A 57,671-nucleotide genomic window follows, 5' to 3' on the forward strand; every position below is an offset into this window, starting at 1 on the left:
CTGGCCTGCCTGGGCTTCTCGTCCGACCTGGTGATGCAGTCGTTCTGCCACACCGCCGCCTACCCCAAGCCCGTCGACGTCAAGACGCACCACACGCTGCCTGAGTTCATCAGCACGCGTGGCGGCGTGTCGCTGCGTCCCGGCGACGGCGTGATCCACTCGTGGCTGAACCGCATGCTGCTGCCCGACACCGTCGGCACCGGCGGCGACTCGCACACCCGCTTCCCCATCGGCATCTCGTTCCCCGCCGGCTCGGGCCTGGTGGCCTTTGCCGCCGCCACCGGCGTCATGCCGCTGGACATGCCGGAATCGGTGCTGGTCCGCTTCAAGGGCAAGCTGCAACCCGGCGTCACGCTGCGCGACCTGGTCAACGCCATCCCGCTGTACGCCATCAAGCAAGGCCTGCTGACGGTTGCCAAGCAAGGCAAGAAGAACATCTTCTCCGGCCGCATCCTGGAAATCGAAGGCCTGCCCGACCTGAAGGTCGAACAAGCCTTTGAACTGTCCGACGCCTCGGCCGAGCGCTCGGCCGCCGGTTGCTCGGTGTTCCTGAACAAGGAACCGATCATCGAGTACATCAACAGCAACATCGTGATGCTCAAGTGGATGATCGCCAACGGCTACGAAGACGAGCGCACGCTGGGCCGCCGCATCAAAGCGATGGAAGCCTGGCTGGCCGATCCCAAGCTGCTGGAGCCGGACGCCGACGCCGAATACGCCGCGGTCATCGAGATCGACCTGGCCGACGTGCATGAGCCCATCGTTGCCTGCCCGAACGACCCCGACGACGTCAAGACGCTGTCGGAAGTCGCCGGCGCCAAGATCGACGAAGTGTTCATCGGCAGCTGCATGACCAACATCGGCCACTTCCGCGCAGCGTCCAAGCTGCTCGAAGGCAAGCGCGACATTCCGGTCAAGCTGTGGGTCGCTCCCCCGACCAAGATGGACGCCACGCAGCTGACCGAGGAAGGCCACTACGGCGTGTTCGGCACCGCCGGCGCCCGCACCGAAATGCCGGGCTGCTCGCTGTGCATGGGCAACCAGGCGCAGGTCCGCGAAGGCGCGACGGTCATGTCGACCAGCACCCGCAACTTCCCGAACCGCCTGGGCAAGAACACGAACGTGTACCTGGGTTCGGCCGAACTGGCCGCCATCTGCTCGAAGCTTGGCCGCATCCCGACCAAGGACGAGTACATGGCCGACATGGGCGTCATCAACAAGAGCGGCGACCAGATCTACCAGTACCTGAACTTCGACAAGATCGCCGACTACAAGGACGTGGCGGACGTGATCGAGGTCTGATCCCGACTCCCCTGCCAGGCCTTGCGGCCTGAACAACGGCCCCGTGCAATCGCCCGGGGCCGTTTTTTTTGCCTTTATCCGGGCAATTCGGATCGGCGCGCAGCCTGTATAACGAAACGTTTCAATACAATCCAGGCATGCCGGTGAGACGTCGGCCGCCAACGCCGGAGAAGCCCCGGCGCATTTTTCCTGGAGGAAGCCTGCCAATGATCCGGCTATTGCCGCCGACGCTGTTGCTGACGCTAGCCGGCTGCGCCACCGCGCCGCCCTCGAATCCCGACAACATCTGCGCCATCTTCCGAGAGAAACCGGAATGGCACGACGCGGCGCTGGACGTGCAGAAGAAATGGGGCGCCCCGGTGCCGGTGCCCATCGCGATGATGTACCAGGAGTCGTCCTTCAAGCACGACGCCTTGCCGCCGCGCTATTACTTTCTGGGCTTCATTCCGTGGGGCCGCGTCAGTTCCGCCTATGGGTACGCGCAGGCCAAGGACGAAACCTGGGCCGACTACAAGCGCGAAGCGGGCGGTTGGACGTCCAGCCGCGACAACTTTGCCGACGCGCTCGACTTCATGGGCTGGTACATGAGCAAGACGCAGCGCATCAACGGGATCTCTAAGTGGGATGCGTATGGGCAGTACCTGAACTATCACGAAGGCTGGACCGGATACCGCAACCGTAGTTATGACCGTAAGGCGTGGTTGAAGACCGTGTCGCAGAAAGTGCAGGCGCGCGCCGAGAAATTTACCGCGCAGTACAAGAGCTGCGAGTCGAGCCTGTCGCGGGGCGGATGGTTCTGGTAAGGCGTCGCCTGTTGGGTGTCTGACACCCCGCAGAGACGACGGTACAGGCTGAGGATCGTCTCCCGAGGTGGTCAGACACCGTTGTGCACCTGCGCGGCGACAGGTCAAAAAAATCCCCCGCGTCGCGAGGCTTTCGGGGGATTTTTCATGTACGGGCATCAGCCCGCAGCGATCAGAAGTCCATGCTCGCCGACAGCGAGAACGTGCGCGGGCCGCCCAGGACGAGGTAGCCGTTGCCCGGGTAACCGCCCACCGACGACCAGTAGTTGCGATTGGCGATGTTGTCGACGCGGGCGCGCAGCGTCACGACGTGGCCGTCGACGTCCATCATGTAGCGCAGGCCGGCGTCAAAGCGCGTCCAGCCGGGAACCTTGAGCGTGTTGGCGTCATCGGCATACGACGAGCCGGTGTAGACCACGCGGCCATCGATGGCCAGGCCTTCCACGCCCGGGATGTCCCATTCCACGCCCATGTTGGCCTGGAAGCGCGGCACGCCGATCACGCGGTTGCCGTTCAGCGAGGCGGTGCCGGTCTTGACCTGCTTGGCATCCAGCCAGGTCAGGCCGCCCAGGAGACGCACGCTGCGCACGGGCTCGCCGAAGACGGTCAGTTCGACGCCTTGGTGGCGGTCTTCGCCCGAATTGGTCAGCTCGTTGCTGGCGTTGTAGGCCGCGCGCGGCTTGTCGGTCGAGAAGAACGCCAGGCCGCCGCCGAGGCTCTCGCCTTCGTACTTCACGCCCACTTCCTTCTGCTTGGACACGAAGGGCGGCAGGCTCTGGCCAACGTTCGGCACGGGACGGCCGCCTGCCGTCGCAGGCGCGGTCGGGCCGGCAACCAAGGCTTCGATGTAGTTGGCATACAGCGAAACGCTCGGCGCCACCTTGAACACCAGACCGAAGGCCGGCGAATTGTGGCTGGCGTCGTAGGCGCCGCTTTCCGCGCCGGTGTTGTAGGCGTAGTCACGTTGCGACATGCGCTGATGACGAATGCCGGCGGTGAACAGCACCTTGTCGTCAAGGAAGGACATCGTGTCGCCGATGGCATAGCTGCTCAGGCGGGTACGGCCTTGCAACGCGGGGTTGTCCAGATCGTTGCCGCGCAGCGCGCCGGCACTGAATGCAGGCTTGTCGTACGAGATGGGATCGTAGATGTTCGTGGGGAACGTGTTGCGGAAGTCCATCACGTACGCGTTCTTCTTCTTCAGATCGAACCACGAGGCCGACACGACGAATTCGTGACCCACGGGACCGGTGCGCAACTTGCCGCGCAGGCCGATTTCTCCCGTGTTGACGCTGTCTTCGCGGGTGTTGTCGAAGCGGTAGAAATTGCCGGCGCCGGTGCTGCCATTGGTGAGCGTGATGTTGCCCAGCGAATTGGCTTCGTCGCTACGGCGCATGCCGAACGCGCCGTACGCGGTCAGCTTGTCGCTGAAGTCATGTTCGGCGCGCAACGTGCCGAAGACGTCGCGCTCGTTGGAATAGGTCCACGGCTGCGCATAGTTCGAGCTGGCGTCCGGCGCATCGGGCACGGTCGTGACACCGGCGCCCAGCGTCACGTTGGGACGCGGACGCTTGAGCTTGTTTTCCTGCCAGCCGATGTCGGCGGACAGGCGCGTGTCGGCCGACCGCCAGTCCAGGCCCAGCGAAACGACGCTGGTGCGGCTGTGTTCGTCATCGATCGCCGTGTCGCCGCTGCGTTGTGCGGCGTTCAGGCGGATGCCGGTACTGTCATCCGGGCCGAAGCGGCGCGCGATGTCGGTGGAAAGCTGGAATTGGCCGCCGCTGGAAACGCCCGTGGTGACGCGCGTCAGCGGTTCGTTCGGCGCGCGCTTGGGCACCAGGTTGATCACGCCGCCGATGCCGCCGCCGCCGGGCGTCGCGCCCGTCAGGAAGGCGGTTGCGCCGCGGAGCACTTCCACGCGCTCGAACAGTTCGGTGGCAATGTATTGGCGGGGAAGCAGGCTGTAGAGGCCGTTGTAGGCCACATCATCCGAGCTCAGGATGAAGCCGCGAATGAAGTACGACTCCTGGAAATTACCGAAGCCGCGCGCCACGCGCACGCCCGAGTCGTTCTGCAGCACATCGCCCACGCTCTTCGCCTGACGATCCTGGATCAGCTCATTCGTGTAGCTGGTCACGCTGAACGGCGTGTTCATGAAATCCTCGGTGCCGAGGATGCCGACACGGCCGCCGCGGGCCACCTGGCCGCCCGCGAACGGCGCCGACAGGCCGCCGGCGGACGCGTCAGCGCTCGCCTCGACCCGGATGGCGTCCATCGAGGTCACGGGACCGCTGGTCGTGGCGGGCTGGGTCGTCTGGGGGGCTGTCTGGGGCGCGGTCTGGGCGTGGACGGCGCCAAAGCACGGCAGCGCGGCGGCCATGCAAGCGAGAGTTCTGATTTTCATATGGGGACGCTGGTGGTGCGGAAACAAGCTCCGCGGTGCGGTGGGGAGATCCGCTTGAGAGATCTGACGCGCTAGATGTTACCAAAAGAGAATCGTTCTCATTGCGTCCCTCAAGAAGAATCCGTGTCCAACGTTGCGGCTGAACAACAGATTCCGTCCTGATTCAGCAGATGCTCAATGCATCTTCCGCCGCCGGGCTCTCCACGGCGTCGTATGCCGTCAGCGCCTCGGCTAGGGCCGCATCGGCAGCCGGCGTGATGCCGGCGCCCTGCTCCGACGCCGCCACGACGGCGGGGCCGGCCACCAGCACAAAATGAACGGGCACCTTGCCCGCCATCAGCAGCAGCACCCCTTCTTCACCATCCGGCGTGGCGCTGGCGGCAGCGGCGGAACCGGCGGGCAGCACCGCAAAGTCCGGATCGCCCCCCGCCACCTTGGGCAGCGGCGGCCCGCCCTTGCTACGGTGCCTGGCGCGCACGCCCAAGTCGCCCTGCACCGCATAGAACCAGGCATTCCAGCCAGGTGGCATGGGCAGGAGCGTCGTCGCGCCCGGCCGCAGCCAGCCGTCCAGGATCAGCAGCGGTTCGGGCGTGCACAAGGGCGATTCAAGACCGGCATAGCTGCCCGCCACCACGCGCACCTTGCCCGAGGGGGTCTGGATGACCGGCATGTCCGCAGCGCGCAGCAACGACGTAGACGGCGGCAGGGACTTCAGATGCGCCGGGTGGTCGATGAAGATCTGCAGTCCGTGCAGCGTGGCGTCGCCCGCCGGCCGCTGCGCGTGCACGATGCCTCGCCCGGCTTGTGTCCACTGCAGGTCGCCCGCGCGGATTTCGCGATTGTTCTCGATGCCTTCCAGGCTCTGCATGACGCCCGTACTGTCTTCCAGCAGCAGCGTCGCGGCGCTGACGCCGGCGTGCGTATGTGGCTCAAACGTGGGACCCGTCATGACGAAGTGGTCCACCAGCACCACGGGCGACATGCCCCCCGAAAAATCGGTATGGCGGAACTGACGGATGGTGCAGGCGTCGCCCAGGTAGCGGCTGGATCCGGCGATGACGGCGCTGAGATGAAGAGTCAAAAAGTGCTGCCTTGCTGTTTGCTGAACATGTATTGCGGCGACAGCTTATGAGGTCGGCCCGCCGGACAGTAGGGGCCAATTTCAGGAATAATTGTCCCGGCTGTCAGGACAATGCCATCAAATTTTCGAATTTCTCCTATTAAAACGCTGTATGCCTAACTACGTTCATCGCCTTGAAGACCTGCTGCTTTTCAGCGAAGTTGTCGAAAAAGGTGGCTTCTCGGCGGCCGCACGTGTGTTGAATATGCAACGTTCCAAGCTCAGCCGCCGGGTTGCGGAGCTTGAAGCGCGCCTGGGCGTGCGGCTGCTTCAACGCAATACGCGCCGTGTGTCGCTGACGCCGATGGGCGAACAGATACATGCCCACGCCCAGGCGCTGGCCCGCGAAGCGCGCAGCGTCTTCGATCTGGCTGCGTCGATGGGCGATGCGCCAGCCGGCATGCTGCGCATCACCGCGCCGGCGCCGCTCGCGACGCGGGTGTTGGGCGGGCTGGTCGCCCGCTTCTGCGCGGACCATCCGCGCGTGCGGGTGCTGCTGGATACCCGCGACCAGATCATCGATCTGGTCGGTGAAGGCTACGACCTGGCGTTCCGCGCCCAGGCGTCTTCGCTGACGGATGCCAAGCTCAATGCGCTGGAAATTGCCCCTGTGCCGCTGGCGCTGGTGTGCAGCCCTGCGATGGCCAGATCCGCACCGCGCCACCCGCGCGATCTGGCCGCCCTGCCCCTGCTGGCCCACGGCACGCAGGACGGCCCGCACACCTGGCGGCTGACCGGGCCAGCGGGCGAGATGGAATCGGTGGAGTTCCAGCCGCGCAGCCTGAGCAGCAATATGGACACGCTGCGCGCAATGGCCGGCGCGGGGCTGGGCGTGGCGCTGGTCCCGCGCTATCTGTGCGGCCCTGAACTCGACCAAGGCGGTCTGGCGCATATCCTGCCCAGCTGGTCGGCGGCGCCCGCGCGAATCTACGCCGTCATGCCCGCGCGCTGCGGCGAGCCGCTGGCGTTGAAACGATTTCTTGAATACGTGGCGGCGGAGCTGCCGGCGCGCCTGATCTAAGGGCCATTCTTGCGCGCGCAGGGTCTTGCAGGCTTGGCGCGCGTCCGCCAAAGTAAGGGTTTCGCCGAATCCGGACCGGTCTGGGTCGATAAAGGGCCGGAACTTTGACGCGTCGCCCAAGTCTTATATAAGATATAAGACATAAACCAAGATATAGACCCTCGGCAAACTTGTCCAAGAGACAATGACAAACCTGCCGAAACGCCTGAAAATGCCGCCTTCAGCCTGGGCAAAACCACGGAGTCCATCATGCCGCACAACACCCTAGACACACTCAAGAATTTCAAGATCGGCAACAAGTCCTGTCAGTTCTACTCGCTGCCGGCGCTGGGCAAATCGCTCGGCATCGACGTGCAGCGGCTGCCGGTCTCCATCCGCATCGTGCTGGAATCCGTGCTGCGCAACTGCGATGGCAAGAAAGTCACCGAAGAACACGTGCGGCAGCTCGCCAACTGGCAGGCCAACGCCAAGCGCGAAGATGAAATTCCCTTTGTGGTCGCCCGGGTCGTGCTGCAGGACTTCACCGGGGTGCCGCTCTTGGCCGACATCGCGGCCATGCGCTCGGTTGCCGACAAGATGGGCAAGAGCCCCAAGAGCATCGAACCCCTGGTGCCCGTGGACCTGGTGGTGGACCACTCGGTCATGATCGATTACTTCGGCACCAAGAACGCGCTGGACCTGAACATGAAGCTGGAGTTCAAGCGCAACCAGGAGCGCTACCAGTTCATGAAGTGGGGCATGCAGGCGTTCGACACCTTCGGCGTCGTGCCGCCGGGCTTCGGCATCGTCCACCAGGTCAACCTGGAATACCTGGCGCGCGGTGTGCACCAGGACAAGAAGAACAGCGTCTTCTACCCCGATTCGCTGGTGGGCACCGACAGCCACACCACCATGATCAACGGCATCGGCGTGGTCGGCTGGGGCGTGGGCGGCATCGAAGCGGAAGCCGGCATGCTGGGCCAGCCCGTGTACTTCCTGACGCCCGACGTCGTGGGCGTCGAGCTCAAGGGCCAGTTGCGCGGCGGCGTCACCGCCACCGACCTGGTGCTGACCATCACCGAAATGCTGCGCCGTGAAAAGGTGGTGGGCAAGTTCGTCGAATTCTGCGGCGAAGGCACCGCCAGCCTGACCGTGGCCGAACGCGCCACCATCGGCAACATGGCGCCCGAGTACGGCGCCACCATGGGCTTCTTCCCGGTCGACGAACGCACCATCGACTACTTCCGCGGCACCGGCCGCACCGAAGAGGAAATCGCTGCCTTCGAGGCCTATTTCAAGGCGCAGAAGATGTTCGGCGTTCCCGCGGCCCAGGACATCAACTTCACCAAGCTGCTGACGCTGGACCTGTCCACCGTCGCCCCGTCGCTGGCTGGCCCGAAGCGTCCGCAGGACCGCATCGAGATCGGCAACGTCAAGAACACGTTCATCGACCTGTTCTCCAAGCCGGTCGCCGAAAACGGCTTCAACCAGCCCGCCGAAAAGCTGGATCAAACCTTCACCACCAGCACCGGCACCAAGGTCAAGAACGGCGACATCCTGATCGCCGCCATCACGTCCTGCACCAACACGTCCAACCCCAGCGTGCTGCTGGCGGCGGGCCTGTTGGCCAAGAAGGCCGTGGAAGCCGGCCTGACGGTGCCCAAGCACATCAAGACCTCGCTGGCCCCCGGATCGCGCGTGGTCACCGAATACCTGACCAAGACGGGCCTCTTGCCCTACCTGGAAAAGCTGGGCTTCGACGTGGCGGCCTACGGCTGCACGACCTGCATCGGCAACGCCGGCGACCTGACGGCTGACTTGAACGAAGCCATCACCAGCAACGACCTCGTTTGCTCGGCAGTGCTCTCGGGCAACCGCAACTTCGAGGCGCGCATCCACCCGAACATCAAGGCCAACTTCCTGGCTTCGCCGCCGCTGGTCGTGGCCTACGCCCTGGCCGGCACCGTCACGCGCGACCTGATGACCGAGCCCGTGGGCCGCGGCAAGAACGGCGACGTGTGGCTGGGCAACATCTGGCCGACCACCGAGGAAATCGACGCGCTGCTGAAGTACGCGCTGGACCCCGAGGCCTTCGAGGCCAACTACGGCCAGGTCAAGAGCAACCCCGGCAAGCTGTGGGAAAACATCAAGGGCGTCACGGGTGATACCTACAACTGGCCCGACTCCACGTACATCGCCGAACCGCCCTTCTTCGAAGGTTTCGGCATGACGCCGGGCGCGATGCCCACGGTCAAGGGCGCGCGCGCGCTGGGCGTCTTCGGCGACTCGGTCACCACCGACCACATCTCGCCCGCCGGCTCCATCAAGGAAAGCTCGCCCGCCGGCAAGTGGCTGAAGGAAAACGGCGTCATGAAGGCCGACTTCAACAGCTACGGTTCGCGCCGCGGCAACCATGAAATCATGATGCGCGGCACCTTCGCCAACGTGCGCATCAAGAACCTCATGATTCCCGCGCTGCCGGACGGCAGCCGCTTCGAAGGCGGCGAAACCCTGTTCCAGCCCACCGGCGAACAGATGTCGATCTACGACGCCGCCATGAAGTACGTCGCGGCCGGCACGCCCACCGTGGTGTTCGGCGGCGAAGAATACGGCACCGGCTCGTCGCGCGACTGGGCCGCCAAGGGCACCCAGCTGCTCGGCGTCAAGGCGGTCATCACGCGCAGCTTCGAGCGCATCCACCGCAGCAACCTGGTGGGCATGGGCGTGCTGCCCCTGCAGTTCAAGGGCAACGACAGCGTGCAGTCGCTGGGAATCACCGGCGAAGAAACGTACGACATCTCGGGCCTGGAAAACGGCATCAAGCCGATGCAGGACGTGACGTTGACGATCACGCGCAAGGACGGTTCGAAGCAGGACGTGACCGTGCTGCTGCGTATCGACACCCCGATCGAGGTCGATTATTACCAGCACGGCGGGATCCTGCCGTTCGTGCTGCGCCAACTGCTTGCTGCCTGATCGTCAACGGTCGCAGCTCAGTAAGAACGCCCCGGGACCTTGCGGTTCCGGGGCGTTTTTCATGGGCAGCAGAGGTGTCTGACACCCTCCAGAGATATCTTCGGCTTGCCGCCGTTTCTCAACGGGTGTCAGACACCAGGTAATGGCGCGGGCTTAATCAAACTGATAGGCGTCCATCGCCAACGCCGCGTACGACACTTCGTCATTCAGCCGCCGCGCCTTCGCGCCGCCCGCGCCCAATGCCACATACAGCGGCATCAGATGATCGTCATGCGGATGCGCCTGCATGGCGCCGGGCGCCTGCGCCTGCCAATCCAGCAGCGCAGGCACGTCGTGATGCGCCAGCTTGTCCGCGTACCACGCCTGAAAGCCCGGCACGTAGCCGGCCGCCGGCGCGTTCTGTGGCATGCGGACGTGGCGCAGGTTGTGCGTCAGCGACCCCGAGCCGATGATCAGGATGTCTTCGTCGCGCAGGCGCGCCAGCGCGCGGCCCAGTTCCATCTGTCCCGCCGCGTCGCGCCCCATGTCCAGTGACAGTTGCACAACCGGCACGTCCACATCCGGGTACAGATAGCGCAGCGGCACCCAGGCCCCGTGGTCCAACGGGCGCCGGGGATCACGATCGGCGGCGATGCCCGATTCGGCCAGCAGCGCCTGCACGCGCGCGGCCAGTTCGGGCGACCCGGGCGCGGCGTACTGCAGCGCGTAAAGCTCCTGCGGGAAGCCGCCGAAGTCGTGCCAGGCGACCTGCTGATCGCGGGTCGAGAGCGCCAGCCCCTCGCCCATCCAGTGCGGCGAAACGACCAGGATGCCGCGCGGCTTGCGGCCCTGCGCGGCGCTCCAGTCCGCTAGTGCGGGGCCGGTGCGGCCGGGCTCGACGGCGAGCATGGGAGAACCGTGGGATACGAAAAGCGTAGGCCAACGCATGGCTGTGCCTCCAGAAACAATAACGATGCCGTCATTGTCGGCCGATTCAAACGAGCAATAAACCCCCGGTCTCGGGATAATCTGTTGCCCGATAAGCATCAATGAAGACCGCGCGCGCTTGAGAATTCCGCCGTAGTCACGCCCCTACCGAACGGCGGCGGGGTCAGTCAGGCCGGCGCGCAATGGGCCGTCACCCCGCCGAGGGTGCCGGGCGTTAAACTACGTCGTTACACACTGAATGGACGTTCCCCGAAGTTATGGCCCGATCCCGCAGCCAATCCGCTCCCCGCATGACCCGTGACGCTACCCGGCTGGTCGCGCTTGCCCAGGCGCTGAACCGCTCGGGCAGCCGCGTCGAAGACGTCTTCTGGGAGACCCAGCTTGGCGAAGCGATCCCGAAGCTGCTCAAGGCTGGCCAGGACGCCCCGCTCGAAGCGGCGCTGGACCACCTTGCCCAAAGCGACGTGGGCGCCTACGAGGTTCTGATCGAACAGGCCGAAACCCTGTCCGAATCGATGAAGATCGAGAAAAACGGCGTTCGCTACGACATCCTGCTGATCGTCGCGCCCATCGTCGCCTGGACCCGGTACGCCATTCCCACCGGCCCCATTTCGGCCAGCGCGCAGCAAGCCCTGCTGGCCCAGCTTCACGGGCATGTCCTGTCGAGCAATGCGCGCACCACGTTGATGCCGCTGCTGGTCAGCGTGGACCAGATGCCGCGCACGTTCTCCGAGACCTGGCAATGGCTGCAACGCCTGGGCTCGCAGGCGCTGGGCGCCGAGACCACCAAGCCGGCGCTGAACACCGACACCGAAACCGCGAACATGCTGGCCGACACGCGCTACATCGTCGGCACGGTCGCCGTGCCCGAAGGCGAGCCGATCTTCCGTTGGCAGGAAAAGCTGGGCGATGCCGACGCCAGCCGTGATGCCTGCCTGGCGCAGTGGGCCGCGCAAGCGCAGCCCACGCTGGCCGCGCTGCTGCCGGGGTGCGGTTTCGAGGCCCTGCTGCCCGACGCCTACTACGTCAGCAACCGCGAAGCCGACCGTCAGGTGCGCCCGCTGTCGCTGCGCGCGGCGGTCAGCTGGCTGGAAGGCGCCGTCAACCTTGAAGCCTCGCAGCTCCGGGCCGTGGTGGCCGGCTGCGGCGAAGGCCGCATCGACGAATACCGCATCGGCTTTACCGCGCGCAGCAGCAACGACGTGTATTACGGCTGCGTGTGGCCGCTGTACGGCCGCGAGGAAGACCTGGTCATGGACGAAGGCCAGCCCGACGTGGTCGACGAGATCGCGGCACTGCTGAAGGAATACGGGGTCACGGACGTTCGCCGCATCCCCGGCGTGCTGCCGCCCGAGTACTGCGAGGACTGCGGCGCGCCCTACTTCCCGAATCCCCTGGGCGAACTGGTGCATGCCGAACTGCCCGAGGACGCCGAGGCCGCCCCCGCCCAGTTCCACTAGGCCAGCCATGCAAGCGGACATTTTCTGCCGGGTCGTCGACAACTACGGCGATATCGGCGTCTGCTGGCGTCTTGCGCGCCAGCTAGCGCGCGATTTCCAGTGGGATGTCCGCCTGTGGGTCGACGATCTGGCCAGCTTCTCGCACATCCAGCCCGGCATCTCGGCCGACGCCGCGCGCCAGCAGTTGTCGGGCGTCGACGTCGTGCATTGGTCCGATGCACCGGACGCCACGCTGCAGGCGCGCGACGTCGTGATCGAGGCGTTCGCGTGCGATCCGCCCGAGGCCTTCGTCGCGTCCATGCGCCGCAGCCACCCCGTCTGGATCAACCTGGAATATCTGAGCGCCGAAGCGTGGGTCGAAAGCTGCCACGGGCTGCCGTCGCAGCGGCCGGACGGCCTGGTGAAGCACTTCTTTTTTCCGGGCTTTACGCCGGCCACGGGCGGCCTGCTGCGCGAACCGGCCCTGGCCGTGGAGCGCGAAGCGCTGCAGGGCTCGGCGGACATGCAGGACGCCTTTCTGCGGTCGGCCGGCGTGCCGGACGATGCGCTGGCGCTGCGGCGCAGTGGCGCGCGCACCGTGTCCCTGTTTTGCTATCCGTCGGCGGCGGTGGCCGAACTGGCCCAGGCCCTGGCGGCCGACACGCGCCCTACCCTGCTGCTGGTGCCGCAGGGCGTCGCGCCCGCGCTGGAAGCGGCCTGCCAGTCGGCTGGCGCGCCGCGCGTCGTCCGGTTGCCTTTTCTGGCGCAGCCCGATTACGACCGCCTGCTGTGGTGCGCGGACTTGAATTTCGTGCGTGGCGAAGATTCCTTCGTGCGGGCCGCCTGGGCCGCCCGGCCGCTGGTCTGGCAGATCTATCCCCAGGACGAAAACGTCCATCTTGAAAAGCTGGAAGCCTGGCTGGCGCGCTACCCGGCCCCCGAAACGGCGCATGCGCTGATCCGCGCCTGGAACGAGTCCGAACCCGGCCGCACGGCCCCGGCCGTCAGCGCCGCGCTGGCGCCCGACGCCTGGCGCGCGTGGTCCGACGCAGCCCTCGCCTGGAACGCCAGCCAGTCGGCCCTGCCCGGCCTGGCCGAAAATCTGGCCACGTTTTGCGCAGAGTTGGCCAAGAAACGTTAGAATAGAGAGTTTTCTGAGTTGCCCTGAATCTGTCGGGCCTCAACTATGACGCCTCCCGGGGTGTGCAAAGCCTCACGCGGCTTATGCAAGCACGGCGAGTGCACCCATCACCCCCGGAGTTTTATCGATGAAAACCGCTCAGGAATTGCGAGTCGGAAACGTGGTCATGGTCGGCAAGGATCCCCTCGTGGTCCAGAAGGCCGAATACAACAAGTCTGGCCGTAACGCCGCCGTGGTCAAGCTGAAGTTCAAGAACCTCTTGACCGCCTCGGCCAGCGAATCGGTCTACAAGGCCGACGAAAAGTTCGAAGTCGTTCAACTGGATCGCAAGGAATGCACGTATTCCTACTTCGGCGACCCGATGTACGTCTTCATGGACGAAGAGTACAACCAGTACGAAATCGAAGCCGAAAGCATGGGCGACGCGCTCAACTACCTGGAAGAAGCGATGCCCGTGGAAGTGGTCTTCTACGACGGCCGCGCCATCTCGGTTGAACTGCCCACCACGCTCGTGCGCGAAATCACCTACACCGAACCCGCCGTCCGTGGCGATACCTCGGGCAAGGTGACCAAGCCGGCCAAGATCAACACCGGCTACGAACTGAACGTGCCGCTGTTCTGCGCCATTGGCGACAAGATCGAAATCGACACCCGCACCAACGAATACCGCAGCCGCGTCAACAACTGATCCGGCCCAGCGCAAAAAAGCCAGACCTATTTCGGTCTGGCTTTTTTTTGGGCGGTGGGTGGCAAGGTGTCTGACACCCTTTGAGACGCTGCTTCAAACTGCAGATCATCTAGCCAGGAGAGCCGGACACCTCGGCCCGCTATTGCAATCGTTCGTCGTCCAGAAAATCCGGGACCGCCATGACTTCGATGCCGTCCTCGGCCAGGGCTTCGCGTTCTTCCACCGTGGCGGTGCCGCGGATGGGGCGGTCGTCGGCGTCGCCTTCGTGGATGCGGCGCGCTTCTTCGGCGAAGCGGGGGCCGACGTTTTCGGTGCTGCGCACCAGCGCGCGAACCTGGCGCATGACGGCGGCCTGCAGGGCCGCCATCTTTTCCGCGTCGGACGCGCCGGCCGGCACGAGCGGCTGGGCCGCAGGCGCGTGCAGGTGGGCGACATTCAAACGGGGAGCGGACAGGCGCTTGGTGATGGTGGCCGACCCGCAGACGGGGCACGTGACAAGGCCGCGCGCTTGCTGCGCGTCGTAGTCTTCGTGCGACCCGAACCACCCTTCAAAGATGTGGTCGTGGTCGCACTGGAGGTCAAAAACTTTCAAAGCCATGGCGTCTATATGGGGTGCAACGCCCAGAGTACAAGAAGGCGTGCTACTTGGCCCGGGTTTGCGCTGCCGGATTGCCGACCTGTGCCTGTTGCGCCTGCAAGGCGTCGATCTGGCGCTGCAGGTCGCGCAGTTGCTGGCGCACGTCCTTCTGCTGTCCGGCCAGCGCCGTGGCTTCCTCGCGTGATTGCTGCTGACGCGCCGCGACCTGCTCTTCCTGCTGCAGCCGCACGGTGCGGTCAGCTTGCAGCGCGCTCAGTTCGGCGCTGCGGCTGGCCAGCAGTTTTTCGGCATGCGCGTTTTCGGCCTGCATCTTGATGCGCTTGATGTCCACTTCGGCGAGCTCGGCGGACTGCGCGACGAACGCGCGATACGTGGCTTCGGCCTGCTTGTCGGACTTGGTCTTGATCACGCGCCAGAAGTCCTTCTGCTGGAACAGCGCGACGTAATACGTCAGGTCATCGGGCTTGAACAACAGGCTGGCGCCGTAGGTGCCGTTGTAGGCCGTGCGCAGCTCCGACACCTGGCGGTTCTGGATCAGGCTTTGCAGCTCCAACACCGTGGAGGCCGGACGCGCAGCCGGCGGCGGCGCGGGCGGTGTCACGGGCGTGGAGGCGGCCTGCGTGTCCTCGACCTGTTTAACCGTGGGCCGGGGCGGTTCCGGCTGCGCGCTGGCGCAAGCGGCCAGACTTGTCAGGACCGAGCCCAACAACGCCACGCGGGTGGCGCCACGGATAAATTGGACGTTCATATTCACCCCAAAAAAACGGTTGCGGAACTATATCAATTTATTTCTGCCGACAGAGCAATGCTCGTCTGATTCGGCTTCGAAACTGTGGCCCCGTACGGGCCATTCCCTATTGCGGGTTCAAGTCGTCTCGGCAAGGCCGTCGGCCGATTCGTTCTGCGCGGCGCCCAAGTGCAGCTTGCGCATCTTTTCCCATAGCACCTTGCGGCTGATGCCGAGCGTGTGCGCGGTGTCCTGACGGCGCCAGCCATTGGCTTCCAGCGCCGCAAGCACGCGTTCGCGTTCGGCGCGTTCGGCATCGGTGAAGCTGGCGGGATCGAATCGCACAGCCGCCGTGCCGGCCGCCCGAAGCGGTTCGGCCAATTGATCGAAGATGCGCTCGATGCGCGGCTGGTCCCAGGCCTGGAACTGTCGCCGCACGATGGCCACGCGCTCGGCCACGTTGGACAGTTCGCGCACGTTGCCCTCGTAACGCGTGCGCGCCACGCGGTCCAGCAGCCATGGCGGGGGCTCGTCCTGCACGCCCTGGCTCAGCAGCAAGGCGCGAAAGATCGCCGCCTTCTCGTGCGGACCGCGCTGCTCCAGATTGGGAATGCGCAGCTCGATGACCGCCAGCCGGTAATACAGATCCGCGCGGAATTCGCCCTGCCCCACCAGCATCCGAAGGTCCTTGTTGGTGGCGGCAACCAGACGAAAGTCCACCGGCACCTCCGCCGTTGAACCCAGCCGCGTCACCGTGTTCTGTTCCAGCACCCGCAACAGCTTGACCTGCTGGTACAGCGGCAGATCGCCGATCTCGTCCAGGAACAGCGTGCCGCCGTGCGCCTGCTCGAAATACCCTTTGTGCGCACCGATTGCACCTGTGAACGCGCCCTTCGCATGGCCAAAGAAATGCGCTTCGAAGAGGCCTTCGGGGATGGCGCCGCAATTGACCGCCACGAACGGACCCGCGCGCCATGCGGCCTCGTCATGCAGCAGGCGCGCGATACGCTCCTTGCCCACGCCGGTTTCGCCGTGGATCAGCACATTGCTGCGGCAGTCCGCGTAGACCTCGGCTTCGGCCAGCAGGTCCTGCATGGCCGCGGATACGGCGATCAGCGGCTGCTCGCGCCGGGGCGCCGCGCGGTCCAGCTGGTTCAGCGTGCCCAGCAATTCCGTCAGCAACTTGCGCAGGTCCGCGCTGGTAAAGGACAGCGGCAGCGTATACGAGTATTCCGGCGGGTAGAAGCGCGGATCGCGCCCTCGCGCCTCCGCCGCCACCCAGATGACCGGCATGCCTTGCGCCGCCAGCCAGTCGTAGCCGCCGAAGCGCTTGTCGCCCATCACGGACACGGACACCAGCGCCACCGCGCGCCGCGACACGTCGCGTGGCGGCGGGAACGCCGTGCCGGCGTCGGCCCGGATCAGCGACACGTCCATGCCGGCCAGACAGCGTTCGGCGCGGCTGGCGATGTCGGAGGCGCCTTCCCAGACGTACACGTCAAAATCTTCGCGCGCGAAATTCTCGCTCATCGCTTGGCCCATGCGGGAGGGAAGGAAATGGAATTCAGGAGCGTTGTCATCAGTACACCAGGCGGGGTTTGCCGCAATCCACGGATATCAGGGCGACGTCGGTCTGGCCCACGCTCAGGCCCAGCACATCGAGCAATTGCTGCAGCGCCACGGACAGCGAGCTGAGCAAGGGGTCCAGCAGCACCATGACGACCGACAGCACGCCGCCGACCTGGCCGCTGCCGTTCAGGGCCAGCGTGCCGACCGCGTTGACCCGGCACTGCCGGATTGCATCCGGCGTCAGCGCCAGCGCGCACGTCACATCGCTGATGGGCGCCAGCAGCAGCGAGTTCAGAATGCCGCCCACCAGTTGCAGCGTGCCGCCCAGCACCCCGGTCAGGCCGCCGGTAGTCAAGCGCGCGCTCAACTGGTCCATCGCGGTCTTGGACCACTGCATGTCGTTGACCACCTTGGAGATCGTCTTGCCCGCGTTGTTCTTGTCGCCGCCCACCAACTGGGTCGCCAGGTCCTTGCGCTGCGCTTCGGTCAATGGCGTGCCGGTGTTGAAAAGGTCGCCCAGGATGCCGCCGATCAGCGCGTCCGTGAGGTTGGCGGCCAGCTTGGACAGGTTTACGTTCGTGGCGTTGACGGTGGCCGTGGCGTTGGGCGATGGCGGCTCGGTCAGCGTGACCGAAACGGGCGCCGTCGAACTGAACACCGGCAGCGTTACCCGCGCCGTGAGCGGCAGGATGCCCAGCACGTTCAGGACCTGATGGCGGCCGATTGCGGTGAACGCGCTCGGTTCGCAGCGATTGGTAAGCGACTGGAAGTTTGCGGCGCTGCTGTCCGTGGCCGACGTCATGCCGGGAAAGCGCCCCAGGCAGACGTTTGCTGCGGCCGACGTCACGTCGATCACCGCCTGGTTTTCCTGCAGCGGCGCCTCGCACAGCTTGCGCAGCGTGCCCGTCGATTGCGCCACGTCGATGATGATGGGCAGGTCCACCTTGGTGTTCAGGGTCTTGGCCAGCAAGGGGCCGACCAGCGGAATGTTGGTGGTGTTGACGCGCAGATAGACGCGGATCCCGGCGCTGATCGCCTGCGTGCCCACGCCGCCCACGCCCACGGACGGCGGCTCGACGATGCGAACACGTGCGTCCAGGCCAAGCAAGGGCACACTCAGCCCCAAATTGATCAGGTTGCTGCCGTTGGCGATGACCAAGGCGGTTTCCAGGACGTTGAGCGCGTTGACCTCGGCCTGCAACGCGGCGCTGGCGTCGCCGCCCGCGACGTGCAGATCCAGCACACCGCCGTCGCCCAGCAGTTTCACCGGCAGATTCAGCGGCATCACGGCCAGGACGGTGTTGATGGCGTTGCGCAGCAGCGCCACGTCGGCGGTGGCCGTTGCCTGTTTGTCGATGACGCTGAGCGTCGCGTTCAGCAACTGGCCCAGCGTCAGGGTGTTGAGCGCGGCCAATTGTTCGGGCGTGCCCACGCCGGCCACGGCCGACAGCGGCAGGCCCAGCGCTTCCAGCAGACCGGCCGGCGTGATGTTGACGTTGGCCAGCCCCGCGGCATCCAGCACGTCCAGTTGCGACGGCGAAGCACCCGCCGTCGCCAGCAGCTGCGACAGCAACCCGCCGCGCTCCAGCCGCAGGAGGCGCGATCCCACCGTGAAGGCGGCCACCGGCGGCGTGCGGGTCGCCACCGCCGCGGCCGACGCCGTGACGCCGTCCACGCCGGGGACCAGATTGGCCAGCTGCTTGCGCACCGCCACCCGCACCGCGTTGTAGGCCTGCCCGCCCGCCGCGTCGAACACGTGCACGCCGCTGGCGTCGGACCGCACCGGATCCCACACCTTGCACTCCACCGTCAGGTCGGCGGCCGTGAACGTGTCAAGAATGTCCGGCAGATTGGCCAGGGCGGATGCGCGGCCTGCGGCGGCGGCGCGCGTGCAGTCCGCGCTGGCGCCCAGATTCAGGACCTGCACCGCCGACAACGCGGCCAGATCCGCCGCCTTCTGCATCTCGCGCTTCATGTAGGCCCCGTAGCCCAACTGCAGCACGCCCAGCAACACCACCGCCACCAGCACCGCGAACACGGCGGCGACGGTCATGCTGCCGCGTTGCCGCGGCGGCGGAGGGAAACGTTGATGGCCGGCTGACATGCGCTTGCGACTCCGTCTGGGCATGCGGCGGGAGCGCCCCGCCGAGGGGAGCTATTGGACGTTGGGGATTTCCACGTTCCGGTCGAACCACACGGGAATGGGCTGCTTGAAGCTTTCCACGTAGCGGTTCCACGCGGCCGTGGAGACCGGCCCCAGCACGGGCAACGCATTGCCGGCCCGCCGTCCGTCAGCCTGCGCGGCAAGCAGCCCGCGCGTCACGTCGCCGAAGGCTTCCGGCGCGGCGGGGGCCGCGGACGGCGTGGATGCTGACGTTGCCGCCGGCATCGGCGTCTGCACCTGCTGCACCACCGGCCGGTCCGGCATGGCGGTCGGAGACGCAGCGGCGTCCGGCGCAGCGGCGCCCGGCACGGCGGACATGCCACCCGTCAACGGCGCATTCGTCTGCGCGTGTGCCGCAGAAGGCGCCATCGCGGCGCAGGCCAGCATCAAAAGCGCGTGCGGAAGGGAACGGATCATGGCGATTTTCCTGAACATTGGGTTAACGCACGATGGGACCATTGCCCAGCCCTTCCATCAGCGGGCTCATCCTGGGCAACACCACCTGCTCGCCGCTGGACACCCGGGTGGCCGACGCGGAAGACGCGCCCGGCGCCGGCGCCAACTGGCCACGAATCTCGGCGGCCATGCGCAGCACCTGCCCACGCGCCTCCTCGCCCAGTTGCGCGCGCGCCATCAACTGCTGGGCCCGCACCGCATCGCCCTCCACCAGCAACAGCACCGCCAGATTCGCCAGCACCTTGCCGCTATCGGGCGTCAACTCGGCCGCCTGCCCCAGCGGCACCCGCGCGCCCGCCGGATCGCCCGCGCGCAGCCGCGCATAGCCCAGGTCGCCGAGGATCCGCGCGTCCATCGGCGACTGCCGCGCCGCCCGCCCCAGGTAGTCGGCCGCCTGATCAAACTGCCCGCGCCCGCCGGCGATGAGGCCCAGGCCATGCCAGCCCTCGGCTGCCTGATCGGTGGTGGTCAGCGCGCGGTAGGCGGCTTCGCTCAACGCGGTCTGGCCGGTCTGGCGCAGCGCCTCGGCGCGCAGGACGGCCACACGCGGATCATTGCCGAACTTCTGCTGAAAGCCATCGATATACGCCAGCGACGCGAAGTAGCGGTCCTGCCGCTGCGCCTCGACGATCAGGGACAGCATCAGCTCCGGCTCCTTGGGCCGCCGCTTGTTCTCGGCCTCGTCCTCCTGCTGCCGCATCAGCGCCTGCTCCTGCTGCTGTTGCTGGATCAGTTGCCAGGCGGATTCCGCCTTGTTGGTCTGGCATCCGGCAAGACCCGCGCCAATGACCAGCACCGTGACCACAAGCCCCCAGCGCGACCGGTTTTCCATTCTTCCGTCCATCACATCCCTCCCATGCGCGACAAGCCGCGCAACACCGCGATAAACCCCGCGCCGCCCGTCACGATCAACAGGGCGGGCAGCAGCGTCACGATCATGACGCCGGTCATCTTGACCGTGGTCTTGCCCACCTTCTCCTTCAGCTCCAGGCGCCGCTTGTCCCGCAGGCGCTCGCCGAAGCGGTTCAGCGGCTCCTGCACGGCGCCTCCGTGCTGATCCACCTGCGCGATCAGGCGGCAGATGGCGGACAGGTCGTCGTTGTCAAAACCCGTGGCCATGCGGGCCAGCGATTGTTCGCGCGTGCGCCCGCGCACATACAGTTCCGAGGCCAGCCGCAATTCCGAAGCCAGCACCGGCAGCACCTGGCCGAACTCCTTGACCAGCACCTGCAGGCTCTGGTCGATCGACAAGCCGACGCCCTGCAATAGACGCAACAGGTCGATCAGCAAAGGCAGCTCGTCGGCGGCCTGACGGCGGCGGCGCGCCAGGCGGCGCTGCACGATCCACTTGGGCAGCATGTAGCCGATGGCAAACGCCACGAATCCCGCGACAAACGCGCGCAACGGCATCTGCGGCACCTGCTTGTGCCAGTCCAGCAGAATCACAGCCACCGGCAAGAGCAGCGCCAGGCCAAACCTGACCAGCACGAAGCGCGAACGCGCGGTGCCGGGCTGGGAGTAGCCAGCCATGTCGACCAGCTTGCGGTCTTCGGCGGCCAGCAGCGCGTCGGCGAGCCGGCCTTCGCTCAGGCGCTTGCCGAACGTATCGGCCACACGCGCCGCCGCGGCCAGCCTGCCGCGTCTTTCTTCTCTGGGCGCCGCGGATGCCGCTGCGCCTCCCCGCGCCGCCAGCGCCTGATCCACCACCTGGCGGCTGCGGTCCTGGCTGCGCAGGCGCCGCGCCATGCCCAGCCCCAGCACCACCAGACCCGCCGCCACCAGCATCAGCGCCATCGCCAGCACGGTGTTCGCGTTCAAGGATTGGAGGGTGTCCATGCGCCGCCTCCCCTCAGATGGCCTTGGCCATGCGATACAGCCAATAGCAGCCGCCGATCTGCAGGCAGACCGCGGTCAGCAGCATCTTGAAGCCCTGCGGGTCTTCCCACAGGCCCATGAACAGGTTGTTGTTGGCGACGATGATGAAGCCGGCCACGCCTACGGGCAGCAGCGCCAGGATCCAGGCGGACAGCCGGACCTCTGCCGAGCTTGCCGTCAGCTCATTGCGTGCCTGGGCGACATCGCGCATAAAGGCCGCCATGCGCTCCAGCACCTGATCGCTGCGCCCGCCAAAGCGCATCGCCAGCGACACCACGGCCGCCACCATGTACAGCTCCTTCAGCCCGTACATGCGGGACACGTGCGCCAGCGCCGCGTCCAGTTCTTTCGAGCTGCTGAGGCTGGCGGCCGTCTCCACCACTTCTCGCAGCGGCTCATCGGTGGCGGCCGCCGCCGTGCGGAATGCCGCGGCGATGCTGTTGCCGATGGTCAAGAGGCGCACGATGTTGTCCAGGAACGCGGGCAACTGTGAAATCATCCGGCGCTGACGCTTGTCGGCCCTCAGCCATAGCAAGAAGTACGCAAACACGGCCAGCAGCAGGAACGTCACAGCGCCCGACAGCGGTCCCAGAAAGGCCCACGCCAGCGCCCCGCCCGCGACGACAGGCAGCGCGATGCGCAGGTAAAGGCCGACGCTTTGCCGCAGGCCGGCCAGCCGCAGCAAACGGTCCCAGCCGGCGTGGCCGCTGCGGAACTCGCGCGCGTTCTCGGCAAAGGGCGCGTCTCCCGCCGTCTCTTCGCGGCCGCGCGCCAACTGGCTGTCCAGGAACGCGGAACTGGCGGCCCGGCGCGCGCTGCGGTCGGCGTGGCGCCACAGCAGCACCGCGCCCACGGCCAGCACCGCCGCCAGACTCAACAGCGCCATCACGTCCTGCATCAGCGCCTCCGGCTCCAGAAGCCACCCCCGCCATCGCGGTCGTCCGGCGCGTTGTCGTTGGCGCGCGCCTCGTTGCGCAGCTTGGCCAGCTTGGGCGTATGGGGATGGATGCCCAGCCAGTTCCAGCGATCCCGCTCCTCCCCATCCGGCGTCGCAAATGGGTCGTGGCGGTATAGCTCCTGCGTGGAGATGACGTTGTCGCCCATGCCGGTGATCTCGGTCACCGACAGCACGCGGCGTTTGCCGTTGGACAGGCGGCCGATCTGCACAATGAAATCCAGCGCGCTGGCAATCTGGCGCCGCAGGCTGTCTTCGCTGCCCTGGAATCCGGCAAAGCCGGCCAGCATCTCGATCCGGTACAGGCATTCGCGCGGCGAGTTTGCGTGGATGGTGGCCATCGACCCTTCATGGCCGGTGTTCATGGCCTGCAGCATGTCCATGACCTCGGCGCCGCGCACTTCGCCCACCACCACGCGGTCCGGCCGCATCCGCAGGCTGTTGCGGATGAGTTCGCGGATGGTGACTGCGCCGCTTCCGTCAAAGCCGCCCTGGCGCGATTCCAGCCGCACCACGTGCGGATGGTTGAGCGACAGTTCCGCGGTGTCCTCCACCGTCACCACGCGCTCGTTCTCAGGAATGAAGAACGCCAGCGCGTTCAGCAGCGACGTCTTGCCCGAGCTGGTGCCGCCGGACACCAGGATGTTGCAGCGGTTCTTCACGGCCTCGTTCAGCAGGCGGTAGATCGCTTCGTCGAAGGTGCCCAGCGTCAGCAGGTCCGCCGGTTTGAGCGGGTCCTGCCGGAACTTGCGGATCGACACCATGGGACCGTCCACCGCCAGCGGCTCGATCACCACGTTCAGCCGGCCGCCGTCGGGCAGGCGCGCATCCACCATCGGGCTGGACTCGTCCAGCCGGCGGCCGATGGGCGCCAGGATTCGGCGCACGATGCGCAGCACATGCTGGTTGTCGGTAAAGCGCAGCGACTCGCGGGCCAGCACGCCGCGGCGCGAGACAAAGACGTTGTCGTAGCCGTTGATCAGGATGTCTTCCACGGCCGGATCCGCGAGCAGGTCTTCCAGCGGCCCCAGGCCCGCCAGCTCCTTGGTCAGGGCTTCGGCGATGGCGCGCATTTCGCTTTCGTTGATCGCGACGCGGCGCATCCGCACGAAGCTCGCGACCTCGATGTCCACGAATTCCTGAATGGCCGATCGCGCCCACCGGCCGAATTCCGCACCCAGTTCCTCGATGCGGGACAGCAGATGCTCGTAGGCTGCCGTCTTCACTTCCTGATAGCGGTCCGACGCCGAGAAGCCTTTGTCGCCGTCGCCGCCGAACTCTATCGTCGCTGTCATGATCATGTCGGATCCCGTAACCTTCCGTCTGTTTCGCCGTCAGGCGCTGTTGGCCTTCAGCCGATCACCATGCGGCGATGCACGCCGGGCAGCCAGGTCGCCAGCCAGCTTGCGTGCCCGCCGGGCGAGGTTTCCTCGGCGCACAGGCGTTCGGCCAGCGTCTGCACCGCGCGCACGTAGACGTCGCGCTCGGCCTCTTCGTGCAGCAGATGGCCGCGGTTGGTGCACACCATCAGCGGCAGCGTGCGGTCCGGCAGCGTGCCCACGAGTTCCAGGTTGAAGCGCTCAGAAATCTGCTTGGCCGTCATGCCGTAGCGCTCGTCATAGCGGTTGACGATGAGGCCAAGGGTGGAGCGGTCCACGTGTAGTTGCTCCAGTTCCTGCAACAGCCCGGCCAGCGACACCAGCGCGCCCACGCTCTGGTCGGTCACGATCCAGTTCAGCTGCGAGTTGCGCGCCAGGCCCGACACGAACTCGGCATTGGTGAAGCCGCCCGCGTCGGCCACGACCACCGAGAAATGCTGACGCATGCGTTCAAACACCAGCAGCGAATCCGACTGCGACACTTCGCGCATCTGTCCCAGATCGCGCGGCAGCGACAGCACGCTCAGGCCATTGGCCGTGTGCGCCATCGCCGATCCGAGCAGCGTGGAATCGAGGCGGCGCAGATTGCGCGCCGCCTCGGCAAAATCGAAGTCGCCGCCGATGTTCAGGTACAGCTGGCAATCGCCCACGGGCCAGCCCAGGTCCATCAGCGCCACGCGGCTGGACAACGGCAGCGGCTCGCCCGGCGGTTGGGAAGCCTTGGCGGCGCGCTGGTTGTGCGCCAGCTTCAGGCGGTCCTGCACCATGCCTGCCAGATGGACGGACAAGGTGCTGGTGCCCACGCCGGGACGCGCGCCCATCAGCACGACGCTGCGGCGCGTGCCGTCCGTGCGCCCGCCCGACGGCCGGTCGAGCACGCGCAGCACCACTTCCCGAACTTCCTGCGGCGCCACGGACGGATCGACGAAATCAACCGCGCCCGCACGCAGCGCGGCGATCGCGCCCTCCGGCTGGCTGACGTAGCCGACCGCCACGCGCGGCAGCGTTGGCGCGATGCGCGCCAGAAGGCGCGCCAGTTCGGCGGACTTGAACAGCTTGCCGGGTTCGTCGTCGCTCAGTGAGAAATCCAGGAACACCACCTGCGGCGCCAGCTCGGTCAGGCGCCGCGCCAGTTCCTCGATGCGCGGCGACTCCTGGGTCAGCACGCCCAGGTCACCCAACGCCATTCCCAATTGCGCGGCGATCGCACTGCCCTGAGAACAAAACAGGAACCGCGTGCCGTTCTGCAGGCCCACTCCTTCGCTGGCATGTGTCTTCATATTGGTCACCGTGAGAATCCCGGCATCTGTTGGCCGCTTGCCGGGCCGGTCAGGTAATAACCCCAGGCATTGAACGCCGTGTCGGTCTGCTCCTGCCGCGCGCCCGGCAGCGGCAGGGCCACGCCGCGCGCGATCGGGCGCACCAGGCGCGGCGTCACGACGATGACCAGTTCGGTGTCTTCCTGGGAATAATCGACGCTGCGAAAGAACGCGCCGATGATGGGCAGGTCGCCCAGCATGGGCACCTTGTTGACCATCGCTTTCGTCTGGCGCGACACCAGGCCGCTGATCACGAAGCTTTCGCCATCGCCCAGTTCGACCATCGTGTCGGCGCGCCGTGTGCGCAGCGCCGGAATGATGGTGCTGGTGTCTTCGCTGGTGTTGATGGCGATGCCGTTGGTGTAGTCGAGCTCGCTGGCCTCGGGCGCCACCTTCAGCGCGATGCGGTCGCGCGACAGCACGGTGGGCGTGACGGTCAGGCCGATGCCGAAGGGCTTGAAGGTTACGTTGACGGTTCCCAGTCCGCCGGCTTGTGGAATCGGCAGCTCGCCGCCCGCCAGGAAGCTGGCGCTCTGGCCTGTCAGCGCGACAAGCGTCGGTTCGGCCAATACGCGCGCCATGCCGTTGGTCTGCAAGAGGCGCAGGCGCGCCGCAAAGTTGTTGGAGTCATAGAACAGCGAGAACCCGGACGCCAGCGCGCCGCCCAGGCTGGCGGGCATGGTGGAGCTGCCGCCGCTCCAGGGGCCGTTGCTGGCCGTGAAGCTGATGCCGGCCGCCTTCATCACCGAACGCGACACTTCCACCACCTTCACTTCCACCTGCACGACCCCGCCCGTGCCAGCGGTGGACAGGTCCACCACATTCTTGTCGCCGCCCACGGCGGCGGCCGCCATGGTGGCCGAGGCGATCTGCCCGAGTGGCGATTCGGCGTGGCCCGACACGACCGCGTGGCCGTCCGCAATGTCCACGTTGGCGCCGCCGCCCAAACCACGGCTGGCCAGTGCGCCCTGCACGCCGCTGCCGACCCGCACGGTCCAGACCTGCGGCGCGGCGTTGCCGCCCGTCCAGACCTGCAGCCGCGTGGTGCCGGGCTTCTTGCCGTACAGCAGCACGGCGCCCGCGCGGTTGCCGGTAGCGGGCAGCACCTTTACATCGGCCACGTCCGGATCGCCGATGGCGATGCGCGACGGCGCGCCGTGGTCGAGCATGACGGTCTGCTGCTCTCTGACCGCCATTGAAATATCGCGGGCCGGCGCGTTTGCGCCGGTCGCTGGGGCCGCGGTTTGTGCCAGGCTGATTCCCTCGTGCGTCATCGCCGCGGCGGCCGACAGAAGGCAGATCATGGTAGTGCGCTGAAGTTTCTTCATAGTGCCGGATCTGATGATGGGATTCTTCGGCTGCGGGCCGCGCCTGGTGCGCCCGCCGCCCCGTTCAGTAGCGCACGTGCTCGGATTTGTCTCCTCGAATGATTTCCACCGTCCGGCCGCCGCCGGTCCCTTGGGGCCGGGCTGCCGGCCGGGCTGCGGAACCACGCGCGGCGGGCGCCAGAGCGGCGGCCGTGCTGCCATCGAGCTGTACCAAACTTTCGCCCGCGAAGGCGCGGTTCGGGCCCGTCAGCAGCGACTCGCGCTGCGCGGGCGTCAGATCCGCCCGCACCGGCAACACCGTGCCGCGCGGGGCGAACAGGGCCACATCCGGCATGCTGTCGTCGCCCACCGGCCGCAGGGCCAGCTGCAGACGGCCCGCGCGGCTGGCCAGCATCAATTCGTTCACGCGATCCACCGGCACCGCCAGCACCGCGGTGCGCGCCGGCTGGCCAGGACCGCCTTGCTGCAAGGCAGGCTTCTCGTCCGGTCCTTCCACCGTGGCCTGGCCATAGGCCAGCACGCGCACCTGCGACTGCAACAGGCGCGCCTGGCCCGAGGCGACTTCGGGGCTTTTCTCGATCATGAAGAACACGTCCACCATGTCGCCCGGGACAATGCGGTTGCCCCCGCCGACAACCTCGTCCACCGCGATGGCGACGGCGCGCTCGCCCGCCTTGAGCTGGCGCGCCAGCCCCTGCGTCAGCAGGCTGGGCACGATCGGATCGCCCACGGCAATGTCCACCCTTGTCACCGCGCCATCCAGCGGCGCGACGTCGGCAAAGCCGCCGGACAACGCAGCCTGCCACTGCACCACCGTCAGCATGCGTGCGCTGTCGATGCGTGAACCGGCCGGGATCGCCTCGCGCGCCACAACCACCGGATACAGCTTGACCGGCTCGGCCGGCGCAACAGCCACCGGCGCCGGCGCCACGGTGGCTGCCGGGCGCGGCGGCGCCGACGCCAGACGCCAGGCCACGAACGCAAGCGCGACGCCCGCCACCAGCAACAATCCCGCGACGATCTTGCTCAGACTGCTCATGGCGTCCCCTGCGATATCTGCACGACAGCCTGCGAATGCAGCCTGCTTGGAATCCAGTTGCGGTTTGCGCCCGGCAAGGCGGTGACCAGGCCACGCACGGTCTCCAGCAACGGCCAGGTCTGCGTGTTGTAGGTCATGGCGACGGTGGCGCAGTCGGCCTGCGCCCCGCCTGCCCCGCTCCACGCGCACGGCGCGCGCGTAGCGCTGCACAGCACTGCCGATCCGGCGGAAAACGTTCGCATTGCCGCCACGCAGGCGATGGCCGGCACGTCGGACTGGCCGCTGAACCGCGCATGGACGGCGGCGCGCGCGCCGTCAGCGGCGGCGGCGGCCAATTGCTGCTGCATCCAGAACAGCGCACCGAATCCGACCACGCCGCAGATGAAGAGCAGCAGCACCGTGAGCGTCAGCGAAAACTCCAGCGCCGCGATGCCGCGCTGGCGCGCGCGTGTCTTGATGCGGTTGAGGGTTCTCGGCGTCGCGCGCATGTCAGCTACCCCCGCCCAGGGCGTCGCCCAGATGCACCGTGGCACGGGCGCTCAGCACGCTGGAAGCCGGCATCAGCGCCGTGTTCAAAAATGGCACGGCCGGCAGGAGCGGATGGGCGCCGTACGCGTACGACACGTTGACTTCGACCTGATCCTGCGCCAGCGGCAAGCCGCTGCACGCGCCGCCGGCCGCGCTGGTCAGGACGCCCGCACTGCCGCAGACCGCAACCTGTACGGGTCCGGCGGACATGGCGCTGATCCACGCCGCCTGCGACAGCGCCGATTCTCGTCCCGCTCCCGCCCGCGCCGAGAGCGACCCGGTGCCCGGCTGCCACTGCAGGATCTTGCGCGCGCCGTCCTGCGCGGCGAGCGTCACGGAATGCTGCGCGGCGACCACCAGGGAATACGTCAGGATCCCGTAGAACACCAGGAAGAACACCACGAATACCAGGGCGAATTCCACGGAATAAGCGCCGCGCTGAAGGCGGCCAGGCCCAGATATGCGGCATAGGGAATCTGGCGCGCGCGGTTGCTCAGTGCCCAGACGCCCGACACGGCCAGATACAGCAAGCTGTGCAGACCGGCCAGCACGCTGGCCAGCACCAGAGTGACCATCAGCGGCGCAAAGCCCAGCAGCAATCCGAGCACGGCGATGGCCTTGATATCGCCGGCCCCCATCAGACGCCAGCGCCACAGCGGCAGGAAAAGCGCCGCCGCCAGAAATCCGGCCAGCGTCGGCAGCCATCCGCTCCATCGCGGCGGATAGGCCCAGCCGGGCGCCAGCAAGGCCGCCAGCAGCCAAAGCAATTGGGCCGCGAATCCCACGACGATCAGCCGGTTGGGGACGCGGCGATGACGCAGATCGCCATGGATCAGCGCCAGAATCCAGCATGTGAACAACAGCCACCACAGCAGCACCCCTGGATACAAGGCTAGACCTTCCAAAAATCCGGTAACACGACAGGCGCGCCATGGCGGACGCAGCCCCCATCAACCAAACGAGGCCGGGTTGCGGCGTCGCGCTGCGGTGGCCCGACCACCGCAGCGCGATTCCGCTTGCGCCTCAGCCGGCGCCGCCAGCCGGCGGCGTGGTGCCGGTACCTGCCTTGGCGTTGTCCAGCTTGGTGCCAAGGTCCTCGAACATGCCTTTCAAGGAACCGGTAAAGGCGCCCACCGCCACAATGAGGGCCACCGCCACCATGCCTGCGATCAGCCCGTACTCCAGGGCGGTGATGCCGTCTTCGTCATTCCAGAACTGCGCAAGTGTTGCTTTCATAACAAGCTCCATGAGCATCGATTGACGACCGAGGCCGTTGTTGCGTGAACAGAACCAGCCCCTTCAAATCCTGAACCGCCCGCACGCCACTGCACTGCCGCGACGGGGACCCAGGGACCTGCTAACCCGGACCAGGTGAGGCGCCGGGAGATCTGTGCGGCGCCTCAGCAGGCGCCGATTCAATGATCGAGTCGATACGCTGCGCCATGCGCGCGCGAAAGCGTTGGGAAGCCCGCTGCAAATGCCAGCGCATGAGCAGCAAGGTAATGATGGACAAGGCGAATGCGATATACGGCAGCATGGCGCCCCCGATATACCCGCCGGCGGCGTCATTGGCGGCGGTGCAGATAACCGCGCCGGCGGCCGCGCCCGTGTAATGCATGCCGCATACCGCGACGGCCATCAATATGGCGGCGCCGATACGCTGGCGTTCATTCTGCGTATTGAATGCAAGCCAGAGTGCGGCGGTGGCCGCAATGACGGCAATCAGCACCGACAAGACCACCAGGGGAAGATTCCAGAGCAGAACCGCCGGCATGCGCGCGGCACTCATACCGACATAATGCATGGACGCGACGCCGAAGCCTGCGGCGCACCCGCCGATCAGGCACCGGATAAAAGTGAATCGCTCGCGTCCGACATACCAGAAGGCCCAACCGGAAAACCCGGCGGCCACCAGAAAGCTGAGTAGGGTCAGCCCCATCTGATAACCGACTTCAAACGGCAGGTTCTGCGCCAGCATGCCGATGAAATGCATGCTCCAGATGCCCACGCCGCCCATCGCCACCGCGCCGATGACCACATAGCCGAGGCGGATCTCGCCGTCCTGCGTTTCGGCGCGGATGCCCGCCGCCGCCAGCAGGGCGACGTACGAGCCCAGGGCCGCGATCAGGAACGACAGCGCCACCAGGCCGCTATCGAAGGAGAGCGGGACGATGTCGCCCGGGCTCATGAAAGCTCCTTGTGTGGTGACCGGCAGCGGTTATGTGCGGCCGGCAGGTAATTGCAGTGCATCTCGCAGTAATTCCCAGCCATATGAATCTCCGGGAGGGTCCACACATTTTGCGTATTTTTGATACGTGACCTCAGTTTATATATTGCCAAATCATACGCATCAGGGTTTTCACTGAATTTCGCAATGTTGCGACACGCCAGTTGTAACGGATACTCCCAACTTCGAGGGAATCGTATAAAAAACACCCCAATCTCGCCTATCTTTCAACCAACGAATTAATGGGGACATCGGGACAACCGAGCGCGGGAGACATATTGCACGTCGTACGACCGCAGTTTGAAATCGATTGTCATTGTTCAGACAATACTGGCACCATATAAACGGCGTTAATCGAAACTTTCCATTACTGGTCACGCAACACCCTATTCCACTCGACACGCGATCTTTATCGGCTCGGCATTCACATGAGCAAGCAGAAATGAAAGATAAAAAAGGCACACGAGTGAAAATTCAGGGCGGCCCGTTCGCCCTGGCCCTCTTTTGCATGATGGCAACGGCCTCGCCCGCCCGCGCGGAGGGACCGTTACGGGGCAATCCGGTGGACGCCCTGCCAAGGCTGGAACGTCCGCCCTCGGCAAGGCAGCCGCCGCCGGTGGTCCAGACCGCCACCCCGGAGCAACTGGCCTTGCAGGCCCGGTTGGCGCAACGGATCGTGCCGCGTAATTTCGACGTCACCGGCGTGCGCGCCATTCCTTTCGAGGAAGTGTCCGCAATACTCGCCCCGCTGGCGGGCAAGGAAATCAGCCTGGGTGAGCTGGTCGCTCAGGTGGACAAGATCACGCAGCTCTACCGCGACAAGGGCTATCCCCTGTCATTTGCGCTGGTGCAGAACCAGACGTTCGCAAATGGCCTGGTCGTCGTGACGGTGGTCGAAGGCTATATCGCCAATGTTCGGATCGACGGCGACATCGGCAATGCGCAGGACCGCCTTGAAACACTGGCCGCGCCGATGCTCGCGGAACGGCCGCTCAGCCAGGTCACGCTAGAGCGCCAGCTGAACCTCATGCGTACCGTGCCAGGCGTCAGGTTCACGCCCAGCCTGGATCTGCCCCGCCGCGCAGACGGCGCCACCGAATTGTCGCTGACGGCCAGCCGCCAGCCCGTCAACCTGAGCGGCGACATTGCGGACCTGGGCACCGGCATGCAACCCGTAGTGAATGTCACGACCAATAGCCTGACGCCATTGGGCGAGCAAGTGAAGCTCACTGCGGCAGTGCCGTTCAATACCGATGACGTCAAATACGTGTCCGGCGAAATCCGGGTGCCGATCGGCGCAGATGGCCTGTCGGTCAAGGTTGACGGTTATTACTATGATGCGCGCCCGCAGGACGACGCGATCGAGCTGCTGGGTTTTGATCGGCGAGTCAAAAACGATCGTATCGGCGTCGGCGTCAGTTATCCGTTCCTGTTGAACAACCGGCGTTCGCTGACCGGGACATTGGGGGTATATGCCGCCAATTCCAAAGACCGTTACGAAGCCCGCGAATCCGACCGGTGGCTGCAGCAAGACGCGCAGGTGCGCGCCGCGACAGCCGAGATGCGTTATATCCAGGTTTCAGAAACCAAAGCGACGGACGTCACGTTGACGGCCGCCAAGGGGTTTGACGCCGCAGGCGCAAAAAAGGATATCTCGACCAACTACGGTTATTCCGCGACGCCACGGCTGGACCTGGACTTCACGCGCTACAACCTGAACGCCCGGCAGACATTCGCGCTGCCCCACCAGTTCGGACTTGTGTTCTCCGGCGCGGGGCAGTATTCCAGCAATATCCTGCCCTCTTCCGAGCAGATCTCCTTTGGCAGCTGGCGGTTTGCCATGGGTTATCCGCAGGGTGAGCAAAGCGGGGACAAAGGCGTCGGCGTGTCGGCCGAAATCAATCGCCGCTTCGGCGTGGGCTGGACATACCTTTCCAGCGTACAGCCCTACGCCTTGGTCGACTACGCGCGCACCTGGTACAACAACAAGGACCTGCAGACGCTGAATAACCGGCACCTGTCATCCGTAGCGCTGGGCGTGCGGATCACCGACGACAAGCATTATCTTTTCGACTTCAACGTGGCCAAGCCGGTGGGATCGGCCACCGTCAATAACGACCGTGACGTGCGTTTCAACGCCAACTATTCGCTCTTCTGGGACGCACTATAACTGCCAACCCCTGCCCCGCGCGGTTGTGGCAATGGTTTAAAGACGCCCGTTTCGACGGGCGTTTTTAATTCGGAAAAGGCGCCGATGTTACGTAACGCCCGACGTAACGTCGGCCGTAACGTTACGGCCGATGACCGGCTTTTCGTAACAGTCGCAGGGTCGCCGACATCCCAAAACAACGATTATCAGGAACCAGGGAAAAACCCTTAAAGCTCTGGATATGGGCCTGATAACAAAGGGGATTTTTCGGCACAGCATTACCCAAACTGGTGTTTTGCGTCGGATCTGAAAAATCTTGGCATGGTTTGTGCATCAGGAAGCGTACCGGGTTGTTTCAGGACCCGATTCTTCCAGCCAAAGGAGTTCGTCATGCAGATCCATTCCGAAAAGCGCCGCCTCCATCGCGTCCTCTCCGCCACCGTCCTGGCCACCGCGCTTGTAGGCGCACTGAGCGCCTGCGGAGGAAACGGCGGCAGCGGGAAGAAAACCGCAGGTCTCCCAGGAACCGATATCCCGACCAACCCCGGCGGAGGCGGCCTGGATCCCGGCGTGAACCCCGGCGGTGGAACGAACCCCGGGGGAGGCACCAACCCGGGCGGCGGTACGAACCCCGGCGGGGGCACCAACCCCGGTGGTGGCACCAACCCGGGAGGCGGCACCAATCCCGGCGGTGGCGGCACCGATCCCGGCACCAACCCGCCCCGCGTCATCGGCGTGCTGGAAACGACGCTGGGCAACACCGGCGGCGCAGTCGACAACGCCCTGCCTCTGAACCTGGACTCGACCCTTGGCGGCGTGGGCAAGGCGCTGGACCCCACCATCAAGCCGGTCGCGGACACCGTGGTCGGGCTGACGCAGCAGGTGGGCGCCACGACCGGCCTGGGCCAGCCCCTGGACGGCATCGTCAGACAGGTGGGAGGCGCGGTCAGCGACCTCGGCACGGACGTCAAGGGCGCGGGCCTGCCCGGCGGCTTGTCGGTTGGCGTGGGCGGGCTGGTGGATGGTTTGGGCAAGACAGTGGCCAGCAGCGGCGGCCTGCTGCATGCGGACGCGAACAATCCCAATCCCCTGACGACGGTGCTGGGCAATGCCACCGGCGCGGTGGGCGCGCTGACCGGCCCGCTGGCTGGCCAGGGCGGTCTGCTGCAACCGATTACCCAGGTCGTGGCTGGCGTGACGGGCGGAGTGCTCAACGGCCCGACCACGCCGCTGCTCGAGCCCGCGCTGGGCAATGTCGGCAAGACCGTCGACAACGTGCTGCCGCTGGGCCTGCAGACGACACTGGCAGGCGTGGGCGGCGCGCTCGACCCCAGCGCCAGCCCGTTGGCTGCCAACGTCGTGGGCCTGACTCAGCAAGTGGGGGAAACGACGAAGCTGGGCGCACCGGTCGCCAACCTGTTGACCAGCCTGGGCGGCACGGTCACGAATCTGGGCGGCTCGTTGCCAGGTGCTGCACCCGGCTTGAACGGCGTGCTGCAAGGACTGGGCGGGGCCGTCGCCAGTGCAGGCGGATTGGTCCATGCCACGCCGGGCAACGCGAATCCGCTGGGCTCGACGCTGGCCAACGCCACGGGCGCGGTTGCGTCGCTGACGGGAGGCCTGGGCGGTGTGACCGGCGACGCCAATGGCGCGGGCGGCTTGCTGGCGCCCGTGACGGGACTGCTGGGCGGTGTGACGGGCGCCCTGAATGGCGCGGCGGGCGGCGCGGCTGGCGGCGGGCTGCTGGGTGGGGTGACCGGCGGACTGACCGGTGGCGCCGGCGCCACCGCCGGTGCGGGCGCCTCGGCTGGTGCAGGCGCCTCGGCCGGCACGAACGGCGGCGGCCTGCTGGGCGGGCTGCTGGGTGGCGTGAACGTCGCGGCGGGTGCGGGCGCTGGCGCGGGCGCAGGTGTCACCACCGGCGCGCCGGCCAGCTCGGGAGGATCGGGCGGAACGACGGGTGGCGCAGCCAACGGCGGCCTGCTCGGCGGTCTGCTGGTGGGGGTGACGGGCGCCACGACAGGTGGCACGACGGGCGGTGCGCCCAACGGCGGCTTGCTCGGCGGGTTGCTCGGCGGCTTGGCCGGCAAGAAGTAATCCCCCTAATCGCCAGGAAACCACATCATGCTGCAACAACAGACCTACCATCACCACGAGCCCATGACCGGCATGGTCGAGCCATCAAAGAGCAGCCGGCGGTCCGGGATGCTGGACGAGATCGGCCTGCTGCTCGGCCGGCAGTTTGCCGCCTACAACACCGCCTGCCAATCGGCCTTGGCCGAGAAGCTGGGCACGACGGTGGCGGACCTGAAGGCCCTGGAGCTGGTCATGGCGTTCGATGCCCTGCCCACGGGGCATCTGGCGCGGTTGATGGGCATCAGTTCGGGTGGCGCCACCGCGCTCATCAACCGGCTGGAAGCGGCCGGCTATGTGGAACGCGGCCGCCACCCGCTTGACCGCCGGATCATCGTGATCCGGCCGGTCGAGGCGCAGTGCCGGGTGCTCGCGCAGGAGCGGCAGTGGATCGCCGAAACCATCGCGATGACGTCCTGCAACTACGACACCGCGGACCTGGAGGCCGTGCACGGGTTCCTGACGCGTTGCGGCCGCGGCGTGAAGCGAGACACGCTGGACTGGCTGGAGGCGGGCAGCGCGCATCAGCCTGGGTAGGCGGCGGCAGGGCCTAAACCCTGCTGCCGCTTCAACCGGATCCGGCCACATCGGCCGGATCCGGCTTCAACCCATTCACGCGGCATTAGACGGATCAATCCGCGTCAGGCGGCCCGAAATGCAGACGCGGCACCGCGGCCAGCAGCCGGCGCGTGACCTCCTGGCGCGGCGCCAGCAACACCGATTCCGCCTGACCCAGCTCGACGATGCGGCCCTTGTCCATGACCGCGATGCGGTCCGCCAGATACTCGACCACGCCGAAGTTGTGGGTGATGAAGAGATACGCGATGCCCAGATCGGCCTGCAATTCGCGCAGCAGATCCAGAATCTGCGCCTGCACCGATACATCCAGCGCCGACGTGGGCTCGTCGCAGATTAGCACCTTGGGTTCGACCGCCAGTGCGCGCGCAATGGCGATGCGCTGGCGCTGTCCGCCCGAGAATTCATGCGGATAGCGCGTCAGCGTGTTGGCGGGCAACCCGACGCGCTCGATGAGCTGCGCGGCGTGCTTTTCGCGGTCCTGCCGGCTCATGCCGCGCTTGAGCGACGCCAGCCCCTCGTCCAGGATCTCGCCGATACGCATGCGCGGATCCAGCGATGCATACGGGTCCTGAAACACGATCTGAATGTCCTGCCGCAGCCGCTGCAACTGGCGGCGGTCGGCGGTCAGCAGGTCCTGGCCTTGCAGCATCGCGCGGCCCGAGATGCGCGCGCCGTCGATCAGCCGCAGCAAGGCCTTGCCGGTGGTGGTCTTGCCGCAGCCGGATTCGCCCAGCAGCGCCAGCGTTTCCCCCGCGCGCAGCGTGAACGTCACGCCGTCCACGGCCTTGACCCACGACACGATGCGGCGCAGCGGCCCCTTGCGTACCGGGTAATGGACTTTCAGATCCTGCACATCCAGCACCACGCCTGCCGTGCGATCCGGCCCGGCCTGCTGGCGCTGCTGCGCGGCCACGGCGCGGCCCTGTTCGGTCAGCGGCACGCCACGCTTATCGAAGGTGGGGATGGCTTCGAAGAGCTGCTTGGCATACGGATGGCGCGGCGCGCGGAAGAATTCCTCGGCGCTGGCGCTTTCGACGATCTCGCCGCTGCGCATCAACGCGACGTGATGCGCCACGTTCTTGACCACGGCCAGGTCGTGCGTGATCAGCAGGACGGCCATGCCCATTTCCTGCTGGATGCTGGCCAAAAGGTCCAGCACCTGCGCCTGCACCGTCACGTCCAGCGCGGTGGTCGGCTCGTCGGCGATCAGCAGCACGGGCTCGGCCGCCAGCGCGATGGCGATCATGACGCGCTGCTTCTGGCCACCGGAAAACTGGAACGGATAGTCGTCGATGCGGCGGTCGGGATCGGGAATGCCGACCCGGCGCAGCCAGTCGATGGCCCGCGCGCGCGCTGCGGCTCCGCGCAGCGGCGTGTGCGCGGTCAGCGTCTCGATGATCTGGTCGCCCACCCGCATGACCGGGTTCAGGCTGGTGGACGGTTCCTGGAAGATGATGCCGATGCGTCCGCCGCGCACGCCGCGCATGGCGCTTTCCGGCAGGCGGTTCAGGTCTTCGCCGTCCAGGTCGATCTGCCCGCCCACGATGCGTCCGGCGTCCGGCAGCAACCGCAGCAGCGCAAGCGCCGTCATGCTCTTGCCGCAGCCCGATTCGCCCACCAGCGCGAAGGTCTCGCGCTGGGAGATGGCCAGCTGCAGGCGCTTGACCGCATGCGTCATGCCGCTTTCGCCCGCGACGTCGACGTCCAGGCCGTTTACGGTCAGCAAGGGAGTGTCGTAGCTCATGGCGCCTCTCCGGTCTTGGAGGCGCGGCCGTCTGCGGCCAGCATGGCTTCCGGACGGCGGCCAAGAAAGCCCAGGCGCGCCAGGCGGCTGGGCTTGTAGCGCCGCGTGCGCGGATCGAAGGCGTCGCGCACCGCGTCCGCGAACAGATTGGCGGCCAGCACCAGCGCCAGCATGAAGAGGAAAGCGGTCATGAGGTTCCACCAGATCATGGGATCGCGCGACATTTCCAGCCGCGCGCCGTCGATCATCGAGCCGAACGAATTCATGCTGGGATCCACGCCGATGCCCAGGTAGGACAGCACGGCCTCGTAAAGCACCAGACCCGAGAATTCCAGCACCACGGTGATCAGCACCAGGTGCGCCACGTTGGGCAGCAGGTGGCGCGTCATGATGCGCCAGTGCGAGACGCCAAAGGCGCGCGCGGCCTGCACGTATTCCAGTTCGCGCAGCTTGAGCGTTTCGGCGCGCAGCAAGCGGCACAGCCCCGCCCAGCCGGTCAGCCCCAGGATCATGCACAACAGGAACAGCCGCAGGTCGGCGCGTGCCGCCGAGGTGTCGAACAGGTCGGAATGGTTGTCGATGTACACCTGCATCATCAGCGCGCACGCGGCCACCAGCAGCACGCCGGGAATCGAGGTGATGGTGGTGTACAGGTACTGGATGGCGTCGTCGACCTTGCCCTTGAAGTACCCGGCCGCGATCCCAAAAATGATCGCCGGCGGCAGCATCGCCAGCGTGGTGAGGCTGCCGATGACGAGCGCGGTGCGGATGCTTTTCAGCGCCTGCCACAGCACGTCGTTGCCGATGCGGTCGGTGCCCAGCGCGTGATAGCCGGTAGACAGCCCCGCCAGCGCCCCCACCGTCAGGCACAACAGGGCGAAGGTGATCGTCATGGCGCGCCAGGGAATGTCGGCGCGGCCGGCCAGCAATTCCTCGGCGGCATGGGACGCCGATCCGGTGGCGCGCGTCAGGCAGGCAAACAGCAGGACCGCGCCGGCCAACGCAACGGCCAGCCCCGCGGCCAGTCCCCACCCCAGCCGCATCGCGATATCGCCGCCGCGCTCTTTCTCGGGATCGGTCAGGTGCAGCGCAGCCCCGCGCAGCCGTGGAAAATCGCGCACCGGCTTATCGTCGACCAGCATGGTCTCTTTGGTGAACTGATGCGCGGCCAGCGGCTCGGAATAGGTTTTTTCGGGGCGCGTGAGCACGGTGCCGGCCAACAGGCCGTCCAGCGCGGACCGCACCGCGGGCGCATAGACCGGCGGGGCGTCGGCGGCGGCGCCCGGTGCGGGCGGCAGCAGCGGACGGTAGTGAACGGAATCCAGCAGGCCGACCACCGAAAAGGCAACCAGGATGACGGCCGAACACATGGCGGGCGTGTCGCGCGCGACACGCGCCCAGGTGGCGCGCAGGTTGGGACTGCGGCGCACGTGCCAGACGTAGGCCAGCGCGCCTGCCACCATCAGCCACAGCGCGATATCGGTCCAGAGAAAGACGAACTTGGGCATGGCGGCTACTCGAAACGCACGCGGGGATCGGCCAGCGTGTAGGAAATGTCGGCCAGGATCAGCCCCACGATGTAAAGCGCGGCACCCAGGAACACCATCGCGCGCACGATGGAGAAGTCCTGGGCATTGATGGCGTCGATGGTGTAGCTGCCCAGCCCCGGAATGCCGAAGAACGATTCGGCGATCAGGCTGCCCATGAAGAGCAGCGGCAGCGCGGCGACCGTGCTGGTCAGGATGGGCAGCATGGCGTTGCGCAGCACGTGGCGGAACAGCACGACGCGTTCGGCCAGGCCCTTTGAGCGCGCGGTACGCACGTAATCCTTGCCGATCTCTTCAAGAAACAGGGTGCGGTAGAAGCGCGCTTCGGGTCCCAGCCGCGACACGATCGCCACCAGCACCGGCAGCGCCAGGAACTTGATCACGTCCAGTCCGCCCGAATAGCCCGAGAACGGCACTAGCCGCAGCAGCTTCGCGAACAGCCACTGCCCCGCGATGATGTAGAACAGGCTTGATATCGACAGCAGCATCACGCACAGCACGACGCCCCAGAAATCCAGCCGCGTGGCCCGGAAATACACCAGCGTCAGCGAGAACACGATGCTGGCGAACAACCCCAGAAAGAACGTGGGCACCGCCAGCGCCAGGCTGGGCCCCATGCGCGTCTTGATCTCGCGGCCGATGTCGCGGCCGCCATCCGACGCGCCAAAATCCATCACCAGCAGCGGCACCGAACGCCGGTAGAACACCGTGTCCGTGAGTTGCGCCGTGCCCTGGGCCTCGGCATTGAAAAACAGCGGCTTGTCGTAGCCGCGTTCGGCCTTCCATTTCTCGACCGCGTCCTGGCTGACGCGCTGGCCGCCGATGGCCAGCCGCGCCATGTCGTCGGGCGTGTTCACCGCGAAGAACAGGATGAAGGTAAAGAGATTGACGCCGATCAGAATCAGCACGCCGTACAACAGCCGGCGGATGACATAGCCGATCATGATTGATGCTCCTTGCGTTCGGGCGGCACAAACGCCGTCTGGCGTTCACGCCGCTTGAGCGCCACATACGAAGGCCAGATCGCCAGCGCCAGCAGCAGGATGAAGACGCCGACGGGCCACCAGATGGGCGAATTCCATTCGTCGATCTTCTGCTGCCGCAGTGCCGGGTCGATCTTCATGTACTGCAGCGTGTTGCGCACCATCTGCGTGGGCTTGGCGTTGCCGACCCACTGCTGATAGGCCCCGCCCGACATCGGGAAGTAGCCGAACATCCATGGCGCATCGCGCTGGACGACGGCGATCATCTCGGCGATCAGCGCGGCCTTCTCAGGGCCGTCATCCAGGAATTTCATCTGCTCGAACAGCTTGTCGAACTCGGGGCTGGCATAGTTGGCCGCGTTTTCACCGCCGCCCTTGGCCTTGGCATTGGGGCCATACAGCAGGAAGAGGAAGTTCTCGGCGTCGGGGTAATCGGCATTCCAGCCCCACAGGAAGATCTGCGCGGCGCCTCGCAGCATCTTGTCCTGGAAGCGGTTGTAGTCGGTGGCGCGCACGTCGAGCTGCACGCCGATCTTGGCCAGCTGGCGCCGCATCCAGTCGGACTGCGGGTTGGAGCCGCCGCCGGACATGGAATCGAAGTACAGCACCAGCGGCGCGCCCGTCTGCGCGTTGCGGCCGTCCGGGTAGCCGGCCTCGGCCAGCAGCCGCTTGGCCACATCGATGGATTTGCGCACGGGCTTGCCGTCCACCAGGTCATACACGACGGGATTGATGCCTTCGGGCGGATCGCGGTAGCCCAGCACGCCAGGCGGCACCGGGCCATAGGCCACCGACGCCTGGCTGTTCTCGAACACCGCCACGTACTCTTCCCAGTCGAAGGCGATACTGATGGCCTGGCGCAGCTTGCGGTTGCGTTCCTGCTGCTCGGGCGTGTCGCCCTTGCCCACCACTGGATCCAGCCAGTTGAAACCCATGTACCAGTTGGCGGTCTCGACCGTGGTCGGCAGCTTGATGCCGTGTTCCTGATACTTGCGCGCCTTGTCCTGGCTGTCGCCGGCCGCCACCAGCATGGCCACGCCGTATTCGCCGCGCTCGATCTGCGGCACGTCGTAATAGCCCTGCATGAACTTGCCGGTCAGAGGAATGGCTTCCTTTTCGACGCTGAACTCGGCGCGGTCGATGAAGGGCGTAGGCTTGCCGCAGTCGGCCAGAAGACCCGCGGCCTTGTCGCCGGGTTCGCCTTCGCAGGGATAGGGTTCGCCGTGGTAATTGGGATTGCGGCCCAGCACGTGGCGGCGGTTCTGCAGCGATTCGACCAGCATGTACGGGCCGGTGCCCACCGGCCAGGTGTTCAGCGACAGGTCGTGGGCGGCCATGCCGGGCTGGTTGTAGAACCGGTCCGCTTCCCACGGGATGGGCGCGGTGAAGGTCATGGCCAGCCAGTACTTGAACTGCGGATACTTGCCGTCGACGCGGATCCGCAGCGTGTGGGCATCCAGCGCCTCGACGCCCTTGAAGCCGTCGTCCTCGCGCAGGTCCAGCCAGGGCGACGCGCCCGCGCCGCCGGGCACGTCGCGCCGCAGGTCCTGGTCGCGCTTGCGCAGCCGGTCTCCGTAATCCTTTAGCCCCTGCACATGCTCGGCCATCAGCGAATAGATGGGCGACACCACGCGCGGACTGGCCAGGCGCCGGAACGCATAGACGTAGTCGTCTGCGGTGAGCTCGCGGGTGCCCGTCAGCGGGAAGTCGGGAATGTAGAACTTGTCGTCGAGTTCGCCGGGCGCCAGCGGAAAGTAGGCGTAGCTGCCGTCCGGCTTGCGGGCGAAGGCCGGATGCGGCGCGAAGCGGATGCCCGGCCGGATCTTGATGTCGTAGATGCTTTGCGCGATCTGGTCGCCCGGCGCGTCCGCGGGCAGCGTGTTGCCGTCCTTGTCCAGGTACACCGGCGGATCGATCGACGCGGCCGCGCGCGGGATCAGCTCGTAGGGCCGCTTCAGGTAGTGATACCCGTAGAGCGGCTCATAGATGTTGTAGGTATACGGCGTTTCGTCGCCGGAATAGGAGCTGGCCGGGTCCAGGTACTTCGGAGAGCGTTTGACGAACGCGGAATACAGCGTGTTCTGGCTTTCGGCGCCGGATGGATAGGGGCTGTTGATGGGGCTTTCTTGCGAGCAGCCCGCCAACGCCAGCGACAGCAGCATGGCCGACGCCCAGAGCCGCTTCAGTACACCCATGGAAACCTTCCCTTCGTTTCGTAGCGACAGAGGATAGCAAAAGGGGGGCCGGGGAAATACCCCGGCATGCCCTTAGAGGCGCTACGGGCGGATCGGGCCGGCGCGCGTTGGGGTGCCGGCTGGGCGGCTGGATGAAGGTGAGAAGCCCGGATGACGGCGAAGCACCCCGATGGCGGCGCTCAGCCGCACTGGCGCTGGCGCCAGCAGTCATAGCGCCATTTCCAGGGCTGCACGGGGTCCGGCCTCGCCCACAGCCCGCGCCCCGCCGCCTTGGCCTGGCGCTGAAGATCCAGCATGGCCTTGTCGCGCAGGTAATCGCCCTTGCGGGCCGTGTAGGCCCAGGCGTAGCCAGCCTCGACCTGCACGCGGTTGGCAGAGCGCCCGTCGTCCAATATCAGCGCGCAGACATCGCGGCCATATTGATCCTGCTCGTAGCACTGCGCGGTGAGCATCTTGCCGGCCACCAGTCCAGCCAGATGCTTGCGCGCCGCCTCGGCGTCAGGCTGGCCGGGCTGATCCGTGCCATGGCCCTCTTCCGGCGCGTCGATGCTGTCCATCCGGATGCGCCGCTGCCCGTCGGGCGCCCGTAGCGTCACGGTATCGCCGTCCGCCACATTCACGATCGTGCCCGTCAGCGTGTAGCTTCCTTGCGGCACACCGCCCGCAGGCGCCGTGGCCGACGGTTTACCGCCCGCCGGCGCTGTCCCCGAGGGCTTGCCGGTTGCCGTCGGCCCCGGGCGCTGCGGCGCGGAATCCTGCGGGGAAAGCCAGTTCACGATGGCGCCCGCCGCCGCCAGAACCAGGGCGACGACAAGGGCGGTCAGCTTGCTGCCGCCGCGAAAGGGGGATTTGCCACGCACCGGCGGAACTCCAGAGGGAAAACGACAGCGAGTTTGCCACAAGGGAGCTCGCCGCAGACGCCTGATCGATGTCGTCTGACACCCCGGGATTACAACCAGCCCGACTTCCGGAACCGCCAATACAGCACGGAACACACGGACGCGATGACGCCCAGCGTGACCGGATAGCCCCATGGGGATTTCAGTTCCGGCATGAACTCGAAGTTCATGCCATAAATGCCGGCGATCGCGGTGGGCACGGCCAGGATGGCGGCCCAGGACGCAAGTTTGCGGGTGGTGTCGTTCTGCGCCGCCTGCCCGATCATCAGGCTGGCTTCAAAGGCGAACGCCAGCGATTCGCGCAGCGAATTGAAAAGCTCATCCACGCGCAGCACGCGATCCGCCACTTCGCCGAAGTAAGGCCGCGCATGCTCGTCCACGGCGGACATTTCGACGCGCGCCAGCCGGCGGCAGATCTCGGCCAGCGGCGACACCACGGTATGGATGCGCAAGAGATCCCGCCGCTGCCGGTACAGCCTGCGGATGTCCGAGTCCTTTGCGCCTCGGATCAGCAGCTTCTGTTCGGCGCCTTCGACGACGCTTTCGATCTTGACGGCCGCCGCCACGTAGCGATCCACCAGCCAGTCCAGCAGCTCGGACGCCACGTAGTCGCTGCCGCGCTTGAGCAGGTCGGGCGAGGCTTCCAGGCGCTCGCGCAGCGGGCTGTGCCCGGCGGTGGCGCCGCGCCGCACGGTGACCAGGAAGCCGTCGCCGATGAGGAACTGCGTCTCGCCGAAGATGGGCCGCTCGGCTTCGACTTCGACCGTCACGGCGACGATGAGAATCATGTTGCCGTAGTCGATGATCTTGGGACGCCGGTGGGCTTCCAGCATCTCTTCCTGGTTCTTGTCGCACGCGCCAAGCTCGCGCGACACCTTGGCAAGCGTCTCCGGACTGGGGTTGCGCAACCCGATCCACAGCATGCTCTGGCCCTGACGCTGGGCAACGTACTGGCCGGCCTCTTCGATGGGGACCTCGCGGTCCCGCCGTCCGTTCACGTAGGCGATCGATGCCACGACCTCGCCCTTGGGCGCGTCGGCGGCTTGCTCTTCAGTAGACATAGACATCCTCGGACAAATCGATCCCTGCGGTGCAGCGTGTGATTATCGGCCGATGATAGCCCAGCCTCCGGGCGGGCCGACGCCTCAGAACAGGTTGCGCACCCGCTTGGCCACGTCGATGCGCGGCGCCTGCGGCTCGCGCGGCTCGGCCCGTCCGGGCGGCAGATCGGGCAGCTTGGGCAGGTGGTCAAAGAGCGGAAGCATGGCGTTGGTGATGAACCGCGTGCGCGAGCCGTACACGTGGCGATCGCCCATCCCCGTCTGCTGATGCACATAGAAGCGCTGCGGCACGACAAGCTGCAGCCGCTCCTTGGCCCGCGTCATGGCCACATACAGCAGCCGGCGCTCTTCCTCGATCTCTTCGGCCGTGCCCGTGCTCATGTCGGACGGGATGCAGCCGTCCACCACGTTCAGCACGTAGACCGCCTTCCACTCCTGGCCTTTCGCGGAATGGATTGTGGACAGGATCATGTAATCCTCGTCGCGCAGCGGCGCGCCGGATTCGTCGCTGGTGGCGTCGGGCGGGTCCAGCGTCAGTTCTGTCAGGAAGCGCTCGCGTGTCGGATAGCCCGACGCAATGCGCACAAGCTGGTCGAGATCTGTCTTGCGCACGCGCGCATCGTCGTACAGGCGCTCGAGCTGGCCGCTATACCAGCGCAGCGCCAGGTCCACGTCGGCCGGCCACTTCAGCGTGGGGTCGCACAGCGCGGCGTACGTGTCGGCGAAGGCGCCCCACTCTTCCTGCACCGCCGCGCCCGGCTTGAACTCGCGCAGCGTGCGCAGCGGCTCGGCGGACGCGGACATCGCGTCCATCAGCTTGCCCGCCGTGGCGGGGCCGATGCCCGGCATCAGCTGCGCGACGCGGAATCCCGCCATGCGGCCGCGCGGGTTCTCGGCCCAGCGCAGGATCGACAGCAGGTCCTTGACGTGCGCCGCTTCCAGAAAGCGCAACCCGCCGAACTTGACGAAGGGGATGTTGCGGCGGGTCAGCTCCAGTTCCAGCGCGGCGCTGTGGCTGGCGGTGCGAAACAGCGCCGCCTGCGACTTGAGCGTTGCGCCGCCCTCGCGCTGCGCCAGCACCTGGTCGGCCACCCAACGCGCCTGCCCGGCTTCGTCGCTGACCGTGACCAGCTCGGGCAATTGCGACGACTTGCGGTCGGTCCACAGGTCCTTCGCATAACGTTCGGTCGCCTGCGCAATCACGGCGTTGGAGGCGGTCAGGATGGGTTGCGACGACCGGTAGTTGCGGTCCAGCGTGATGACGCGCGCGGGCGCGGGAAACAGGTTGGGAAAATCCAGGATGTTGCGCACCGTGGCCGCGCGGAACGAGTAGATGGATTGCGCATCGTCGCCCACCACCGTGAGGCCGCGGCCGTCTGGCTTCATGGCCAGCAGGATGGCCGACTGCAGCCGGTTGGTGTCCTGGTATTCGTCCACCAGCACATGATCGAAGCGCGCGCCGACATCCGCTGCAATCTCCGCGTCCGACATCATTTCGGACCAGTACAGCAGCAGGTCGTCGTAGTCCAGCACCTGCTGGTCCTGCTTGGCCGCGACGTACGCGCGGAACAGATTCTTGAGCTCGTCCTCCCATTGCGCGCACCACGGAAACGACGTCTTGAGCACGTCGCCCACGGGCGTCTGGCTGTTCACCACGCGCGAGTAGATCGCCAGGCACGTGCCCTTGAGCGGGAAGCGGGATTTGGTGGAGGACAGGCCCAGCTCGTGCCGCACCATGCCCATCAGGTCCTCGGCGTCGCCGCGATCATGGATGGTGAAGGCTTCGGACAGGCCGATGCGCAGCGCGCAATCGCGCAACAGACGCGCGCCGATCGCATGGAAGGTGCCCGCCCACGGCAGCGACGGCGCCTGTTGCGACGAACGCAGGTTCATCACCCGCTGCAGCACCGACCCCACGCGCCGCTCCATTTCCAATGCCGCGCGGCGCGAAAACGTGAGCAGCAGCATGCGCTGCGGGTCCGCCCCGTTCAGAATCAGATGCGCCACGCGGTGCGCGAGCGTATTGGTCTTGCCGGACCCCGCGCCCGCAATCACCAGCAGCGGGCCGTCGTTGCCGGGCGCGCCGGCCACACCGAATTCGGCGGCCTCGCGCTGCGCGGGATTCAGGTCGGCCAGCGGATCGGGCCGCTCGGCCGGACGGGCGGCGGTCTGGGGGTTGTCGGGCGTGCTGGGAGTCTGATCTTGGTCTGGCATGTCGCGGAGCCGCAGCGCTGCGGCCGCAAAAAAGGAAGGAGCCAAGGCTGGCTCCGGGTGAACACTGTATATTTATACAGAATTTTTTGACTTCCGTCTGAACCGCCCGGCGCCATGCCCGATTTTCCCCGCATCCTGACCGGCACCGCCTCCTGGACCGACCCCACCCTGCTGGCCTGCGGCCGCTTCTACCCGCCCGATGCACGCAGCGCCGAATCGCGGCTGCGGTTCTATGCGTCGCGCTTTTCGCTGGCCGAGGTCGACTCCAGCTTCTACGCGATGCCCACGCCGGACAACGCCTACCTGTGGTCCACCCGCACGCCGGACGATTTCGTCTTCAACATCAAGGCGTTCCGGCTATTTACCGGCCACCAGACGCCGCTCACCGCCCTGCCCGGCGACATCCGGCGCGAACTGGCGGACTGGCCGGAGCCCATCATCTACCACGACCGCATGCCGGGCGACCTGCGCGACGAGCTCTGGCGGCGCTACCAGCTGGCCATCGAGCCGTTGCGGATGGCGGACAAGCTGGGCGCGGTGCATTTCCAGTTTCCGCCGTGGGTACGGCGCGACGCCCGCGGCATGGCGCGCGTGGCGGCCTGCGCGCGGCGGATGGAGGAACATCTGGTGTCGGTGGAATTCCGCCACCGCAGCTGGTTCGAAAGCCCGGCGGCCACGGCGGACACGCTGGCCTTTGAACGGGATCTGGGTGTCGTGCACACGGTTGTCGACGCGCCCCAGGGGTTCGAGAACACCGTGCCCGCGGTTTGGGAAAGCACCCATCCGGACCTGACGCTGTTGCGTCTGCACGGGCGCAATGCGGCCAAGTGGAACGCGTCGGGACCGGCGTCCTCGGGGCGGTTTCAGTACGAATATTCGGAAGCGGAACTGGCCGAACTGGTCGCACGCTTCACGCGGCTGGCCTCGCAATCGGCGCAGGCGCATGCGGTGTTCAACACCAACTTCGAAGACCAGGGCATGCGCAACGCCGCGGCCTTCGCGTCGGCGCTGTCATTGCCGGGCATGTGAATGGGTGTCAGACACCCGCCGTCGCACCCGCCCTTACCGCCGGCCGCGCCACCTCGGCCAGACTCTCCAGCAGCACTTCAAATTTGCGCGCGATGTCGTGCTCCGGCACGCAGGCATATCCCAGCAGCAGCCCCGGCCGGCGCCCTTCCTCGTTCACGTAATACCGCGACAGCGCGCGCGTGAGCACGCCCTTGCTGCGCGCCACCTCAACGACGCGCAGGTCGTCCATGTCCGCGGGCAGGGTCAGCACCAGATGCAAACCCGCCATGCTGGCATCGCGATGCAGCCAGTCCGGACCCAGCCGGCGCTCGATCAGGTTGACCAGCATGGCGCGGCGGCGGCCGTACAGCATGCGCATGCGGCGGATGTGCGCCGCGTAATGGCCTTCGGAAATGAACGTGGCCAGCGCCGCGTGCGTCATCAGGTGCCCTTCGCGGTACAGCTCGGCATGCGCCGCCTGAAAAGCCGCCGTCAGCGCCTTGGGCAGCACCAGATACCCCACACGCAGGCCCGGATACAGCGTCTTGCTGAAAGTCCCCATGTAGATCACCGGCGCATCGGACTCCAAACCGAGCAGCGACGCGATCGGCCGGCCGGAAAAGCGGAACTCGCTGTCGTAGTCGTCTTCGATGATCCAGCTGCCGCACTGCCGCGCCACCGCCAGCAACTGCCGCCGGCGTGCCAGCGACATCACGGGTCCCAGCGGATATTGATGCGACGGCGTGACGAAGATGAATCGCGGCGGCGTGTCCACGGCGTCAGGCACACGCATGCCTTCTTCGTCCACCGGCAGATGCACGGTGCGCAGGCCGTTGGCCTGCAGGATGGTGCGCGCGCCCCAATAGCCCGGGTCTTCGACCCACGCCGTTTCACCGGCCTCACCCAGGATGCGCGTGGTCAGGTCGATGGCCTGATGCGAACCCTCGGTAATGATGATCTGCTCGGGATCGCAGTCGATGGACCGCGTCAGCGCCAGATGCTGCGCCAGCGCCTCGCGCAGCGCCGGCAGGCCACCGCCATACGAATAGGTCAGCAGATCCGGCGCGGGATTGCGCCACAGCGCGCTGAAGATGCGGCCAAATTTCTTGTGCGGGAATTCGGTCAGGTCCGGCACCCCCGGCATGAACGCGCCCCATTGGTAAGGCGATGCCGACACGCCATCCACGATGGCCGCGCCGCGCGGCGACAGCGCCGGACGCGACGGCGCCTGCTGCGCCTGCCGCGCGCGGCGGCCGCTGGCCAGATACGAATCCGGCACCGAGGCATTGACGAAGGTGCCGTTGCCCTGCCGGCTGCGGGTATAGCCTTCGGCCAGCAGCTGGCTGTAGACGTGAACGACGGTGTTGCGGGCAATGCGCAGTTCGGCCGCGAGGTCCCGGGTGGCGGGCAGGCGCGAGTCCGCGGCAATGGATCCATCCAGGATGGCTTCACGGATGCCGCGATAGAGCCGCTTGTTCATGGGCTCGCTGGCGCCGTCGGCCAGGCGCAGCAGCAGCAAGTCACCGACGATGGACCGCAATTGGTTCTACCTGATTTATCAAAGTGGTTCCCACAAGTGGGGCCATCGTAGCATTAAATAAGTGCTTTACCGCCCATCACTCTCATCGAGACCGAGATGAAGAATCAGGATCTGAATACCCGCCGTTCCCTGGCCACGCCGCGCGGCGTCGGCGTCATGTGCGACTTCTACGCCGTGCGCGCGGAAAACGCCACGCTGTGGGACGCCGAAGGCAAGGAATACATCGATTTCGCAGGCGGCATCGCCGTCCTGAACACGGGCCACCTGCACCCGAAGGTCAAGGCCGCGGTCGCCGCGCAACTCGACAACTTCACGCACACGGCCTATCAGATCGTGCCGTACGAAGGCTACATCTCGCTGGCCGAGCGCATCAATCGTCTCGCCCCCATCGACGGCCTGAAGAAGACCGCCTTCTTCACGACCGGCGTCGAAGCCGTCGAGAACGCCGTGAAGATCGCGCGCTCGTCCACCGGCCGCTCGGGTGTCATCGCCTTCTCGGGTTCTTTCCATGGCCGCACGATGCTGGGCATGGCGCTGACCGGCAAGGTCGCCCCCTACAAGCTGTCGTTCGGCCCCATGCCGGGCGACATCTATCACGTGCCGTTCCCCAACGCCACGCAGTCCATCAGCGTGGCCGATTCGCTCAAGGCGCTGGACCTGCTGTTCAAGGTCGACATCGATCCGAAGCGCGTCGCGGCCATCATCATCGAGCCGGTGCAAGGCGAAGGCGGCTTCAACATCACGCCACCCGAACTGATGACCGCGCTGCGCAAGGTCTGCGACGAGCACGGCATCCTGCTGATCGCCGACGAAGTCCAGACGGGCTTTGGCCGTACCGGCAAGCTGTTCGCGATGGAACACCACAGCGTGCAGGCCGACATCATCACCATGGCCAAGAGCCTGGGCGGCGGCTTCCCGATCTCGGGCATCGTCGGCCGCGCCGAGGTCATGGACGGCCCCGCCGCGGGCGGCCTGGGCGGCACGTACGCCGGCAATCCACTGGCCGTCGCCGCGGCGCACGCCGTGCTGGATGTCATCGCCGAAGAAAAGCTGTGCGAACGCGCCGCCCAACTGGGCGAAAAGCTGCGCGCGCATCTGGAAGGCCTGCGCGCCAAGGTGCCGGGCATCGCCGACGTGCGCGGTCTGGGCTCGATGGTCGCGCTGGAACTGAACGACGCGGCCGGCAAGCCCGACGCCGAAGCCGTCAAGCGCGTGCAGCAGCGCGCGCTCGACGCCGGCCTGATTTTGCTAAGCTGCGGTGTATACGGAAACGTCCTGCGCTTCCTGTATCCCTTGACCATTCCCGACGCCCAGTTCGCACGCGCGCTGGACATCCTGTCCGAGGCGCTTGCCGCTTGAGGCAAAGGCCCTGAGTAACCGGTTATTCGGCTGGCAGGAACAACGATTGCGGGCGTAGCAGGCAGGCGGCTTGATGAACAGGCCGCACGCCCGCCACGCCCGCAATCGCTTGGCCCGCCGCACCCATCAAGGAGACTTCCAACATGACAGCACTGTCCCATCCCCTCGCCCGTCCCGACCTGCTGCGCGACGCCTGCTACATCGACGGCAAGTGGGTCGGCGCCGGCGAAGGCGCATCGATCCCCGTCGACAATCCGTCCACCGGCAAGACCATCGTGTCGGTGCCCAAGCTGGGCCGCAAGGAAACCGAGCAGGCCATCGCCAGCGCGCAGGCCGCGCTGCCCGCGTGGGCCGCCAAGACGGGCAAGGAACGCGCCGCGATCCTGCTGAAGTGGGCGCAGCTGATGATGCAGCACCAGAAAGACCTGGCCGCCATCATGACGTCCGAACAGGGCAAGCCGGTCACCGAAGCCGCGGGCGAAATCGCCTACGCCGCGTCGTTCCTGGAATGGTTTGCCGAAGAAGCCAAGCGCATCGACGGCGACATCCTGCAAAGCCCCAAGGCCGGCCAGCGCCTGATGGCGCTCAAGCAGCCCATCGGCGTCACCGCCGCGATCACGCCATGGAACTTCCCGGCCGCCATGATCACCCGCAAGGTCGGCCCCGCGCTGGCCGCCGGCTGCACCATGGTCGTCAAGCCCGCGCAACAGACGCCGCTGACCGCGCTGGCGCTGGCCGTGCTGGCCGAAGAAGCCGGCGTGCCGGCAGGCGTGTTCCACGTCATCACGGGCAGCTCGCGCGACATCGGCGCGGCCCTGTGCGAAAGCGACGTGGTGCGCAAGCTGAGCTTCACCGGTTCCACCGAAGTCGGCCGCACGCTGATGGAGCAATGCGCGCCCACCATCAAGAAGCTGTCGCTCGAACTGGGCGGCAACGCGCCCTTCATCGTGTTCGACGACGCCGACCTGGACCGCGCGGTCGACGGCATCCTGGCATCGAAGTACCGCAACGCCGGCCAGACCTGCGTGTGCGCCAACCGCATCTACGTGCAGGCCGGCGTGTACGAGGAAGTGGCCAAGCGCCTGGTCGACAAGGTCAACGCCATGAAGGTCGGCGACGGCTTTGAAGACGGCGTGACGCAAGGTCCGCTGATCGACAAGAACGCCATTGAAAAGGTGCAGGAGCACATCGCCGACGCCACGGCAAACGGCGCCAAGGTCATCGCCGGCGGCAAGCCCCACGCCAAGGGCGGCACGTTCTTCGAACCGACCGTCGTGCGCGACGTGACGCAATCGATGCGCTTTGCCAGCGAGGAAACCTTCGGTCCCGTCGCGCCGCTGTTCCGCTTCGATTCGGAAGACGAAGTCATCGGCATGGCCAACGACACCATCTTCGGCCTGGCCGCCTACTTCTTCACGCGCGACTACGCCCGCATCTGGCGCGTGTCCGAAGCGCTGGAATACGGCATCGTCGGCATCAACACCGGCCTCATCTCCAACGAAGTCGGCCCCTTCGGCGGCGTCAAGCAATCCGGCCTGGGCCGCGAAGGCTCCAAGTACGGCATCGAAGAGTACCTGGAGATCAAATACCTCTGCGTCGATCTCGGCGCGTGAAGTCCGGCGCGCGCGGTGTCCTGCCGCGCGCGCCTGTCGTCCGCGTGGCCGATGTAAGCGCCACGTTCACTCGGATACCATCCAGGCATGTTAGATTTGCGCGTTCCCTGGACGAGTCCGTATGAGCAGAACTTTCACCCTTGAGGACACCCGCAAGCTGGCGGCCATCCTGGCGGAAACCGCGCAGACCGAGGTCATGCCGCGGTTTCGCAACCTGCCCGAAGGCGCCGTTCGCGGCAAGACCTCGCCGCGCGATCTGGTCACCGACGCCGACGAAGCCGCCGAACGCCTCGTCGCCGCGCGCCTGTCCAAGCTGCATCCGGGCGCCGTGCTGATCGGCGAGGAAGCCTCGGCGCGCAATCCCGCCCTCTTGAACATGCTGGTCGACGCCGACCTCGCCTTCCTGATCGATCCCATCGACGGCACGCGCAATTATGTGGCGGGCCTGCCGCTGTTCGGCATGATGATCGCGGCCTGCCATCGCGGCGACGTGATTGCGGGCGTGATCTACGATCCGGTCAGCCGCGACAGTGCGCTGGCCGTGCGCGGCGAAGGCGCCTGGCTCGAATTCGAAAACGGCAAGCGGCTGCCGCTGGCCGTCGCCAGCCCCGCGCCCCCCGAGGACATGGACGGCCTGATCTCCACCGGCGCCCTGCCCGAGCCGCTGCGCACGACTGTCAACAGCAATTTGTCGCGCCTGGGCAGCACGGCCTCGCTGCGCTGCGCCGCGCATGAATACCGCATGATCGCCGCCGGCCATTGCCACGTCGCGCTGTACAACCAGTTGACGGCGTGGGATCACGCTGCAGGCTGGCTGCTGCATCGGGAAGCCGGTGGCTATGCAGCGCATTTCGACGGCTCCCCCTACAAGCCCACGCATCGCACGGGCGGCTTGCTCTACGCGCCCGACGCGGGCAGCTGGCACGCGGCGCGCAAGGCGCTGCTGGGGGACGCATTGGAAGGCATCGAGACTTGACAACAGCGGCCGGGACCACCCTCAAAAACTGGGGTTATCCCTAGGAGTTATCCCCAGTTCCTGTGGACAACCCTATGGAAAGGTCTGTAACCGGCCGAAAAAATCGTTGCCGGGCAAGCACTTGCTTAGACCGGTCAAAAACCGGCCGCCCCCGCTTCTTTCTAAAGCGCTTCCAGCGCCAGCGCGATGGGTTGTTCCACTTTCAGGGTCAACAGGCTGTCCGCGCGGGTGCGTCCCAGGTTGATGGCGGCAATGGGTAGGCCGGCTCGCGAGGCGGCCGTGACGAAGCGATAGCCGGAATACACCATCAGGGACGATCCCACCACCAACACCGCGTCGGCGCTCTCAAGGGCGGCATTGGCCCGCTCGACGCGCTCGCGCGGCACGGTCTCGCCGAAGAACACCACATCGGGCTTGACGATGCCGCCGCAGCGCGGACACGGCGGCACCGTGAACCGCGAAAAATCGTAGCCGTCCAGATCGGCGTCGCCGTCGGGCGCGTCGCTGGCTTCAAGCTGCACCCAGTCCGGGTTCAGCGCGTGCAATTTTTCCTGCCAATCGTGGCGGCCGCCCCGCCAGTCGCAGTTCATGCAGCGCACGGCATCCAGGCGTCCGTGCAGGTCCACGACATCGCGGCTGCCCGCGGCTTCGTGCAGGCCGTCCACGTTCTGCGTCACCAGGATGGCGACGTGACCGCGATCCTGCAGTCGCGCCAGCGCTAGATGCGACGCGTTCGGCTTGACGTGTCCAAAGCGGCGCCAGCCCACCATGCTGCGCGCCCAGTATCGCGCCCGCGAAAGCTCAGCGCCCATGAACGTTTGCAGCGTCATGGGCGGCTGGCGTTTCCATTCGCCTTCAGTGTCGCGGTAGTCCGGAATGCCGGAATCGGTGCTGACCCCGGCCCCGGTCAGGACGAAGAGCCGCGGATGGCGGTCGATGAAGCCGCGCAGCGCGGCCAGCTCCGGAAGTGCAGTATCCAATCCTCGCTCCTTGCGTCCCGCCACCGCGCGGCGATCAGACCGCGCGGCCCGCCGCGGATTAATCAGACCGCGCGGCCCGCAGCGTTCAACCGCCCAGCCCGCAATCGGGCATGTCGCTGACCAGGCTGGCCTGCGTCACGTTGCTGCCCGGCGGCACGCTGCGCGTAAGCCAGACGTTGCCGCCGATGGTCGAGCCCTTGCCGATGGTGACGCGGCCCAGAATCGTGGCGCCGGCGTAGATCACGACATCGTCTTCGATCAGGGGATGGCGCGCCAAGCCCTTTTTGAGTTCACCGTTTTCGCCGGGCGGGAAGCGCTTGGCGCCCAGCGTGACCATCTGGTAGAGCCGCACGCGGTCGCCGATGATGGCGGTTTCGCCGATCACGACGCCCGTGCCGTGGTCAATGAAAAAGCTGCGGCCGATGGTCGCGCCCGGGTGGATGTCGATGCCGGTGTCGGCATGGGCGATCTCGGCCACGATGCGCGCCAGCATCGGCACGCCCAGCCGGTACAGCACGTTGGCGAGGCGGTGATGGATCATGGCCGCGACACCCGGATAGCACAGCAGGACCTCGTCCACGTTGTGCGCCGCCGGGTCGCCCTGGTAGGCCGCCATCACGTCCAGATCGAGCGCGGCGCGCACGGCCGGCAGCTCGGCGCCGAAACGGCGCACGATCTCGGTGGCGCGCTGCTGCGTGTCCGCCTGCTGGGCCGGATCATGCCGGCCTTCGTATTGCAGTTCCAGACAGACCTGATGCAAGAGCGCATCGAGCGCGGCGCCGATGGTGTGGCCGACGTAGAAGTCCTCGACCTCTTCGCGCAAGTCGATGGGCCCCAGGCGCATGGGGAACAAGGCGCCACAGAGGTCCTTGATGATCTGGCGCAGGCTTTCCTGCGAAGGGAATTCACGCAGGCCGGCGTCGTCGCGCAGGCGGCCGCGCGGACCGCGCCACGCAACGCGCGCATCGCGCAGTCCGGACACGATGCCGTCCAGGTTCCAGTGCGCCGTGGGGAAATAGCTGGGGCCGCTCATTGCCGGACTCCGGACAGGGAGCCGGCGCGTGCGGCAGAAGGATGGATAACGAACATGGGTTTGCCTCGCTGACGATGCGAAGCCCCCCGCGCAATGCCCCGGGGAATGCTGCTTCGCAATAATTCCGTCAACTGTAACCGCTCCGGCGTATGCGCCGGAAGTCCTCCGACACGGCGTTGGGGTTATGCCGCGGCCGGGACCAACCCCGGCTCCGCCTCATACCCTTGCGGGTTGCCCTGCTGCCAGCGCCAGCCGTCCGCGCACATGGCTTCCACATCGTGTGTGCTGCGCCAGCCCAGCAGCGTCGCCGCCAGATCGGGGTTGGCCCACATACGCTCGACGTCGCCCGCGCGCCGCGGCAGGATGCGCAGCGGGATTTTGCAGCCGTTGACCCGTTCGAACGCGCGCACCAGTTCCATGACACTGGTGCCCTGCCCCGTGCCCAGGTTGACCGCCACGAAGCCGGGATGGCTGTCCGCGTAGGTCAGCGCCTGTACGTGGCCGCGCGCCAGATCCATGACGTGCAGATAGTCGCGCACGCCGGTGCCGTCCGGCGTGTCGTAGTCGTCGCCGAATACGCGCAGAAACGGTTGGCGCCCCACCGCCACCTGCGTGATGAACGGAAAAAGGTTGTTGGGCAGGTCGCGCGGACTTTCTCCGATCAGTCCGCTGGGATGCGCACCGATCGGATTGAAGTAGCGCAGCGTGACGGCGCTGAATGCGGGATCCGCCACGCACACGTCGCGCAGCATGTCCTCGACCATCAGCTTGGTGCGGCCGTACGGATTGGCCGGCGCCAGCGGATGGGCCTCGGTAAACGGCAAATACTGCGGTTCGCCATACACCGTTGCCGACGAACTGAAGACCAGCCGCGACACGCCCGTCTCGCGCATGGCGCGCAACAGGACAAGCGACCCCTGCACGTTGTTGTCGTAGTACTTGAGCGGGTCCGCCACCGATTCGCCCACGGCCTTGCAGCCGGCCAGATGCAGCACGGACTGCACGGGCGAGCCCCGCGCCGCCGCATCCGCCAGCACGGCCGCGACCAGGCCGCGCGAGCGGATGTCGCCTTCGATCAGCGGTATCGGCGCACCGCAAAGCTGTTCAACCCGGCGAACAGCCTCTCGGCTGCCGTTGCTGAGGTTGTCCAGCACGATCGGCCGCAGGCCGGCGGCGATCATCGCCACCAGCGTATGCGTACCGATGTAGCCGGCGCCGCCCGTCACCAACACTTGCGTGTCCGGCATGTCCATGCTCCGTCAGAGGTGGGCCGTCATTCCGGGCACCCACGCATGGCGGGGACGCGGGGCCTGCGCATGGCTGCGGTAGCGGTCGATCCAGTACGACGTGGAAGCGTCATGCCCCCAGTCGACCAAGCCCGCCGACACCGGCACCGCCAGCTCGCGCTCGATGCCGCTGGCCAGCCGTTTGCCCAGTTCCACGCCGTACTGGTCGAAGGGGTTGATGCCCCAGACCACGCTCTGCACGAACACCTTGTGCTCGTACAGGGCCAGCAGTGCGCCCAGGCCTCGCGGATCGAGCTGACGCAGCACGATCAGCGTCGACGGCCGTCCGCCCGGATGCACCATGTGCTGCGCCAGCGACAGCGCACGCTCCTGGTTGTCGATGTGAGCGACGTCCAGCAGCGCCTGCTCCAGGCTCTTGCCGCGCATCAGCGCCTGGCGCTGCGCCAGGCAGTTGGCCAGCAGCATGCGATGCGCATCGGGGCTGTCCGCGTGCCCTTGCAGGCTGGCGATGAAGTCCACCGGCGCGCCTTCCTCGCTTTGATGCAGCCACTGGAAGAAGGTGTGCTGGCCGTCCGTGCCCGGCATGCCCCAGATGATGGGCGCCGTCGGCACGCCGACCGCGGCGCCATCGCCGGCGACCCGCTTGCCCAGCGACTCCATTTCGAGCTGCTGCAGATAGGTCACCAGGTGCAGCAGGCGCCCGCTGTAGGCCGCCACATTCAGCGAGTTGAATCCCAGCACGCTGCAATTGACCAGGCCGGCCAGCGCCAGTTGCACAGGCGCATTGGACGCAAACGGCGTCTGCAGGAAATGCTGGTCCATGGCCTCGGCGCCCGCGCGCATCCCGATCAGCACGTCCAAGCCCACCGTCAGCGCGATCGACAGGCCGGCCACCGACCAGACGGAGTAGCGTCCGCCCACCCAGTCGCACATCTTGAAGACCTGGCTGGACGGCACACCCAGCGCGCGCGCGGCCGGCGCATTGGCGGTCACGGCCGCCAGATGGTCGGACACATCGGCCACGCCGCCCTGCTTGAGCCAGGCGATGGCGGCGCGAGCGTTGTGCAGCGTTTCCGACGTGGTGAAGGACTTGGAGGAAATGACGACCAGCGTGCGGCGCGGGTCCAGCCCGGCCACGGCGTCATGGAAGGCATGGCCGCAAATGTTGGACACGAAGCGGATCTGCCGGCGCTGCTGCGGTCCGCCGAATGCCTGCACGGCCAGGCGCGGACCCCAGTCGCTGCCGCCGATGCCGATGTGCAGGACGGTGGAGAAGTCCGCCGTCTGGTCCACGCGCCGCACGAAGTCGGTCATGCGCGAATACTCGCAGACGGAATCCGCGTCCTGCCCTTCCGGCTGCTCGCGGGTGCGCCCGGCACGCAGCGCGGTATGCCATGCTGCCCGGTTTTCAGTCCAATTGACCGGTTCCCCGGCAAACAGCGCGCGGCGCGCCTCTTCCAATCCGCGCGCCTGCAGCAGCGCCTGTCCCGCGCCGTCCAGCGACGCCGACTGGCGTTGCATGGTCAAGTCCACGCACAATCCTGCCGCTTCGATCACCTTGAGCGCACTGGCGTCCAGTTCAGCGTTTTGCGCAGCCTGCGCGAAAGCCACCCACTCCGGGCTGTTTGCCAGTCCGGAGTCTGCCCTTAACGCCTCAATCGCCTGTTGAGCCTTTCCCATCGCGTGATGCTCCTTAGAACGGTAAACGAATGTGAGGTGCAATGCGCCTGAACGCCTTGCGAAAGTCCTCCTCGATACGAGCCAGCGCGGCCACGTTGTCTCCTTCGAACCGGAGTACCACCGTCGGTGTGGTGTTGGACGGTCGCGCAAGGCCGAAGCCATCCGCGTAGTCCACACGGATCCCGTCGAGCTCGTTGATGGACACTGCGCCGGGGAATTCCCCTTGGTCGCGCAGTGCCTGCACCAGCTCGACGCCTTCCGTGGTCTCCAGTTTCAATTCGGGGGTGGCGCAGGACTGGGGCAAGCTTTCCAGCAATGCCGAGGGGTCCGGCGCCGACGAGAGGATCTCCAGCAGGCGGGCGGCGGCGTAGATGCCGTCGTCAAAGCCGTACCAGCGCTCCTTGAAGAAAATGTGGCCGCTCATCTCCCCAGCAAGTAGCGCTCCCGACTCGCGCATCTTGGCTTTGATAAGGGAATGCCCTGTCTTCCACATGGTCGCCTTGCCGCCCGCCTCGGTGATGGCGCGGGCCACATGGCGGCTGCATTTGACGTCGTAGATGATCTCGGCTCCCGGGTTGCGCGCCAGCACGTCGCGGGCGAACAGGATCAGCTGGCGGTCCGGCCAGATGATCTGCCCCGATTTTGTGACCACGCCCAGCCGGTCGCCGTCGCCGTCGAACGCCAGTCCGACCTCGCAGTCCGAATAGCGCAGGCAGTAGATAAGGTCCTGCAGGTTATGGGGATCGGCCGGATCGGGGTGATGCCCC

General features: G+C 66.5%; 47 protein-coding genes (1 of these 47 running past the window's edge). 14 read left to right on the forward strand and 33 right to left on the reverse strand.

Going from position 1 to position 57,671, the window contains the following annotated elements; all coding sequences use genetic code 11:
* Both B2W22_RS02380 and B2W22_RS02385 read left to right on the forward strand, forming a co-directional pair.
* Positions 1-1,302, forward strand: a 1,302-nt coding sequence (locus B2W22_RS02380) for a bifunctional aconitate hydratase 2/2-methylisocitrate dehydratase (protein WP_286936068.1), incomplete at its 5' end; no start/stop codon positions are given.
* Positions 1,303-1,508: 206 nt separating this feature from the next.
* Positions 1,509-2,105: a hypothetical protein gene (locus B2W22_RS02385; protein ID WP_056563184.1), complete on the forward strand. Its 597-nt coding sequence runs from the start codon at positions 1,509-1,511 to the stop codon at positions 2,103-2,105.
* Positions 2,106-2,277: 172 nt separating this feature from the next.
* On the opposite strand, the gene B2W22_RS02390 is transcribed toward B2W22_RS02385, so the two are convergent.
* A complete protein-coding gene (locus B2W22_RS02390; RefSeq protein WP_218344621.1) occupies positions 2,278-4,509 on the reverse strand; it encodes a TonB-dependent receptor in 2,232 nt (743 codons plus the stop codon).
* Positions 4,510-4,672: 163 nt separating this feature from the next.
* Entirely contained in the window at positions 4,673-5,590 is a 918-nt protein-coding gene (locus B2W22_RS02395; protein WP_286936069.1) for a pirin family protein, read from the reverse strand.
* A 151-nt stretch (positions 5,591-5,741) separates the two neighbouring features.
* Between B2W22_RS02395 and B2W22_RS02400 the strand changes: the two genes are divergently transcribed.
* Together B2W22_RS02400 and acnA are read left to right on the forward strand one after the other, a co-directional pair.
* Complete coding sequence (locus tag B2W22_RS02400) at positions 5,742-6,650, forward strand: LysR substrate-binding domain-containing protein (protein ID WP_175123664.1); 909 nt, start codon at positions 5,742-5,744, stop codon at positions 6,648-6,650.
* A 249-nt stretch (positions 6,651-6,899) separates the two neighbouring features.
* Positions 6,900-9,605 (forward strand): aconitate hydratase AcnA, encoded by a 2,706-nt coding sequence (acnA, locus tag B2W22_RS02405; protein ID WP_239213206.1) that lies wholly within the window; start codon positions 6,900-6,902, stop codon positions 9,603-9,605.
* Positions 9,606-9,758: 153 nt separating this feature from the next.
* Here acnA and B2W22_RS02410 read toward each other — a convergent pair whose 3' ends face one another.
* Complete coding sequence (locus B2W22_RS02410) at positions 9,759-10,532, reverse strand: DODA-type extradiol aromatic ring-opening family dioxygenase (RefSeq protein WP_286936070.1); 774 nt, start codon at positions 10,530-10,532, stop codon at positions 9,759-9,761.
* 257 nt (positions 10,533-10,789) lie between these two features.
* Here B2W22_RS02410 and B2W22_RS02415 point away from each other — a divergent pair, with 257 nt between their 5' ends.
* From B2W22_RS02415 to efp, 3 genes are all read left to right on the forward strand, one after another.
* Positions 10,790-11,992 carry a DUF2863 family protein gene (locus tag B2W22_RS02415; RefSeq protein WP_175183974.1) on the forward strand — a complete coding sequence of 401 codons (1,203 nt, stop codon included), beginning with the start codon at positions 10,790-10,792 and terminating at the stop codon, positions 11,990-11,992.
* Positions 11,993-11,999: 7 nt separating this feature from the next.
* A complete protein-coding gene (gene earP, locus B2W22_RS02420) occupies positions 12,000-13,112 on the forward strand; it encodes an elongation factor P maturation arginine rhamnosyltransferase EarP (protein ID WP_286936071.1) in 1,113 nt (370 codons plus the stop codon).
* Between the two features lie 127 nt (positions 13,113-13,239).
* Positions 13,240-13,800, forward strand: a complete 561-nt coding sequence (efp, locus tag B2W22_RS02425) for an elongation factor P (RefSeq protein ID WP_006225610.1) — start codon at positions 13,240-13,242, stop codon at positions 13,798-13,800.
* A gap of 139 nt (positions 13,801-13,939) precedes the next feature.
* Here efp and B2W22_RS02430 read toward each other — a convergent pair whose 3' ends face one another.
* The 17 genes from B2W22_RS02430 to B2W22_RS02510 form a co-directional block, all read right to left on the reverse strand.
* A complete protein-coding gene (locus B2W22_RS02430; protein WP_175123669.1) occupies positions 13,940-14,398 on the reverse strand; it encodes a DUF1178 family protein in 459 nt (152 codons plus the stop codon).
* 43 nt (positions 14,399-14,441) lie between these two features.
* Entirely contained in the window at positions 14,442-15,146 is a 705-nt protein-coding gene (locus B2W22_RS02435; RefSeq protein ID WP_286936072.1) for a DUF2968 domain-containing protein, read from the reverse strand.
* Between the two features lie 117 nt (positions 15,147-15,263).
* A complete protein-coding gene (locus B2W22_RS02440) occupies positions 15,264-16,655 on the reverse strand; it encodes a sigma 54-interacting transcriptional regulator (RefSeq protein ID WP_175183976.1) in 1,392 nt (463 codons plus the stop codon).
* Positions 16,656-16,704: 49 nt separating this feature from the next.
* The gene (locus B2W22_RS02445; protein WP_286936073.1) at positions 16,705-18,747 is read right to left on the reverse strand and encodes a TadG family pilus assembly protein; all 2,043 of its coding nucleotides are present in this window, start codon (positions 18,745-18,747) and stop codon (positions 16,705-16,707) included.
* A gap of 102 nt (positions 18,748-18,849) precedes the next feature.
* The gene (locus B2W22_RS02450) at positions 18,850-19,275 is read right to left on the reverse strand and encodes a DUF3613 domain-containing protein (protein ID WP_286936074.1); all 426 of its coding nucleotides are present in this window, start codon (positions 19,273-19,275) and stop codon (positions 18,850-18,852) included.
* Positions 19,276-19,297: 22 nt separating this feature from the next.
* The gene (locus B2W22_RS02455; RefSeq protein WP_414631933.1) at positions 19,298-20,146 is read right to left on the reverse strand and encodes a tetratricopeptide repeat protein; all 849 of its coding nucleotides are present in this window, start codon (positions 20,144-20,146) and stop codon (positions 19,298-19,300) included.
* A gap of 11 nt (positions 20,147-20,157) precedes the next feature.
* Positions 20,158-21,150, reverse strand: coding sequence for a type II secretion system F family protein (locus B2W22_RS02460; protein ID WP_239213200.1), 993 nt, complete (start codon positions 21,148-21,150; stop codon positions 20,158-20,160).
* A gap of 13 nt (positions 21,151-21,163) precedes the next feature.
* Positions 21,164-22,087, reverse strand: a complete 924-nt coding sequence (locus tag B2W22_RS02465; protein WP_175123675.1) for a type II secretion system F family protein — start codon at positions 22,085-22,087, stop codon at positions 21,164-21,166.
* Entirely contained in the window at positions 22,087-23,445 is a 1,359-nt protein-coding gene (locus B2W22_RS02470) for a CpaF family protein (RefSeq protein WP_175123676.1), read from the reverse strand. The genes B2W22_RS02465 and B2W22_RS02470 overlap by 1 nt, the downstream gene beginning before the upstream one ends.
* A 50-nt stretch (positions 23,446-23,495) precedes the next feature.
* Positions 23,496-24,812, reverse strand: coding sequence for a pilus assembly protein CpaE (locus tag B2W22_RS02475; RefSeq protein ID WP_175123677.1), 1,317 nt, complete (start codon positions 24,810-24,812; stop codon positions 23,496-23,498).
* On the reverse strand, positions 24,809-26,170 hold the full coding sequence (locus B2W22_RS02480) for a type II and III secretion system protein family protein (protein ID WP_175138059.1): 1,362 nt from the start codon (positions 26,168-26,170) through the stop codon (positions 24,809-24,811). The genes B2W22_RS02475 and B2W22_RS02480 overlap by 4 nt, the downstream gene beginning before the upstream one ends.
* 64 nt (positions 26,171-26,234) lie before the next feature.
* Positions 26,235-27,209 carry a Flp pilus assembly protein CpaB gene (gene cpaB / locus B2W22_RS02485; RefSeq protein WP_286936076.1) on the reverse strand — a complete coding sequence of 325 codons (975 nt, stop codon included), beginning with the start codon at positions 27,207-27,209 and terminating at the stop codon, positions 26,235-26,237.
* Positions 27,206-27,697, reverse strand: coding sequence for a TadE family protein (locus tag B2W22_RS02490; protein ID WP_286936077.1), 492 nt, complete (start codon positions 27,695-27,697; stop codon positions 27,206-27,208). Before B2W22_RS02490 ends, cpaB begins: the two co-directional genes overlap by 4 nt.
* Position 27,698: 1 nt before the next feature.
* Entirely contained in the window at positions 27,699-28,160 is a 462-nt protein-coding gene (locus tag B2W22_RS02495) for a TadE/TadG family type IV pilus assembly protein (protein WP_286936078.1), read from the reverse strand.
* Positions 28,106-28,642 (reverse strand): A24 family peptidase, encoded by a 537-nt coding sequence (locus B2W22_RS02500; protein ID WP_286936079.1) that lies wholly within the window; start codon positions 28,640-28,642, stop codon positions 28,106-28,108. Before B2W22_RS02500 ends, B2W22_RS02495 begins: the two co-directional genes overlap by 55 nt.
* Before the next feature lie 118 nt (positions 28,643-28,760).
* Positions 28,761-28,973: a Flp family type IVb pilin gene (locus B2W22_RS02505; protein ID WP_056563247.1), complete on the reverse strand. Its 213-nt coding sequence runs from the start codon at positions 28,971-28,973 to the stop codon at positions 28,761-28,763.
* A 121-nt stretch (positions 28,974-29,094) separates the two neighbouring features.
* Positions 29,095-29,925 (reverse strand): MHYT domain-containing protein, encoded by an 831-nt coding sequence (locus tag B2W22_RS02510; protein WP_239213191.1) that lies wholly within the window; start codon positions 29,923-29,925, stop codon positions 29,095-29,097.
* 547 nt (positions 29,926-30,472) lie between these two features.
* Here B2W22_RS02510 and B2W22_RS02515 point away from each other — a divergent pair.
* The 3 genes from B2W22_RS02515 to B2W22_RS02525 all read left to right on the forward strand — a co-directional run bounded on the left by B2W22_RS02515 (position 30,473) and on the right by B2W22_RS02525 (position 34,783).
* The gene (locus B2W22_RS02515) at positions 30,473-32,134 is read left to right on the forward strand and encodes a ShlB/FhaC/HecB family hemolysin secretion/activation protein (protein WP_239213296.1); all 1,662 of its coding nucleotides are present in this window, start codon (positions 30,473-30,475) and stop codon (positions 32,132-32,134) included.
* 369 nt (positions 32,135-32,503) lie between these two features.
* Complete coding sequence (locus B2W22_RS02520; protein WP_286936080.1) at positions 32,504-34,210, forward strand: collagen-like triple helix repeat-containing protein; 1,707 nt, start codon at positions 32,504-32,506, stop codon at positions 34,208-34,210.
* Between the two features lie 27 nt (positions 34,211-34,237).
* On the forward strand, positions 34,238-34,783 hold the full coding sequence (locus tag B2W22_RS02525; protein ID WP_175126142.1) for a MarR family winged helix-turn-helix transcriptional regulator: 546 nt from the start codon (positions 34,238-34,240) through the stop codon (positions 34,781-34,783).
* A 94-nt stretch (positions 34,784-34,877) separates the two neighbouring features.
* Here the strand turns inward: B2W22_RS02525 and B2W22_RS02530 are convergent, their stop codons facing one another.
* The 7 genes from B2W22_RS02530 to B2W22_RS02560 all read right to left on the reverse strand — a co-directional run bounded on the left by B2W22_RS02530 (position 34,878) and on the right by B2W22_RS02560 (position 45,468).
* A complete protein-coding gene (locus B2W22_RS02530; protein WP_175126143.1) occupies positions 34,878-36,569 on the reverse strand; it encodes an ABC transporter ATP-binding protein in 1,692 nt (563 codons plus the stop codon).
* Entirely contained in the window at positions 36,566-38,077 is a 1,512-nt protein-coding gene (locus B2W22_RS02535) for an ABC transporter permease (protein ID WP_175126144.1), read from the reverse strand. Before B2W22_RS02535 ends, B2W22_RS02530 begins: the two co-directional genes overlap by 4 nt.
* Positions 38,078-38,082: 5 nt before the next feature.
* Positions 38,083-39,060, reverse strand: a complete 978-nt coding sequence (locus B2W22_RS02540) for an ABC transporter permease (RefSeq protein WP_056563262.1) — start codon at positions 39,058-39,060, stop codon at positions 38,083-38,085.
* Positions 39,057-41,294 (reverse strand): ABC transporter substrate-binding protein, encoded by a 2,238-nt coding sequence (locus B2W22_RS02545; RefSeq protein ID WP_239213187.1) that lies wholly within the window; start codon positions 41,292-41,294, stop codon positions 39,057-39,059. The genes B2W22_RS02540 and B2W22_RS02545 overlap by 4 nt, the downstream gene beginning before the upstream one ends.
* Before the next feature lie 179 nt (positions 41,295-41,473).
* A complete protein-coding gene (locus B2W22_RS02550) occupies positions 41,474-42,154 on the reverse strand; it encodes a thermonuclease family protein (RefSeq protein WP_286936081.1) in 681 nt (226 codons plus the stop codon).
* Positions 42,155-42,243: 89 nt separating this feature from the next.
* Positions 42,244-43,254: a magnesium and cobalt transport protein CorA gene (locus tag B2W22_RS02555; RefSeq protein ID WP_175126147.1), complete on the reverse strand. Its 1,011-nt coding sequence runs from the start codon at positions 43,252-43,254 to the stop codon at positions 42,244-42,246.
* A gap of 84 nt (positions 43,255-43,338) precedes the next feature.
* Positions 43,339-45,468: an ATP-dependent helicase gene (locus B2W22_RS02560; protein ID WP_286936082.1), complete on the reverse strand. Its 2,130-nt coding sequence runs from the start codon at positions 45,466-45,468 to the stop codon at positions 43,339-43,341.
* A 114-nt stretch (positions 45,469-45,582) separates the two neighbouring features.
* Here B2W22_RS02560 and B2W22_RS02565 point away from each other — a divergent pair, with 114 nt between their 5' ends.
* A complete protein-coding gene (locus tag B2W22_RS02565) occupies positions 45,583-46,497 on the forward strand; it encodes a DUF72 domain-containing protein (protein ID WP_175183991.1) in 915 nt (304 codons plus the stop codon).
* Positions 46,498-46,504: 7 nt separating this feature from the next.
* On the opposite strand, the gene B2W22_RS02570 is transcribed toward B2W22_RS02565, so the two are convergent.
* The gene (locus B2W22_RS02570; protein WP_414631932.1) at positions 46,505-48,016 is read right to left on the reverse strand and encodes a PLP-dependent aminotransferase family protein; all 1,512 of its coding nucleotides are present in this window, start codon (positions 48,014-48,016) and stop codon (positions 46,505-46,507) included.
* Between the two features lie 96 nt (positions 48,017-48,112).
* On the opposite strand from B2W22_RS02570, the gene B2W22_RS02575 reads away from it, so the two are divergent.
* The 3 genes from B2W22_RS02575 (at position 48,113) to B2W22_RS02585 (ending at position 51,964) form a co-directional block, all read left to right on the forward strand.
* Entirely contained in the window at positions 48,113-49,375 is a 1,263-nt protein-coding gene (locus B2W22_RS02575; protein WP_175126150.1) for a 4-aminobutyrate--2-oxoglutarate transaminase, read from the forward strand.
* Positions 49,376-49,518: 143 nt separating this feature from the next.
* The gene (locus B2W22_RS02580; protein WP_175138046.1) at positions 49,519-50,988 is read left to right on the forward strand and encodes an NAD-dependent succinate-semialdehyde dehydrogenase; all 1,470 of its coding nucleotides are present in this window, start codon (positions 49,519-49,521) and stop codon (positions 50,986-50,988) included.
* Between the two features lie 121 nt (positions 50,989-51,109).
* Entirely contained in the window at positions 51,110-51,964 is an 855-nt protein-coding gene (locus B2W22_RS02585; RefSeq protein WP_286936083.1) for an inositol monophosphatase family protein, read from the forward strand.
* Positions 51,965-52,125: 161 nt separating this feature from the next.
* On the opposite strand, the gene B2W22_RS02590 is transcribed toward B2W22_RS02585, so the two are convergent.
* The 5 genes from B2W22_RS02590 to B2W22_RS02610 all read right to left on the reverse strand — a co-directional run.
* Positions 52,126-52,944, reverse strand: coding sequence for an NAD-dependent protein deacetylase (locus B2W22_RS02590; RefSeq protein ID WP_175183992.1), 819 nt, complete (start codon positions 52,942-52,944; stop codon positions 52,126-52,128).
* A gap of 85 nt (positions 52,945-53,029) precedes the next feature.
* Positions 53,030-53,977, reverse strand: a complete 948-nt coding sequence (epsC, locus tag B2W22_RS02595) for a serine O-acetyltransferase EpsC (RefSeq protein ID WP_175138044.1) — start codon at positions 53,975-53,977, stop codon at positions 53,030-53,032.
* A 182-nt stretch (positions 53,978-54,159) separates the two neighbouring features.
* Positions 54,160-55,224: a UDP-glucose 4-epimerase GalE gene (galE, locus tag B2W22_RS02600; RefSeq protein ID WP_286936084.1), complete on the reverse strand. Its 1,065-nt coding sequence runs from the start codon at positions 55,222-55,224 to the stop codon at positions 54,160-54,162.
* Positions 55,225-55,236: 12 nt separating this feature from the next.
* Positions 55,237-56,904 (reverse strand): glucose-6-phosphate isomerase, encoded by a 1,668-nt coding sequence (gene pgi, locus B2W22_RS02605; protein ID WP_286936085.1) that lies wholly within the window; start codon positions 56,902-56,904, stop codon positions 55,237-55,239.
* Between the two features lie 13 nt (positions 56,905-56,917).
* Positions 56,918-57,671, reverse strand: partial view of a phosphomannomutase/phosphoglucomutase gene (locus B2W22_RS02610; protein WP_175126157.1) — the 3' portion only. It continues 644 nt past the right edge of the window; only the last 754 of its 1,398 coding nucleotides appear in the window; its start codon lies beyond the right edge, outside the window; its stop codon occupies positions 56,918-56,920.

The organism is Achromobacter sp. UBA4530, assembly GCF_002388205.1.
GTDB lineage: Bacteria > Pseudomonadota > Gammaproteobacteria > Burkholderiales > Burkholderiaceae_B > Achromobacter > Achromobacter animicus.

Excerpts from the sequence above, each read along its gene's own strand:
- B2W22_RS02385 (WP_056563184.1), top strand. The coding sequence starts at position 1,509 with ATGATCCGGCTATTGCCGCCGACGCTGTTGCTGACGCTAGCCGGCTGC.
- B2W22_RS02480 (WP_175138059.1), bottom strand. The coding sequence starts at position 26,170 with ATGAAGAAACTTCAGCGCACTACCATGATCTGCCTTCTGTCGGCCGCC.
- earP (WP_286936071.1), top strand. The coding sequence starts at position 12,000 with ATGCAAGCGGACATTTTCTGCCGGGTCGTCGACAACTACGGCGATATC.
- B2W22_RS02400 (WP_175123664.1), top strand. The coding sequence starts at position 5,742 with ATGCCTAACTACGTTCATCGCCTTGAAGACCTGCTGCTTTTCAGCGAA.
- B2W22_RS02470 (WP_175123676.1), bottom strand. The coding sequence starts at position 23,445 with ATGATCATGACAGCGACGATAGAGTTCGGCGGCGACGGCGACAAAGGC.
- epsC (WP_175138044.1), bottom strand. The coding sequence starts at position 53,977 with ATGAGCGGCCCCAGCTATTTCCCCACGGCGCACTGGAACCTGGACGGC.
- B2W22_RS02565 (WP_175183991.1), top strand. The coding sequence starts at position 45,583 with ATGCCCGATTTTCCCCGCATCCTGACCGGCACCGCCTCCTGGACCGAC.
- B2W22_RS02435 (WP_286936072.1), bottom strand. The coding sequence starts at position 15,146 with ATGAACGTCCAATTTATCCGTGGCGCCACCCGCGTGGCGTTGTTGGGC.
- B2W22_RS02460 (WP_239213200.1), bottom strand. The coding sequence starts at position 21,150 with ATGGACACCCTCCAATCCTTGAACGCGAACACCGTGCTGGCGATGGCG.
- B2W22_RS02555 (WP_175126147.1), bottom strand. The coding sequence starts at position 43,254 with ATGTCTACTGAAGAGCAAGCCGCCGACGCGCCCAAGGGCGAGGTCGTG.
- B2W22_RS02540 (WP_056563262.1), bottom strand. The coding sequence starts at position 39,060 with ATGATCGGCTATGTCATCCGCCGGCTGTTGTACGGCGTGCTGATTCTG.
- B2W22_RS02445 (WP_286936073.1), bottom strand. The coding sequence starts at position 18,747 with ATGACCGTCGCCGCCGTGTTCGCGGTGCTGGTGGCGGTGGTGTTGCTG.
- B2W22_RS02505 (WP_056563247.1), bottom strand. The coding sequence starts at position 28,973 with ATGAAAGCAACACTTGCGCAGTTCTGGAATGACGAAGACGGCATCACC.
- B2W22_RS02515 (WP_239213296.1), top strand. The coding sequence starts at position 30,473 with ATGATGGCAACGGCCTCGCCCGCCCGCGCGGAGGGACCGTTACGGGGC.
- B2W22_RS02585 (WP_286936083.1), top strand. The coding sequence starts at position 51,110 with ATGAGCAGAACTTTCACCCTTGAGGACACCCGCAAGCTGGCGGCCATC.
- B2W22_RS02560 (WP_286936082.1), bottom strand. The coding sequence starts at position 45,468 with ATGCCAGACCAAGATCAGACTCCCAGCACGCCCGACAACCCCCAGACC.
- B2W22_RS02490 (WP_286936077.1), bottom strand. The coding sequence starts at position 27,697 with ATGCGCGCGACGCCGAGAACCCTCAACCGCATCAAGACACGCGCGCGC.
- B2W22_RS02415 (WP_175183974.1), top strand. The coding sequence starts at position 10,790 with ATGGCCCGATCCCGCAGCCAATCCGCTCCCCGCATGACCCGTGACGCT.
- B2W22_RS02450 (WP_286936074.1), bottom strand. The coding sequence starts at position 19,275 with ATGATCCGTTCCCTTCCGCACGCGCTTTTGATGCTGGCCTGCGCCGCG.
- B2W22_RS02520 (WP_286936080.1), top strand. The coding sequence starts at position 32,504 with ATGCAGATCCATTCCGAAAAGCGCCGCCTCCATCGCGTCCTCTCCGCC.
- B2W22_RS02510 (WP_239213191.1), bottom strand. The coding sequence starts at position 29,925 with ATGAGCCCGGGCGACATCGTCCCGCTCTCCTTCGATAGCGGCCTGGTG.
- B2W22_RS02530 (WP_175126143.1), bottom strand. The coding sequence starts at position 36,569 with ATGAGCTACGACACTCCCTTGCTGACCGTAAACGGCCTGGACGTCGAC.
- pgi (WP_286936085.1), bottom strand. The coding sequence starts at position 56,904 with ATGGGAAAGGCTCAACAGGCGATTGAGGCGTTAAGGGCAGACTCCGGA.
- B2W22_RS02545 (WP_239213187.1), bottom strand. The coding sequence starts at position 41,294 with ATGGGTGTACTGAAGCGGCTCTGGGCGTCGGCCATGCTGCTGTCGCTG.
- B2W22_RS02580 (WP_175138046.1), top strand. The coding sequence starts at position 49,519 with ATGACAGCACTGTCCCATCCCCTCGCCCGTCCCGACCTGCTGCGCGAC.
- acnA (WP_239213206.1), top strand. The coding sequence starts at position 6,900 with ATGCCGCACAACACCCTAGACACACTCAAGAATTTCAAGATCGGCAAC.
- B2W22_RS02455 (WP_414631933.1), bottom strand. The coding sequence starts at position 20,146 with ATGGAAAACCGGTCGCGCTGGGGGCTTGTGGTCACGGTGCTGGTCATT.
- B2W22_RS02440 (WP_175183976.1), bottom strand. The coding sequence starts at position 16,655 with ATGAGCGAGAATTTCGCGCGCGAAGATTTTGACGTGTACGTCTGGGAA.
- B2W22_RS02430 (WP_175123669.1), bottom strand. The coding sequence starts at position 14,398 with ATGGCTTTGAAAGTTTTTGACCTCCAGTGCGACCACGACCACATCTTT.
- efp (WP_006225610.1), top strand. The coding sequence starts at position 13,240 with ATGAAAACCGCTCAGGAATTGCGAGTCGGAAACGTGGTCATGGTCGGC.
- B2W22_RS02390 (WP_218344621.1), bottom strand. The coding sequence starts at position 4,509 with ATGAAAATCAGAACTCTCGCTTGCATGGCCGCCGCGCTGCCGTGCTTT.
- B2W22_RS02410 (WP_286936070.1), bottom strand. The coding sequence starts at position 10,532 with ATGCGTTGGCCTACGCTTTTCGTATCCCACGGTTCTCCCATGCTCGCC.
- B2W22_RS02525 (WP_175126142.1), top strand. The coding sequence starts at position 34,238 with ATGCTGCAACAACAGACCTACCATCACCACGAGCCCATGACCGGCATG.
- B2W22_RS02535 (WP_175126144.1), bottom strand. The coding sequence starts at position 38,077 with ATGCCCAAGTTCGTCTTTCTCTGGACCGATATCGCGCTGTGGCTGATG.
- B2W22_RS02465 (WP_175123675.1), bottom strand. The coding sequence starts at position 22,087 with ATGCAGGACGTGATGGCGCTGTTGAGTCTGGCGGCGGTGCTGGCCGTG.
- B2W22_RS02575 (WP_175126150.1), top strand. The coding sequence starts at position 48,113 with ATGAAGAATCAGGATCTGAATACCCGCCGTTCCCTGGCCACGCCGCGC.
- galE (WP_286936084.1), bottom strand. The coding sequence starts at position 55,224 with ATGCCGGACACGCAAGTGTTGGTGACGGGCGGCGCCGGCTACATCGGT.
- cpaB (WP_286936076.1), bottom strand. The coding sequence starts at position 27,209 with ATGAGCAGTCTGAGCAAGATCGTCGCGGGATTGTTGCTGGTGGCGGGC.